58 protein-coding genes (2 of these 58 only partly in view) are annotated in these 57,671 nt (G+C 37.5%); 20 read left to right on the top strand and 38 right to left on the bottom strand.

Going from position 1 to position 57,671, the window contains the following annotated elements; genetic code table 11:
• Positions 1-734, top strand: the 3' portion of a protein-coding gene (locus tag ACZ1GR_RS10810; RefSeq protein ID WP_472608992.1) for a CNNM domain-containing protein. 388 nt of this gene lie to the left of the window's left edge; the window shows 734 of its 1,122 coding nt (coding positions 389-1,122); its start codon lies off the left edge, out of view; the stop codon is at positions 732-734.
• Positions 734-1,204, top strand: a complete 471-nt coding sequence (locus ACZ1GR_RS10805; RefSeq protein ID WP_472608991.1) for a methylated-DNA--[protein]-cysteine S-methyltransferase — start codon at positions 734-736, stop codon at positions 1,202-1,204. Before ACZ1GR_RS10810 ends, ACZ1GR_RS10805 begins: the two co-directional genes overlap by 1 nt.
• Here the strand turns inward: ACZ1GR_RS10805 and ACZ1GR_RS10800 are convergent.
• A complete protein-coding gene (locus tag ACZ1GR_RS10800) occupies positions 1,201-2,313 on the bottom strand; it encodes a hypothetical protein (protein ID WP_472608990.1) in 1,113 nt (370 codons plus the stop codon). The genes ACZ1GR_RS10805 and ACZ1GR_RS10800 overlap by 4 nt on opposite strands.
• An 80-nt stretch (positions 2,314-2,393) precedes the next feature.
• Between ACZ1GR_RS10800 and ACZ1GR_RS10795 the strand changes: the two genes are divergently transcribed.
• Both ACZ1GR_RS10795 and ACZ1GR_RS10790 read left to right on the top strand, forming a co-directional pair.
• Positions 2,394-3,107 carry a 3'-5' exonuclease gene (locus ACZ1GR_RS10795; protein ID WP_472608989.1) on the top strand — a complete coding sequence of 238 codons (714 nt, stop codon included), beginning with the start codon at positions 2,394-2,396 and terminating at the stop codon, positions 3,105-3,107.
• Entirely contained in the window at positions 3,104-3,472 is a 369-nt protein-coding gene (locus tag ACZ1GR_RS10790) for a VOC family protein (RefSeq protein WP_472608988.1), read from the top strand. The genes ACZ1GR_RS10795 and ACZ1GR_RS10790 overlap by 4 nt, the downstream gene beginning before the upstream one ends.
• Here ACZ1GR_RS10790 and ACZ1GR_RS10785 read toward each other — a convergent pair.
• From ACZ1GR_RS10785 to ACZ1GR_RS10775, 3 genes are all read right to left on the bottom strand, one after another.
• Positions 3,462-5,660 (bottom strand): S8 family serine peptidase, encoded by a 2,199-nt coding sequence (locus ACZ1GR_RS10785; RefSeq protein ID WP_472608987.1) that lies wholly within the window; start codon positions 5,658-5,660, stop codon positions 3,462-3,464. The genes ACZ1GR_RS10790 and ACZ1GR_RS10785 overlap by 11 nt on opposite strands.
• 142 nt (positions 5,661-5,802) lie before the next feature.
• Positions 5,803-6,747: an endonuclease/exonuclease/phosphatase family protein gene (locus tag ACZ1GR_RS10780; RefSeq protein ID WP_472608986.1), complete on the bottom strand. Its 945-nt coding sequence runs from the start codon at positions 6,745-6,747 to the stop codon at positions 5,803-5,805.
• A gap of 36 nt (positions 6,748-6,783) precedes the next feature.
• Entirely contained in the window at positions 6,784-7,551 is a 768-nt protein-coding gene (locus ACZ1GR_RS10775) for a TMEM175 family protein (protein WP_472608985.1), read from the bottom strand.
• A gap of 86 nt (positions 7,552-7,637) precedes the next feature.
• On the opposite strand from ACZ1GR_RS10775, the gene hflX reads away from it, so the two are divergent.
• Positions 7,638-8,849, top strand: a complete 1,212-nt coding sequence (hflX, locus tag ACZ1GR_RS10770) for a GTPase HflX (RefSeq protein WP_472608984.1) — start codon at positions 7,638-7,640, stop codon at positions 8,847-8,849.
• A 271-nt stretch (positions 8,850-9,120) separates the two neighbouring features.
• Here the strand turns inward: hflX and ACZ1GR_RS10765 are convergent, their stop codons facing one another.
• From ACZ1GR_RS10765 to ACZ1GR_RS10690, 16 genes are all read right to left on the bottom strand, one after another.
• Positions 9,121-10,059 (bottom strand): DUF3078 domain-containing protein, encoded by a 939-nt coding sequence (locus ACZ1GR_RS10765; RefSeq protein WP_472608983.1) that lies wholly within the window; start codon positions 10,057-10,059, stop codon positions 9,121-9,123.
• Between the two features lie 67 nt (positions 10,060-10,126).
• Positions 10,127-10,630, bottom strand: a complete 504-nt coding sequence (locus ACZ1GR_RS10760) for a DUF2480 family protein (protein ID WP_472608982.1) — start codon at positions 10,628-10,630, stop codon at positions 10,127-10,129.
• Between the two features lie 20 nt (positions 10,631-10,650).
• Positions 10,651-11,016, bottom strand: coding sequence for a four helix bundle protein (locus tag ACZ1GR_RS10755; protein ID WP_472608981.1), 366 nt, complete (start codon positions 11,014-11,016; stop codon positions 10,651-10,653).
• A gap of 21 nt (positions 11,017-11,037) precedes the next feature.
• Entirely contained in the window at positions 11,038-11,367 is a 330-nt protein-coding gene (locus tag ACZ1GR_RS10750) for an iron-sulfur cluster assembly protein (RefSeq protein WP_472608980.1), read from the bottom strand.
• A 1-nt stretch (position 11,368) separates the two neighbouring features.
• On the bottom strand, positions 11,369-11,791 hold the full coding sequence (locus ACZ1GR_RS10745) for a SufE family protein (RefSeq protein WP_472608979.1): 423 nt from the start codon (positions 11,789-11,791) through the stop codon (positions 11,369-11,371).
• Between the two features lie 43 nt (positions 11,792-11,834).
• Complete coding sequence (locus ACZ1GR_RS10740; RefSeq protein ID WP_472608978.1) at positions 11,835-12,239, bottom strand: hypothetical protein; 405 nt, start codon at positions 12,237-12,239, stop codon at positions 11,835-11,837.
• Between the two features lie 63 nt (positions 12,240-12,302).
• Complete coding sequence (locus tag ACZ1GR_RS10735) at positions 12,303-13,385, bottom strand: zinc metalloprotease (RefSeq protein ID WP_472608977.1); 1,083 nt, start codon at positions 13,383-13,385, stop codon at positions 12,303-12,305.
• A gap of 117 nt (positions 13,386-13,502) precedes the next feature.
• Positions 13,503-14,729 (bottom strand): aminotransferase class V-fold PLP-dependent enzyme, encoded by a 1,227-nt coding sequence (locus ACZ1GR_RS10730; protein WP_472608976.1) that lies wholly within the window; start codon positions 14,727-14,729, stop codon positions 13,503-13,505.
• 25 nt (positions 14,730-14,754) lie between these two features.
• Positions 14,755-16,071, bottom strand: coding sequence for a Fe-S cluster assembly protein SufD (sufD, locus tag ACZ1GR_RS10725; RefSeq protein ID WP_472608975.1), 1,317 nt, complete (start codon positions 16,069-16,071; stop codon positions 14,755-14,757).
• A gap of 1 nt (position 16,072) precedes the next feature.
• Positions 16,073-16,825, bottom strand: a complete 753-nt coding sequence (sufC, locus tag ACZ1GR_RS10720) for a Fe-S cluster assembly ATPase SufC (protein WP_472608974.1) — start codon at positions 16,823-16,825, stop codon at positions 16,073-16,075.
• 6 nt (positions 16,826-16,831) lie between these two features.
• Entirely contained in the window at positions 16,832-17,704 is an 873-nt protein-coding gene (locus ACZ1GR_RS10715) for an N-acyl homoserine lactonase family protein (protein ID WP_472608973.1), read from the bottom strand.
• A 46-nt stretch (positions 17,705-17,750) separates the two neighbouring features.
• Positions 17,751-19,196: a Fe-S cluster assembly protein SufB gene (gene sufB, locus ACZ1GR_RS10710; RefSeq protein WP_472608972.1), complete on the bottom strand. Its 1,446-nt coding sequence runs from the start codon at positions 19,194-19,196 to the stop codon at positions 17,751-17,753.
• A gap of 14 nt (positions 19,197-19,210) precedes the next feature.
• Positions 19,211-19,540 (bottom strand): HesB/IscA family protein, encoded by a 330-nt coding sequence (locus ACZ1GR_RS10705; protein ID WP_472608971.1) that lies wholly within the window; start codon positions 19,538-19,540, stop codon positions 19,211-19,213.
• A gap of 178 nt (positions 19,541-19,718) precedes the next feature.
• On the bottom strand, positions 19,719-20,876 hold the full coding sequence (locus tag ACZ1GR_RS10700) for a hypothetical protein (RefSeq protein ID WP_472608970.1): 1,158 nt from the start codon (positions 20,874-20,876) through the stop codon (positions 19,719-19,721).
• Positions 20,877-20,959: 83 nt separating this feature from the next.
• Complete coding sequence (locus ACZ1GR_RS10695) at positions 20,960-22,291, bottom strand: hypothetical protein (RefSeq protein WP_472608969.1); 1,332 nt, start codon at positions 22,289-22,291, stop codon at positions 20,960-20,962.
• A 16-nt stretch (positions 22,292-22,307) separates the two neighbouring features.
• Positions 22,308-23,546, bottom strand: coding sequence for a choice-of-anchor B family protein (locus tag ACZ1GR_RS10690; protein WP_472608968.1), 1,239 nt, complete (start codon positions 23,544-23,546; stop codon positions 22,308-22,310).
• A gap of 132 nt (positions 23,547-23,678) precedes the next feature.
• On the opposite strand from ACZ1GR_RS10690, the gene ACZ1GR_RS10685 reads away from it, so the two are divergent.
• Together ACZ1GR_RS10685 and thiL are read left to right on the top strand one after the other, a co-directional pair.
• On the top strand, positions 23,679-25,136 hold the full coding sequence (locus ACZ1GR_RS10685; RefSeq protein WP_472608967.1) for a Gfo/Idh/MocA family protein: 1,458 nt from the start codon (positions 23,679-23,681) through the stop codon (positions 25,134-25,136).
• Positions 25,137-25,231: 95 nt separating this feature from the next.
• Positions 25,232-26,281 carry a thiamine-phosphate kinase gene (gene thiL / locus ACZ1GR_RS10680; RefSeq protein WP_377767473.1) on the top strand — a complete coding sequence of 350 codons (1,050 nt, stop codon included), beginning with the start codon at positions 25,232-25,234 and terminating at the stop codon, positions 26,279-26,281.
• Here the strand turns inward: thiL and ACZ1GR_RS10675 are convergent.
• On the bottom strand, positions 26,278-26,538 hold the full coding sequence (locus ACZ1GR_RS10675; protein ID WP_377767474.1) for a hypothetical protein: 261 nt from the start codon (positions 26,536-26,538) through the stop codon (positions 26,278-26,280). The genes thiL and ACZ1GR_RS10675 overlap by 4 nt on opposite strands.
• Before the next feature lie 252 nt (positions 26,539-26,790).
• Here ACZ1GR_RS10675 and brnQ point away from each other — a divergent pair, with 252 nt between their 5' ends.
• Positions 26,791-28,071, top strand: a complete 1,281-nt coding sequence (gene brnQ / locus ACZ1GR_RS10670) for a branched-chain amino acid transport system II carrier protein (RefSeq protein WP_472608966.1) — start codon at positions 26,791-26,793, stop codon at positions 28,069-28,071.
• Positions 28,072-28,080: 9 nt separating this feature from the next.
• Here brnQ and ACZ1GR_RS10665 read toward each other — a convergent pair whose 3' ends face one another.
• The 4 genes from ACZ1GR_RS10665 to ACZ1GR_RS10650 form a co-directional block, all read right to left on the bottom strand.
• Entirely contained in the window at positions 28,081-28,476 is a 396-nt protein-coding gene (locus ACZ1GR_RS10665) for a hypothetical protein (RefSeq protein WP_472608965.1), read from the bottom strand.
• A gap of 11 nt (positions 28,477-28,487) precedes the next feature.
• On the bottom strand, positions 28,488-29,048 hold the full coding sequence (locus ACZ1GR_RS10660; RefSeq protein WP_472608964.1) for a hypothetical protein: 561 nt from the start codon (positions 29,046-29,048) through the stop codon (positions 28,488-28,490).
• A 37-nt stretch (positions 29,049-29,085) separates the two neighbouring features.
• Entirely contained in the window at positions 29,086-30,375 is a 1,290-nt protein-coding gene (locus ACZ1GR_RS10655; RefSeq protein ID WP_472608963.1) for an aminopeptidase P family protein, read from the bottom strand.
• A 93-nt stretch (positions 30,376-30,468) separates the two neighbouring features.
• Complete coding sequence (locus ACZ1GR_RS10650) at positions 30,469-30,750, bottom strand: hypothetical protein (protein WP_377767479.1); 282 nt, start codon at positions 30,748-30,750, stop codon at positions 30,469-30,471.
• Positions 30,751-30,926: 176 nt separating this feature from the next.
• On the opposite strand from ACZ1GR_RS10650, the gene ACZ1GR_RS10645 reads away from it, so the two are divergent.
• Both ACZ1GR_RS10645 and ACZ1GR_RS10640 read left to right on the top strand, forming a co-directional pair.
• Positions 30,927-33,776, top strand: coding sequence for a glycosyl hydrolase (locus tag ACZ1GR_RS10645; protein WP_472608962.1), 2,850 nt, complete (start codon positions 30,927-30,929; stop codon positions 33,774-33,776).
• Complete coding sequence (locus tag ACZ1GR_RS10640; protein ID WP_472608961.1) at positions 33,777-34,166, top strand: DUF2721 domain-containing protein; 390 nt, start codon at positions 33,777-33,779, stop codon at positions 34,164-34,166.
• Between the two features lie 40 nt (positions 34,167-34,206).
• Here ACZ1GR_RS10640 and ACZ1GR_RS10635 read toward each other — a convergent pair whose 3' ends face one another.
• From ACZ1GR_RS10635 to ACZ1GR_RS10625, 3 genes are all read right to left on the bottom strand, one after another.
• Positions 34,207-34,860 carry a peroxiredoxin-like family protein gene (locus ACZ1GR_RS10635; protein WP_472608960.1) on the bottom strand — a complete coding sequence of 218 codons (654 nt, stop codon included), beginning with the start codon at positions 34,858-34,860 and terminating at the stop codon, positions 34,207-34,209.
• 98 nt (positions 34,861-34,958) lie between these two features.
• Positions 34,959-35,924, bottom strand: a complete 966-nt coding sequence (locus ACZ1GR_RS10630) for a succinylglutamate desuccinylase/aspartoacylase family protein (RefSeq protein ID WP_472608959.1) — start codon at positions 35,922-35,924, stop codon at positions 34,959-34,961.
• Positions 35,902-36,792 carry a RimK family alpha-L-glutamate ligase gene (locus ACZ1GR_RS10625; RefSeq protein ID WP_377767484.1) on the bottom strand — a complete coding sequence of 297 codons (891 nt, stop codon included), beginning with the start codon at positions 36,790-36,792 and terminating at the stop codon, positions 35,902-35,904. Before ACZ1GR_RS10625 ends, ACZ1GR_RS10630 begins: the two co-directional genes overlap by 23 nt.
• Before the next feature lie 276 nt (positions 36,793-37,068).
• Here ACZ1GR_RS10625 and ACZ1GR_RS10620 point away from each other — a divergent pair, with 276 nt between their 5' ends.
• The 5 genes from ACZ1GR_RS10620 to ACZ1GR_RS10600 all read left to right on the top strand — a co-directional run bounded on the left by ACZ1GR_RS10620 (position 37,069) and on the right by ACZ1GR_RS10600 (position 42,227).
• Positions 37,069-37,737 (top strand): succinate dehydrogenase cytochrome b subunit, encoded by a 669-nt coding sequence (locus ACZ1GR_RS10620; RefSeq protein WP_472608958.1) that lies wholly within the window; start codon positions 37,069-37,071, stop codon positions 37,735-37,737.
• 2 nt (positions 37,738-37,739) lie between these two features.
• On the top strand, positions 37,740-39,743 hold the full coding sequence (locus ACZ1GR_RS10615) for a fumarate reductase/succinate dehydrogenase flavoprotein subunit (RefSeq protein ID WP_472608957.1): 2,004 nt from the start codon (positions 37,740-37,742) through the stop codon (positions 39,741-39,743).
• Positions 39,744-39,748: 5 nt separating this feature from the next.
• Positions 39,749-40,495 carry a succinate dehydrogenase/fumarate reductase iron-sulfur subunit gene (locus ACZ1GR_RS10610; RefSeq protein WP_472608956.1) on the top strand — a complete coding sequence of 249 codons (747 nt, stop codon included), beginning with the start codon at positions 39,749-39,751 and terminating at the stop codon, positions 40,493-40,495.
• Between the two features lie 62 nt (positions 40,496-40,557).
• Positions 40,558-41,040, top strand: a complete 483-nt coding sequence (locus tag ACZ1GR_RS10605; protein ID WP_472608955.1) for a very short patch repair endonuclease — start codon at positions 40,558-40,560, stop codon at positions 41,038-41,040.
• Between the two features lie 32 nt (positions 41,041-41,072).
• Complete coding sequence (locus ACZ1GR_RS10600; protein WP_472608954.1) at positions 41,073-42,227, top strand: methionine aminotransferase; 1,155 nt, start codon at positions 41,073-41,075, stop codon at positions 42,225-42,227.
• 1 nt (position 42,228) lies between these two features.
• Here the strand turns inward: ACZ1GR_RS10600 and ACZ1GR_RS10595 are convergent, their stop codons facing one another.
• From ACZ1GR_RS10595 to ACZ1GR_RS10585, 3 genes are all read right to left on the bottom strand, one after another.
• Complete coding sequence (locus tag ACZ1GR_RS10595) at positions 42,229-43,383, bottom strand: serine hydrolase domain-containing protein (protein ID WP_472608953.1); 1,155 nt, start codon at positions 43,381-43,383, stop codon at positions 42,229-42,231.
• 1 nt (position 43,384) lies between these two features.
• Positions 43,385-43,900, bottom strand: coding sequence for a GNAT family N-acetyltransferase (locus ACZ1GR_RS10590; protein WP_472608952.1), 516 nt, complete (start codon positions 43,898-43,900; stop codon positions 43,385-43,387).
• A 314-nt stretch (positions 43,901-44,214) separates the two neighbouring features.
• Complete coding sequence (locus ACZ1GR_RS10585; RefSeq protein ID WP_472608951.1) at positions 44,215-44,592, bottom strand: hypothetical protein; 378 nt, start codon at positions 44,590-44,592, stop codon at positions 44,215-44,217.
• Positions 44,593-45,232: 640 nt separating this feature from the next.
• Here ACZ1GR_RS10585 and ACZ1GR_RS10580 point away from each other — a divergent pair.
• Positions 45,233-46,981: a PAS domain-containing hybrid sensor histidine kinase/response regulator gene (locus tag ACZ1GR_RS10580; protein WP_472608950.1), complete on the top strand. Its 1,749-nt coding sequence runs from the start codon at positions 45,233-45,235 to the stop codon at positions 46,979-46,981.
• Here ACZ1GR_RS10580 and ACZ1GR_RS10575 read toward each other — a convergent pair.
• From ACZ1GR_RS10575 to trhO, 7 genes are all read right to left on the bottom strand, one after another.
• Positions 46,973-47,626 carry a 3-oxoacid CoA-transferase subunit B gene (locus tag ACZ1GR_RS10575; protein ID WP_472608949.1) on the bottom strand — a complete coding sequence of 218 codons (654 nt, stop codon included), beginning with the start codon at positions 47,624-47,626 and terminating at the stop codon, positions 46,973-46,975. The genes ACZ1GR_RS10580 and ACZ1GR_RS10575 overlap by 9 nt on opposite strands.
• A 33-nt stretch (positions 47,627-47,659) precedes the next feature.
• Complete coding sequence (locus ACZ1GR_RS10570; protein ID WP_472608948.1) at positions 47,660-48,013, bottom strand: four helix bundle protein; 354 nt, start codon at positions 48,011-48,013, stop codon at positions 47,660-47,662.
• A 28-nt stretch (positions 48,014-48,041) separates the two neighbouring features.
• On the bottom strand, positions 48,042-48,746 hold the full coding sequence (locus ACZ1GR_RS10565; RefSeq protein WP_472608947.1) for a CoA transferase subunit A: 705 nt from the start codon (positions 48,744-48,746) through the stop codon (positions 48,042-48,044).
• 9 nt (positions 48,747-48,755) lie between these two features.
• Positions 48,756-51,083, bottom strand: coding sequence for a penicillin-binding protein 1A (locus ACZ1GR_RS10560; protein ID WP_472608946.1), 2,328 nt, complete (start codon positions 51,081-51,083; stop codon positions 48,756-48,758).
• 2 nt (positions 51,084-51,085) lie between these two features.
• Positions 51,086-51,583, bottom strand: coding sequence for a gliding motility lipoprotein GldH (locus ACZ1GR_RS10555; protein WP_472608945.1), 498 nt, complete (start codon positions 51,581-51,583; stop codon positions 51,086-51,088).
• The gene (locus tag ACZ1GR_RS10550) at positions 51,564-52,727 is read right to left on the bottom strand and encodes a PSP1 domain-containing protein (RefSeq protein ID WP_472608944.1); all 1,164 of its coding nucleotides are present in this window, start codon (positions 52,725-52,727) and stop codon (positions 51,564-51,566) included. Before ACZ1GR_RS10550 ends, ACZ1GR_RS10555 begins: the two co-directional genes overlap by 20 nt.
• A gap of 104 nt (positions 52,728-52,831) precedes the next feature.
• Entirely contained in the window at positions 52,832-53,863 is a 1,032-nt protein-coding gene (trhO, locus tag ACZ1GR_RS10545) for an oxygen-dependent tRNA uridine(34) hydroxylase TrhO (protein ID WP_472608943.1), read from the bottom strand.
• 261 nt (positions 53,864-54,124) lie between these two features.
• Here trhO and recA point away from each other — a divergent pair, with 261 nt between their 5' ends.
• The 4 genes from recA to ACZ1GR_RS10525 all read left to right on the top strand — a co-directional run.
• Positions 54,125-55,132, top strand: coding sequence for a recombinase RecA (gene recA / locus ACZ1GR_RS10540; RefSeq protein ID WP_472608942.1), 1,008 nt, complete (start codon positions 54,125-54,127; stop codon positions 55,130-55,132).
• Positions 55,133-55,205: 73 nt separating this feature from the next.
• Complete coding sequence (locus tag ACZ1GR_RS10535; RefSeq protein WP_472608941.1) at positions 55,206-55,625, top strand: hypothetical protein; 420 nt, start codon at positions 55,206-55,208, stop codon at positions 55,623-55,625.
• A 43-nt stretch (positions 55,626-55,668) separates the two neighbouring features.
• Positions 55,669-56,205 carry an RNA polymerase sigma factor gene (locus ACZ1GR_RS10530; RefSeq protein WP_472608940.1) on the top strand — a complete coding sequence of 179 codons (537 nt, stop codon included), beginning with the start codon at positions 55,669-55,671 and terminating at the stop codon, positions 56,203-56,205.
• 11 nt (positions 56,206-56,216) lie between these two features.
• Positions 56,217-57,671 carry the 5' portion of a hypothetical protein gene (locus ACZ1GR_RS10525; protein WP_472608939.1) on the top strand. The gene runs 84 nt beyond the window's last position, so only the first 1,455 of its 1,539 coding nucleotides appear in the window; the start codon lies at positions 56,217-56,219; its stop codon lies beyond the right edge, outside the window.

Here is a 57,671-nt window from a genome sequence, read left to right as displayed (position 1 = left end):
CAACCTATTGGAAACAGCTCGCCAATTTCACCTCTAAGGCCCTAAAGGCAATGGTCTTTTTTATGAAATGGACCGGCTTACTTTGGGTCCTGCAGCTTTTCACCAAATTAGTTGGGGGCAAAGGACATCATGGAAGTGTTTTTAGCAAGGAAGATTTTACGGCAATGACAGATATTGCAGAAGAAGAAGGTGTTTTTCAAGAATCGGAATCGACCGTTATTAGAAATCTTTTGACCTTTAATGAAATTCAGGCAAAGGATATCATGACCCCAAGAACAGTAATGAAAATTGCCTCGGAAGACACCACTATTCAAGATTTTTTTGACAATAACCGCCCATTTCGTTTTTCGAGAATACCAGTTTTTAAAGATCGTGCAGATAATATCACCGGATTTTTCCTGAAAGATGAGTTGTTGGAAGCCATCATCAATAAAAGTGGAAATAAAACGCTTGGAACTATAAAAAGAGAAATTTTGATTACCAATCGGGATAAACCAATCCCTGAATTGTTCGAAAAATTTGTAGAGAAGAAAGAGCATATTTCTTTGGTTGTAGATGAGTACGGTTCGGTAAGTGGTATCGTTACTATGGAAGATGTTATTGAGACCCTACTAGGTCTTGAAATTATGGATGAGAGCGATAATGTAGAAGATTTACAGGTTCTGGCCAGAAAAAACTGGGAAGCAAGGGCAAAACGTTTGGGTATTATTGAAGGTTCAAACGAAGTGGAGTAATGGAGACGGCCTATCTACAAACTCCTATAGGTTATGCAGAGCTCAGAGGTGATGAAAAAGGATTGGCATCAATAACCGTTTTTGATGGAGATAGCCCCAATGAGATCATACCAGAAGTATTGGAAGATGCCGTGTATCAGTTTTCAGAATACTTTGATGGCAAACGGACTGTTTTTGACCTAAAACTAAACCCTGAAGGTACCGATTTTCAAAAAAGAGTTTGGGACGCACTTGTTAGAATTCCCTATGGAAAAACAGTTTCTTACCTAGAACTTTCAAAGACCTTAGGTGATGTAAAAGCCATTCGAGCCGTAGCCGCGGCCAACGGCAAAAACCCATTATGGATAGTGGTGCCCTGCCATCGTGTTATTGGAAGTAATGGAGATTTAACCGGGTATGCAGGCGGGCTTCATCGCAAAAAATGGTTGTTGGAACATGAAAGTCCGGCCAAGCAGCAAAGTCTATTTTAATCCTTTAAAAAATAAATTGGTGCAAAAGGCACCGAAACATTTTCTATAAGTTCTCCACCTTCAAAAATTACTAAAACTCCACCGTCGTTCAACTGCCCACCATCAGAAATATAGCCTACGTAAAACTGCTTTTTTACTTTACTATATCCCTGTACGGTTAAAATAAATTGTTTTTGTGCTACCGCCTCTGCTTGCTCAAGAATTGACCTCATATCTATTCTTTCTTCTTCATTTCTGTCAATATCATAAATCGCCGGACCAAAATTTACTGTTGAAGGTTGTGCATATAGAAAGGAATAATAAAGTTTTCCCTCCACTAAATCTACATCGAGCTCACCAGGACTAAAAAAACGTTCAAGTTGAATCGGTGTCGATTCTATAAGTGATAAGGTGTCAAAATCATATATTTCTAATTGTGCATCAATGCCCAAACGGCTCTTGATAACCGCTAGGTTTTTCTCTTCATTGATCAAAAGACTTGGTGAAAATTCGCCGAAGTTTAGCGAGGCCAAAAAGTTTTTAGTGTCTAGATTGTATACCTGTACTTTATATTGATCACTAACATCTTTGTAGGTGATAAATAATTTTCTATCATAGTACAAGGGCTGGTATAGGTTTTCTACATTAAAATCTATCTGTAAGTCAGTGCTTTCAAAACTCGGTATATCGATATTTTTTAATCCTACATTTGTCGAGCCAGACGGATTGTAAAAACCTAAATGAATGGTTTCTTTGCTGTTTGTTCCCCAAACAATGGAATTTTCTATGGAATTGGTAAAAAATCTAGGGAACAAATCAACTTTGCCTGTATTCATATCTTTAAAGGCGAGTGAAAAATCTCCCCCTGAAAAAGAATAATATGACATTGTGTTTTCTACCTGTCTTAAAGTCAAAAAGTTTCCTTCTATACCTAATTCAGAGGATAAATTAACAACATCCAAAGGTGCGGAACCTGAATCATAACGATACTCAAAAAGATTTTCTGCATTCTGACCAATAACTGTAAAGTTAACTGATTCGCTTACCGGTTCTTCAACAAAATTTTCATCTTTCGAGCATCCGATCATCAATATAATCGTCACTAATAGAAAAAACACTTTCAATTTCATAGCAAGAAATTTGAGCTTTCAATATACAATTAAATGGACGCATAAATTTCTAATTCAGCTCATTTTACTATTTTAAACCTATGTTTTACAAAATAAATTTAGAGAACATTCTATTTCTTGATATCGAAACCGTTCCAGAGAATGCAACTTTTGAAGAACTGTCGGAAGAAAAACAGTTGCTATGGGAACAAAAATCGAAATACCAACGAAAAGACGAGTTTACACCAGAAGAGTTTTACGATAGAGCAGGAATTTGGGCAGAATTCGGTAAAATCATCTGTATCTCGGCAGGTTATTTTATCGATAAAGGAAACGATAAAAATTTTAGGGTGACCTCTTTTTATGGAGATGAGGCAAAACTATTAAAAGACTTTAAAAACCTACTTCAAGTACATTTTAACCAAGCAAAACATCTGCTCTGTGGTCATAACGGAAAGGAATTCGACTTTCCTTACATTGCCAGAAGAATGCTAATAAACGGAATTCGACTTCCTTATAAGCTGGATTTATTCGGAAAAAAACCCTGGGAAATTCCGCATTTAGACACTATGGAATTATGGAAGTTTGGTGACTATAAACACTTCACATCTTTAAAATTAATGGCCAATGTTCTTGGTATTCCTTCACCCAAGGATGATATGGATGGTAGTATGGTTCGAGATGTATACTACGCCGAAAATGACCTAGACCGTATAGTTACCTATTGCGAGTTGGATGTGGTTACTACTGCCCAAGTTTTTCTGCGCCTGCGCGGAGATGAGCTTCTTGAAGAAGAGCAAGTGAAAAAAGTATGAACACCGAACTTGATAAAATTATCCCCGTATTGCCGTCTCAAGACATTAAAAGAGACATCGCTTGGTATAAAAAACATACCGGTTTTGAAGTTCTTTTTGAAGATGAGATGTATGCCTGTTTAAAGCGCGAAGGGCTTTCTATTCATTTGCAGTGGCATGCAGATACTAAAGATGACCCACTAATAGGGGGTTCTGTGATTAAAATATTTGTAAAGAATATTCAGCCTATTTTTAAAGAATTCATAGGAAGAGGTACTGTAAATGAAGATAAGCTTCATTTGAATACCCCCTGGGGGACCCATGAATTTGGATTCTATGATTTAAATAAAAATGCCATTTTTATTGTAGAGGGAATTAGCTCTTAAAAAATTTAGTGCTCTTTATACCTGAATAATCCTGCACAGTAAGAATATAAAGTCCGGATTTTAAATTCGAAACATTGATTTGCTCGTTGGCCTTGCCTCTCTTTATGGTATTACCAGAAGATGTTGAAATCATATAAACAGCATCTGATGAGGTTTCTGCATCAATATTAATTTGAGAAATAGCCGGGTTCGGATATACAGTGATAGCAAGCTCATCGGTAAAAATTGGCACCGCTTCTTCTGCTAATTTTGTTGTTACTCCGTTGAATACAAATTCTATTGTCTCACTAAATTCAGAGCTTAAATTGGCAGAACATACCGAACGTAAACGAACTTGATATGTTTTACCTTCTTCCAATCCTGAAATATGCATCGTACTATCCCATGTAAGCTCCGTATTCCAATTTGAGTTATTTTCTTCTTTAAACTGAACTTCATATAAGGTTTCTTCAACGGCGCCCCATGACCATGATGTGCTATTTTCATCCGCCTTATCCAGCTCAATATTTTTTGGGGCCTTCAATTCACATTGAGTCAAAGCTATACCGGAAACTATAAGCGAAAAATCTTGTGCTGCATTTGTAAGTGTTCCTTTATGTGTTATGGTTATGGTATATTCTCCTTTTGCATCTAAAATATCTACCCTTTCAAAAGGATCAACAATGTTGTTTCCTTTAACTGCATTTGCGTTTGCATCCGCCGCATTCATTTTCCAAGGAAAATACGTCTTCCCGTCTTTTGTGATTCTAATATCCAGGTCGTTTATCAATGCTGCCGTTGGGTTATTTAAATCACCATGGTTGATGAACTGGCCTTCAGGGTCGGTCCAAGAAATAGAGGCTTTTAACGGCTCTGTCTCGTTGGCCCTTACCGTAATTGAATATGATTGCCCGTGCTCTAAACGTTCTTCTGATACTATGGTAGTATATTCATTATTAGTTAAAACCTCGGCTGCTTTTTTAGTATTTAATATACCCCAGCCCATCTTATAATCTGGCCCCGCTTCTTGAACGTCGTCAGCGGTATGTAAAGCAAGCCCTTTGAGCGTTGCTGCCTTCATATATCCGCCATTTAATTCGCCGTAGTATTCTTGAAGTAACAATAAAGATGCGGTAACACCAGGTGCTGCCATCGAAGTGCCCATAGAACTATTATAGCTCTGATTATTATGAGAGTAGGTTGAATATATAGATGTACCGTCACCGGCCAAATCTGGCTTAATACGGCCATCATCAATAGGGCCAAAACTACTATAACCAGAAACGGAGGCGTCTTTTAAATCTCCTTCACCATCTATTCTCACATCTGCACCGGCCACAACCAATCCGTTTTTTGAGGTAGTGAAACCTAACAATAAATCAAAGCCATCTTGAGATCTTCCATAAATCGGGGCGCTGTTATCTTGTTTGGTCTGCGAGTTTCCAGCTGCGACTACCATTAAATAGTAAGGCGCGTTATACATTATCTTGTCCCAATCTTGAGATACTTTTATGTATGATCCAAAATACCAATCTGCAACTCTGCTTGTGTTAATACCATAAGAATGGTTTGACAATAACAATCCATTGGCAGCTGCTTCGGTTACCTCGATCTTATCCCTAGTCCAATCGTGCGTTAATGCCGTAGCTCTATAAGCTACGCCCTTTGCGTTTTGCTTTACTCCCGATGAAACCATTGTACCGGTTACCATCGTGGCATGTGCGCCCAGTTCACCACCATTTGAATCTGAATTGATTACCCTTCCGTCAAATTCTTGATGTGTTGTTAAGGCTACACCGGCATCCCAAACACCAACCTGCATATCCAAACCGTTAAGGTCTAAATCTAAAGCTCCGCCTTTGTGTAAGGAGTTTGCTCTAGAGACTTTGCCACTTGGCATATTAAAAGTAGTATAAAATAAAGGGGAACCATCGGTGCCAAACTCTGTTAACTCGGTAATTGTTCCGTCATCTGATTTTGTCATGAAATCAAAGTTTTGTGACTTTGACATTTTGGTCATTTGATTCAAAGATGATTTGAATTCACTCTCAAAACTTGAAAGCAAAGTAGAAAGTTTCTCTTTATCATAATTGGCAGTGATGGCATCTCTCTGGTTCTTAGATTGTGCGAAAAGTGTAGAAAAGCTTAAAATCGCTACTGTAAGGGGTAGTAGATTTTTTGTTTTGGCAACAAATTTGAAATAGTCCATAACTGTAGGTTAAGTAAGAATTGGACTACAAATATATTTTCAAGTAAGAGCTTTATCGATAAAAATCATCATTAATTCGATGAAATACATAGTTTTTATAGTTCATGTGTTGTGAACTATAAAAATTTTGTGGTGAAAATTCCTACAAATTGTTTTTCAGAATGATATAGACCGGAAAGTGATCACTATATCCTCCCAAATACTTTTTACCGGCAAACGTTCTAAAAGGGTTTCCTTTATACTTCCCTTTCCATTCTTTTAAAAATTTAGGGGCATATATCTCCGCTTTTTTAAAACTATGGGTTCCTTTTTCATAGTTCAGAAAGCTATGTGAAATCAAGATTTGATCAAAAAGGCTCCATTCACCTTTATAATTTGCGCTACCACTTGCAGGTGAGAGCAATTGCTGCATAGGATTAATAAATCGATCAGATTCCATTAGCGTTTTAATACTATCGGAATTCGGGTCGTCATTAAAATCGCCCATAACGATAACGTTTGTTATGTCTGTAGTGGCAGATAACTCATCTAGCCTTCTTAAAATGGTATTTGCGGCGGCCACCCTTTTATACGAAGTTAAATCCGCCCCATCTCTTCTAGACGGCCAATGATTAACAAACACATGTACTACCTCTTCATGTAATTGACCCTTAACATATAATATATCTCTTGTGAAATCTCTTAAATCATTTTCGTTTGTAATCAATAAGGGAATAGTCTCTGATCCTAAGACCTTAAAGTGGTCTTTATGATAAATTAAAGCGGTATCAATACCGCGTTCATCCGGAGAGTCAAAATGAACAAAATCATAGTTCATACCCTTTAACTTACCGGTTTTAAGGAGGGTTGCGATCACATCGTTATTTTCAACTTCCGCTATACCTATCAATATTGGTGGTGTATCGGAGTCGTCCGTACCTATTTGAGCAATTGTTTTCGCAATCTTCTTCGCCTTAATACCAAATTTTCGGTCATCCCATCGTTTAAATCCGTCAGGTGTAAAATCATCATCTAGGGTTCCATTATCATTGACCGTATCAAAAAAGTTCTCAAGGTTATAAAAGGCAATGGTATAGCTATCTTTCATTCTATTTCTAATTTGAATCTACAAGTCCCTTGTCGATTACAATTCTAATTTTTTCATTTTCCGTATTCGATATCTATGATAAAGTGGAAGTAAAATAGGTATAAGTGTATAGGCGCCACCAGCATAACCCGCTGCCCTGCCGCCAAAAAAAAGTACTATTAAAATTGATAACACACAAACCGACATTAGCAATAAATATTCATGAATAAAAGTTTTGGTGATATATCTTTCCTTGTTACTAAGCTCAAGTTCATCAGCCTTTTTATTGGCATTTAAATGCATTAAAACTAGAATAAGATAAATTAGCAATAAACCTAATCCAAAACGTATTATAAGATCTTTCCATTGTAATACATTTAAATCGGCAGCGGCTAAATCTCTCCATGCAACTTTTAACGCCTCGGAATTATCGCCTAAATTTCTTTTTAGGGTGGCATAAATTGCCGTGCCAATATATGAGAAGAGATATTTTAAAGGGTATATGTAAAACAGCAGCATAAAAATGAATAGTGCATTGAGTGCCTTTGTGGTTTTATCATGTAATCCATAATACAAGAAAAAATTACTGTGGTTGTTCCATAAACCTAATAATAGCATTGTACAGAAAATAAAACCTATAAAGCTATACATAGAGGCTTGTAATTCAATATAGGTAGTTGGTACCTGAGAAGAAATTACCAATAGCGTGATGGAAAAACCAAAAACTGCATCCGTCAGGTTTTCTAACCTAGAACTACTTAAGCCTCTATATCGAAACCCATCACTTGAAATTTTCTCTCTTTCTACAAAAAACTTCTTAGCCATAATATTTTTAGCTTTTACCTGGTAAGAACTGGAAAATACGAAAAAGCTATTACAAACATTGTTTAGCTTTGCACTTTACTTGATTTATGCTAGAGAAGAAATCCATAGAGTACGAAAAAGCGGTTTTGATCGGAATTATAAACAAATCTCAAAACGAAGAAAAGGTAACCGAGTATTTAGATGAGTTAGAGTTCTTGACCTACACTGCTGGTGGAGAGGTGACCAAGCGCTTTGTACAACGTATGGATATACCTAATCCAAAAACCTTAATCGGTAGCGGTAAGATGGAAGAAGTGCAGACCTATGTAAAAGCAAACGATATTGGATCTGTTATTTTTGATGATGAGTTGAGCCCGGCACAACAGCGGAATATCGAAAAACTTTTACGCTGTAAAATTATAGATCGCACCAGCCTTATTTTAGACATTTTTGCACAAAGGGCCCAGACTAGTTATGCACGCACGCAGGTAGAATTGGCACAATATCAGTATTTGCTGCCACGCTTAACCGGACTCTGGACACACTTGGAGCGTCAAAAAGGGGGTATTGGTATGCGTGGACCCGGAGAAACAGAGATTGAAACCGATAGACGTATTGTACGCGACCGAATTTCTTTACTTAAGAAGAAACTAGGCAAGATTGACCGTCAAATGGAAACGCAACGCGGCAATAGAGGAGCACTCGTAAGAGTTGCCTTAATCGGATATACCAATGTTGGCAAGTCTACTTTAATGAATGTTGTTAGTAAAAGTGATGTCTTTGCCGAGAATAAACTATTCGCAACCTTAGATACTACCGTACGGAAAGTAGTTATCGGTAATTTGCCATTTTTACTAAGCGACACTGTTGGTTTTATAAGAAAGCTGCCTACGCAATTGGTAGAAAGTTTTAAAAGTACATTAGATGAGGTAAGAGAAGCCGATTTATTATTGCATGTTGTTGATATTTCGCACCCTAATTTTGAAGAACATATTGATTCTGTACATAAAATTCTTGATGAAATAAAAAGTGCGGATAAGAAAACCATTATGGTGTTCAATAAAATAGATCAATATGCTCCTGAAATTATTGAAGAAGATGATTTGGTAACCGAGAAGACCAGCATACATTTTACTTTGGAAGAGTGGAAAAAAACTTGGTACAGTAAAATTGGAGATAGAGCACTTTTTATTTCAGCCTTGAACAAAGAAAATTTAGATTCATTTCGAAAAAGGGTTTATGACGAAGTAAGAGAAATTCATGTTACCCGTTTCCCTTACAATAACTTTTTATACCCAGAAAATCTCGATGAGTTTTAAGCCGATTACCGTTCGTCGATGCGGTTCATCGATCAAACCTAACCTTTCATTTTCAAGACCACGTTTTAGACCTAATTGACAACATATATTTTTAATTCGATATGCTTGAGCGTAGATTTGGAGTGTTGAATTATTAGTGTTGTTCCCAAATCTTTCACTCTTAATTTGACCATTAAAAGAATTTAATGCCCCAATTTTATACCTACTTAAATAAAAAAGCCTCAACAAATGTTGAGGCTTTTTTGATATATGTATTTTCTTCCTTTTCTCCTTAGAAAGAATAACTTAAACCAACAGTGTAAAAAGATTGTAGCTGGTTATCCAAATCATCAAAAGAAGTAGCGGTTGCAGGATCTTGGGCAAGCGCAAAGTTTAATGCTTCTTGTTTGTTATTACGTAATCCAAAATCAAAACCTACGCCTATTCCTTTCCAAAGCGTGTATGAGAAATTATTTGTCCAAGTCCAGTTGCTTAGATTACTGCTCTCATAACTTGCAAAAGCAGATAGGTTAGATTTAAAACCTATAGCACCGATTTTGCGTGTGTAGTCTGCAACAATTTTAGCACCTAAAGATGAATTAAAAACCGCATCGTTGTCAGCAAACACAAAGTTGTAGTTTAAAGGGTGAACTACAACTATTAGATTTTCTATTGGCGTCCAAGTACCACCGATACCTAAATCTAAATACCCTGGATCATTAAAATTGTTCAATAAAGTTGTTCGATACTCTCCCAAAGCAGAAACAGCAAATGTTTTACTGATATTTCTACCATATAAGGACGTCAATTGAAAAACATCTGTAAGTGCTTCAAAATCTTCAGAATCCGTATCGATGTCTTTGTTGTCTAATTTTACCCAACCTAGATTAAGGTTTAATGAGTTATTCCAGAAAAACTTCTCTTGCTTTAAGTTCGCAAAAGCGTTACCTGTAATACCTATATTACCAGAACTGTTGTTTGGTGTTCCTTGAGCAAACCAGTTGTTAAAGTTGGACAAGCTGCCCCCAATAGTTCCGAAAGCACCTTTTCGCCATCCGGGCATACCATCGATTTGGGCTTGAAGTGCATCTACACGACCTTGTATCGGCCCTGTTAAAGCCGCTATTGAATCTTTCTTGGAAGCAATCTGAGCCTCTAGCTCTTCTTTTGTCTGTGCATTTATTAATGCAACTGTAAAAACCATAGCTATGGCCAAAATTGTTTTTTTCATAATGTAAGTGTTTTGTTCATTAGAAACGCAAAAGTAAGAATTGTCACAATCTTTTTAGATATAAGCTCTACTTTCTCTTAAAAAGGGGTACCGAAGAGCAGGCTTCGCCATACATAACACTTTTGGCTACAGTTTGTATTTTGGCAGTTGCCAAAATATAGGCATTTTGAGGTACAGGTTTATTGGAACATCCCTTAATGATAACGGGTTTGTCTTTAAACGTGGCAAGATCTAAATTTTTGAGAATAGTTTGATAAATTGAAGATTCTAAATGTTCTAAATCGCCCACAACTATGTTCTTGGCATACGGCCCCAATTTAGAAGTTATAAGCATATAGGCCCATCCGGGAATAATAGCATCGCTTGAACAAGTAAGTGCAATATGGTCGCCTTGGTACTGCGTCCAATTATGCTCTTCGACGAAAGCCCTAAATTCTTTTTCACGAAGAATCAGTTCCTCGTACAACCAATCTTTGATATCAAATAGAACACGTTTCCCTTCTGGATATAGCTCTTCTAAATCAAAGGTGACTAGTTTGCTTTGGGCTACTCTATTTATTATATCAGACATAAGTATTCGGATTTAAGAAATCAGTTTTTATTTTCAAGATGTTTGATCAGGCCAAAAATGGTCTTAGAAATTTCATCACAAATTAAAAATGAATCTTCAAACTCTTTATTAGAAATATAATCAATATCCAAAGCTAGATACAATTGCGATTTCACTTCATAACAAGAAGCTTGTGCGACATTAAGAAAGTATATAAACTCTTTATCAGTTTTTCTCCCATAACCTTCGGCAATATTTGAGGAAATAGAAATAGATGCCCTTCTTATCTGATCTCTTAAACCAAAATCTTTTGAAAAACTAGGCTTCTTAGTTAAATCATAAATCTGTTTATTCAGAGCTCTTGCTTTCTTCCAAGAAATAATCTGTTCAAAGCCTTTTTCTGACATCTTGATTCTGAAACCTTGACTCTATAATAACCCCAACTCTAATTTAGCCTCTTCACTCATTAATTCTTGGGTCCATGGCGGATCAAATGTTATTTCTACCTCAACATCTTTAAGTTCGTCTAAAGACTTTACCTTTTCCTCTATTTCAACAGGTAAAGATTCTGCAACAGGGCAGTTAGGCGAGGTAAGCGTCATTAGAATTTTGGCATCATAATCTTCGTTGATAAAAACGTCATAAATCAGGCCCAGTTCATATATATCAACCGGTATCTCTGGATCATAAATTGTTTTTAAAACCCTAACTATCTTTTCGCCTAATTCGGTAGTATCTATTGTAGTTTCTTCACTCATTTTAATTCAATTGTGTTTGGTAGGCAATTGCATATAACTTCAATTGTTTTATCATACTTACCAAACCGTTTGCTCTTGTGGGGGATAAATGTTCCTTTAAACCAATCTCGTCTATAAAATCGGTATTTGCATCTATAATATCTTGTGGTTTTTGATTGCTAAAAGCTCTGATAAGAATCGCAATAATACCTTTTGTAATTATCGCATCACTATCAGCAGTGAAAACGAGTTTGTCATCTTCCAATTCTGCATGCACCCATACTTTACTTTGACAGCCTTTGATAATATTATCATCGGTCTTATATCGCCCATCTATTAAAGGTAGTGACTTGCCCAAATCTATCATATACTCATAGCGCTGCATCCAGTCTTCAAACATTGAAAACTCATCAACTATTTCTTCTTGAATGGTCTGAATGCTCATTTTCATCTATCTTTTGCTTGCAAAATTAATACATATGAACGCCTTACTCAACTATTTGAGAAAGTGTTAAGATTTTAGATATAAAAGCTTCTAATTCTTTAGGAGGATACCCATGATCAAAGTCATAATCATATTGACTTTCTTCAACTACAAAACTCGCTGTTGCCATAGGTGCGGCATCATAAGAACTTTTTGATTCATTTGAAAGAACAACATTTTCAAAATCAATCTTATTGAAAATAGCGGTTAGTTCATTTTGTTGTACTTCCGAAAGATTAAGTTCTCTTTCTTTACCACCCCGCTGTTCAACTACAGATAAGACATTATTCCCTATTGAAATGGCCAGATAAAACCCTCTTGTTTGGGCAACGTAGTCGAATTCAAAATCCCTTTCTTGACAATTGCTAAGACTCAGCATAAATAATAAGGAACCGATAAGTGTTTTCATAGAATTTAAAGCTACAAAAAAGGCATCCAAATGGATGCCTTTTTACTACTTAAATGTATCTAATTATGGTAAAATACTTTCTCTTGCTCCGCCTGCGGCAAACAAGGCTCGCATTCTTTCCGATTGACCATTGGTAAACATATACATACATCTATCATCAACGTAATCCATATAGTTCATAGTCATATCCGTTGTTCTACATTTTGTTGTTGGAAAACTAGGACAACCGTAGTTTGGACTATCTGAAGATGGTGTATCTGCAACGAAATCGTCTCTTTTACATCTACCATCTCCCCATATATGTCTAAGGTTTAACCAGTGACCTACTTCATGGGTCATTGTTCTACCTTTATCAAAAGGTGCTGTTGCAGTTTCTATAGTTCCAAAGAATGCCGTGCCAACTACAACGCCATCGGTAGCAGCATTACCTCCAGGAAATTGTGCATAGCCCAAAATTCCACCACCAATATCACCTACCCACATATTTAAATGCGTGCTTGGTGTTACTACATCTGAACCGCCTTGGGCATCGAACTTAATCGCATCATTGGTGCCAAATGAAGTTCTAGTAGTCGATTTGCGAATTACCCTATCCAAGGTAAACTGAATATTTACATCACCCACATTAGCTGAAAACAAAGAAGGTACTTGGTTAATATCGTTATTCGTAGCACTAAAGTCATCATTTAAAACTGCAATTTGACTTGCTATTTGCTGATCACTGATATTCTCTGTGGCGTTATTGTACAATACGTGAACAATAACAGGTATGGTAATTGTACCAAGATTATCATCTACAGGTGGTTCAGGGTCACCGCCTCCACCTCCGTTGCCGTTTCCGTTGCCGACACCATCTGGTTTTTTCGAAGCAATAAATTTTCGAACCTGGTATTCAACATCAAACATCTTCTTCTCAAGGCCAGGATTTTCTTTTAGTTTTTGATTTAAAACTTTCATTGTGTGACACCCTCTACCTTCATTTCCTTTTCCTGCGGTTGAAGTTTCATCAGTTTCGTCCGTGTAAACGAAAAAGTCGCTCATGTCGACTTGCACTTCTTGAAAGTCATTAATTTCGGGGGATTGTTCCTTTTCACAAGAAACAGCTACAACAGCACAAAATGCCATTGTAAAAACTACTTTTTTCATAAAATATATAGTTATAATGGTTAATAATGGGCCAGAAGATACTATTATTTAACAATTTGCCAATGAATTGTTAAATAAAATCGATAAAGTGTAAAAACTATGTTAAGGAGTTATGGACTACGAAAGCATCATTTTAGCACGTTTTACGCCTTCTACCAATACATTGATTTCGTCTAAGGTGTTATAGAAACTAAAACTCGCGCGAACGGTACCAGGAATTTTATAAAAATCCATAATCGGTTGTGCGCAATGGTGGCCCGTGCGCACTGCAATGCCCAATTTATCCAATATACTGCCAATATCGTAAGGGTGTATTCCTTCAATATTAAATGAAATTACCGAAGTCTTCTCTTTAGCGGTACCATATATTTTGAGTCCTTCTATTTGTAATAACTCCTGCGTAGCATATTTCAATAGCTCTTGCTCATAACTGGCAATTGCATCAAAACCAATACCGTTCATATAATCCAAGGCAGCACTAAAAGCAATTCCCCCACAAATATTAGGAGTGCCTGCTTCAAATTTATGGGGTAGATCTGCATAAGTAGTTTTTTCAAAAGTTACTTCCGCTATCATTTCACCACCTCCTTGGTATGGTGGCAATTTATTGAGCCACTCTTCTTTGCCGTAAAGCATTCCAACTCCTGTAGGGCCGCAAACTTTATGGGCAGAAACGGTGTAGAAATCAACATCCAATTTTTGAACATCAGCTACTAAATGAGGGGCAGCTTGAGCTCCATCAATTAAAACTGCAGCTCCTACCGTATGTGCTTTTTCAATAATTTCTTCGATAGGATTAATAGTGCCTAAAGCATTAGAAATATGATTGCAGAAAACAAGTTTGGTCTGGTTTGTAAGTAACTCACTGTAAACATCCATAAGCAATTCCCCTTTTTCGTTCATAGGAATTACTTTCAGCTTTGCTCCCGTTCGTTCACAAAGCATTTGCCAAGGCACAATATTGGAATGATGTTCCATAGCCGAAACCAAAATTTCATCGCCCTTTTTAATTAAAGATGAAAACCCATTGGCTACAATATTTATCCCATGAGTAGTGCCCGAAGTAAATAGTATCTCATGCGCTTTAGCTGCATTAAAATGTCTCTGAATTTTTATTCTTGCCTGCTCGTACTTATCTGTTGCTTCTTGGGATAAAGCATGAACGCCACGGTGAATATTGGCATTATAGTTTTGGTAATACTCTGTAATTACATCTATTACCTGTTGTGGTGTTTGCGATGTAGCTGCATTGTCTAGATATACCAAAGGTTTTCCGTTTACCTCACGCTTAAGAATGGGAAAATCTTTTCTTATTTTTAGAATATCCAATGAGGTTTTAAGCATATGTTAGCGTCGCTTCGAACTTATTTTACAAATCAAACCCAAGATTAACTCCGAGCTTTTTGGCAATTAATTTGTTGATTCTACCTTTTAATTCAGGAATACGTACGCTTTCCAATACATTATTTGCAAAGGCGTACATTAATAAAGCCCTGGCTTCTTTTTTCGGAATTCCGCGAGATTGTAAATAAAACAAGGCGTCTTCATCTAACTGACCAATAGTACACCCATGCGAACATTTTACATCATCTGCAAAAATCTCTAACTGTGGTTTTGTATTGATGGTAGCTTTATCACTGACCAAAATATTATTGTTTTGCTGAAAAGCATTGGTTTTTTGGGCTATCTTATCTACGATGATCTTACCATTAAAAACCCCTGTCGAATTCTCGCCGTAGATGCCTTTATAGTCTTGGTGACTTTCACAATTCGGTTGAATATGATGTACCAAGGTATGATGGTCTACATGCTGCTTTTCGCCCAGAATAGTAACTCCTTTCATGGTAGAGTCCATATACTCCCCATTTTGGTAAAAGTTTAGGTTATTACGGGTGAGTTTCCCTCCAAAAGAAAAAGTATGCACATTCACATTACTCTTACTTTTTTGGTTGATGTAGGTGTTATCTATTAATGAAGCTGTTCCTGCATCGTTCTGAATTTTATAATAATCTACAATCGCATTTTCAGCTGCAAATAGCTCTGTCACTGAATTCGTTAAAACCTCATTTGAGGTAAGACTCTGATGACGCTCTATAATCTGCACCTCGGCATTCTCTTCAACAATAACCAAATTTCTCGGCTGCAAAAGCAAAGAGGCTTCATTACCGGTAGAAAAGTGTAGTATTTCTACAGGTTTTTTAGGCATCTTGTTCTTTGGAATATAAATGTATGCCCCTTCTCGGCTGAAAGCGGTATTCAATGTCGTTAAAGACTCATCTTTAGAAGCCACTTTGTTAAAATATACATCTATTACCTGTTTGTACATTGGCTTGGTCAATGCCGAGCTCATCAAACAAATGTCTACACCATCATGGGTAGTTTCCGATAAAAAAGAGCTGTAAATACCATCTATAAAAACAATTTTATAGGTGTCTATTTCATGCAGAAAATAGCGTTTTACATCTTTGTATTCCAATGCGTTTTCTTGCTTTGGAAAAATGCTAAAATCTATTTTCTGAAGATTATTTAAGGATGTATATTTCCAGGCTTCATCTTTTTTAGTGGGAAAACCTTTTGCCTCAAAATTCTTTATGGCTTCCGAACGAATGTCATGAACAGGATGTTCAACGTCTACGTTGTTTTCGAACGCCATAAAGGAGGAAATTAATTTCTCTTTTAAATCCATCTTATACTACAGCTTCATTTTTAATCCAGTCGTATCCTTTTTCTTCAAGCTCCATAGCCAATTCTTTTCCGCCAGACTTCACTATTTTACCATTATGTAAGACATGAACAAAATCAGGGACGATATAGTCTAACAACCTTTGGTAGTGCGTAATTACGATAACAGCATTGTCTTTACTCTTTAGCTTGTTAACGCCATTGGCAACAATACGCAAGGCATCGATATCTAAACCGGAATCCGTTTCATCTAAAATGGCAACTTTAGGTTCTAGCATGGCCATTTGAAAAATCTCGTTACGCTTTTTCTCCCCTCCCGAAAAACCTTCGTTCAATGATCTAGATAAAAACTTCCTGTCAATTTCAAGTAGTTCAGACTTTTCACGGATAAGTTTCAACATATCTTTAGCAGGCATATCTTCTAAGCCCCTAGCCTTACGAGATTCATTGATGGCCGTTTTCATAAAATTCGTAACAGAAACACCGGGAATTTCTACCGGATATTGAAAAGAAAGAAACACCCCTTTGTGTGCTCTTTCTTCAGGAGCAACATCTTCTAAATCTTCTCCATTCAATTCTACCGAACCCTCGGTTACCTCAAATTCTTCTTTGCCCGCGATTACAGAAGCTAAGGTACTTTTACCTGAACCATTCGGCCCCATAATAGCATGAACCTCACCTGCTTTAACCTCAAGGTTTATTCCTTTTAGTATTTCTTTATCCTCTACTTGAGCGTGTAGATTATTGATTTTCAACATCGTCTCTTAATTTAAATATTTAGGTGCCTTAGGCATTTTATTAAAATCTTCTTTTTGGTGCTGCAAGTACACTTTCGCATTCTTTTCTTTGGCAAAAGCCTCAAAAGCCTCCATACTCTTTAATGTTTGTGCTACATCTGTATTAAAAACGGGCACACGTTTGTGCTCTCTATTTTCATAGGTATGGTATAAATCACCGGTTAAAAGTATTGGCCCATTTTCCATCAAATCCAAATACAATACTTGATGCCCCGGGGTATGGCCAGGCATTGATTTTATCACTACACTTCCGTCACCAAAAACATCATAATCACCATTTAGTTTTTGTACGTTGGTAAGCTCTTTTATTGCCTCGTATAGACCAGCATTTTCACTATTCTTAATTTCATCACTGGTAACCATGGCGTACTCCGCCTCTTGAACCAGCCACTTGGCATCTTTAAAAACATTGGCATGGCCACTATGGTCAAAATGTGAATGGGAGAGTGCGATATAATCAATATCATCAGCTGTCATATCGATACTTTTTAACTGATTTAGAACAAAATCCCTTCTTGAAATAGTGAATGCACCACCCGGAGGCGTCACAGGTTCTGGGGAAGCCACTAAAGCTTCAGGAAGACCTGCATCCCACATTAAATTTCCTTTAGGATGTGAGATCACATAAAATGCATCGGCAAACTCTTTAGATTGCCCATGGTATGTGGTGTCTTGAGAGAACAATTCCAAATTGTTCACCATAACCGTACCCCCATCAAAAGTATACAGTTTTACTTCTGGTTTTTCTGATTTTGTGATAGCTTCCTCAGCTTCTTTTTTTATCTCTTTACAAGAAAAAAGCGTTGCCGAAATTAAAAATGTGAGTAGTATTTTTTTCATTTTCATGTTTCTATTACACTTCGATAGGCTCAGTGTGACAGGTTAATTAGCCTACTGAACCTTCAAGGCTTATTTCCAATAGTTTTTGTGCTTCAACAGCAAACTCCATTGGAAGCTTGTTGAGTACCTCTTTACTGAAACCGTTTACAATTAATGCTATTGCCTTTTCAGTATCGATACCTCTTTGATTGCAATAAAAAATTTGGTCTTCACCTATTTTACTGGTCGTTGCCTCATGCTCTATTTGAGCCGATTTATTTTTAGCTTCGATATATGGAAAAGTATGCGCACCGCATTCGTTGCCCATTAACAAAGAATCACATTGTGAAAAATTTCTTGCGTTCTCTGCCCGAGAGCCAATCTGAACCAAGCCTCTATAACTGTTTTGTGATTTTCCGGCAGAGATACCTTTTGAAATAATGGTACTCTTCGTATTCTTGCCCAAGTGAATCATTTTCGTACCCGTATCGGCTTGCTGAAAATTATTGGTAACGGCAATTGAATAGAATTCACCAACCGAATTATTTCCTTTGAGGATACAAGAAGGATATTTCCAGGTAACTGCAGAACCTGTTTCGACCTGGGTCCAAGAAATTTTGGAATTTGTCTCGCATAGACCCCTTTTCGTTACAAAGTTGTAAACACCACCTTTACCCTCTTTATTTCCTGGAAACCAGTTTTGTACCGTTGAATATTTGATTTCTGCATCATCTAGAGCAATCAATTCCACAACCGCGGCGTGCAATTGATTTTCATCACGTGAAGGTGCGGTACACCCTTCTAAATAACTTACGTAACTGCTTTCATCGGCTATGACCAAAGTGCGTTCAAACTGACCTGTACCTCCTTCATTAATTCTAAAATAGGTGGACAGTTCCATAGGACATTTTACCCCTTTCGGAATATAGCAAAAAGAGCCATCTGTAAAAACTGCGGAATTTAATGCAGCATAAAAATTATCTTTTTTAGGGACAACCGTACCCATATATTTTTTAACCAATTCAGGGTGTTCTTGAATTGCCTCTGAAATCGGCATAAAAATAATACCCTTTTCGGCTAAAGTCTTTTGAAATGTAGTGGCTACGGAAACCGAATCTACAACAATGTCAACCGCGACATTTTGAAGCTTTTTTTGCTCATCTACAGAAATTCCCAACTTCTTGTACATCTCAAGTAACTCAGGATCTACGTCATCTAAAGTTTTGTTAGGGTCTGCTTTTTTTGGTGCGGAATAATAACTGATGGCCTGAAAATCTGGTTTTTCGTAATGAACATTCGCCCATTCTGGTTCTTCCATCTTTTCCCAAATGCGGAAGGCGTCCAAACGCCACTCGGTCATCCATTCCGGCTCGTTTTTCTTCTTGGAAATAGCACGGACAATATCTTCGTTTAAACCTTTAGGAAAAGTATCCGATTCTATATTGGTGTAGAAACCATATTCATACTCTTTGGTTTCTAACTCTTTCTTTAATTCCTCTTCTGTATATGCCATCTTCTAATGTCTCTTTATAATGAAAAGCTTTCACCACAGCCACATGTTCTTTGGGCATTTGGGTTATTAAAAACAAAGCCCTTACCGTTTAAACCGCCAGAGTATTCGAGGACGGTTCCGACCAGATATAAAAAACTTTTTTTATCGACTATTATTCGAACATCGTTATTTTCAAAAACCTTATCGGTTTCACCCATTTTATTATCAAAATCCAATTCATAGGAAAGACCGCTACAACCGCCACTTTTGACCCCTACACGTACGTAATCTTTTGTAGCATCAAACCCTTCCTCAGTCATTAAGTTGATGACTTTCTGTTTAGCTGTTTCTGATACTTGAATCATAATTAACTAGATTAAATCTAAATAGCTTACAAATATAGGTGATAAGTAGGATTTCTGCCTATTTCCTAACATTATTATAACGTATGTTTTGATAAACTTTTTCTATCGAAAGCTTAAACAGGGTTTAGCATGACCAAAATTACGGTCAATATGTTTTAATGCTCTGAAAAGCCATTAATTAAGGTGCGTTATTATACGCTTTAATAGCTTCTTCTATGGTTTTTGGGTACCATTGGTAAAGTGGAGAAAATGTTCCCTCAACGATATAAGGGGTGGAATTCTCTTCATAAAAATTAAAAAAAGAATCCTGATTTTGCTCTGACAGCGGTATAAGCTCTTTCTGGCCTGGCCATTGAATTTTAGCGCTACCCTCTACGTCTTCTATATACAAGAATAATTCCCTTTCATAATCTTTTTTCATTGTAGCATAACATGAAGAAAGATTTTTTGCGATTTTGTTTTGTTCCAGGCTTTCGTTTTTTAAAGTATCTGTAATAACAAGAAGTAGTGCTTTGCCCTGATTGACCTCGAACTCTAAATTTTTTATTCGAATGTTTTTCTCATCTAAACAATTCATCATGTTTTGCTTTAAATATAAGGCTTCAGGGGTATAGACACGATATTCGGACGGTAATCTTACATTTGAAACTTGCGTGCTAAACAGTCTATTTTTAGCGCTAAGTGTAAAGTCATTTTCTGTGCTGACAGCGTATTTTAAACTTCTAGGGTATTCATCCGATAAAAGTTCATAAATTACTTTATCAAGTCTTCTCAAAGACGAAAAATAGGAATAGAATTTACTTTCCGTGCTGTAAGAAGTATCAACGGAATCAGTTGTTCTAGTATTAGTTACCAAACTAACATAAATACTATTTAATTCTTTAGCTTGTGCATACAATTTTTCTCTAAACTGGTAAGTGCTCAAAAGCTGCCTAGAATCATAACCAACCGGATATAAGTTCGAGATTTGTGAAATATCGATTTTGTGATGGTTAATCACTGCATTGTTCTCATAATTGGAAATACCGCTGATTATTCTATCATGTAAACGCGTTAACTCCTTTACCGTGTATTTTGAATGTGTGATGGTATCCCTATTGCTATTTAAAGATAGTTTTGCGTAATATGAATTCCAACTAGAGGCAAAATCCTTTAAATTTTCATAGTGGTAATATAAATCCCAAACTACTTGTTCTTTTAATGCATATTCTTGTGCATAGGCTGTTTCTTTTTTCTGGTTTTGTTGATAAAAATGATAGACAAGGCTTGCTAATACAACCAAACAGGTAAGAACCAATAAAGCTTCTACAAATAATTTTCTTTTAGAATTTTTCATGGGCAATAACGATACAGACTAAATCAAAGTTCTGTTATTCAAACAAAATCGAGTTAACGGTTTTCAGGGTAATTTAAAAACATTTATCTAATCTTCGCCACAACCAAATCTACCCCTCCTTTATGTTCGATTTCGGGGAAATCGCCACTCGCCGTTTCACCAACTACAAAAATACTACCATCATTGACTTCAATGGCGTCATAGGCAAAGTCTAAATCTGTACCTCCCATGGAAAACTCGCTTAAAAGATTTCCTTGAGCGTCTGTGGTCAGTATCCAAAAATCATTTTCTCCTTGGTTTACCGATACGTCTTTATCAGTGCTTTTAGAATTACCCGATATGATAAAACCACCGTTTATTGCGAGATTTACCGAGTCGGCAGAATCGAACCCACTACCCCCATAACTGTGTTGCCAGATTAGCTCTCCAGCAGGACTTATTTTTATCAACCAAACATCAGAGCTTCCGTTGTTTTTGGTTACTTGTGTATCGGCACTGAAAGTATTGCCCACAATCACATAATTACCATCCGCCGTTTTCGATATATCTCTTGATTGTTCTATACCTGTGCCTCCAAAAGACCGCTCCCATTCTAAAGTACCGTTCTTATCAACTTTTACTACCCAAAAATCATAGCTTCCTTTTGGGTCGGAAATGTCAAAATCATCACTCTCGGAAGCTCCAGAAAGTATAAATCCGCCATCAAACGCATTTATCACGCCAAATGATCTGTCATTATTGGTGCCTCCAAAAAACTTACGCCAAACAATAGTACCGTCGGCATCCAATTTCGTTCCCCAAAATTCCCCAACGCCATGCCTGGTCAAGCCCGAATTCTTGCTTGTACTACCCTCCCCATTGGAAGAGGTCACATCTAAAAAGCCTGAAAAAAATAGCCCTCCGTCTTGAGTTTCAATAATATCATAAGAGTGATCATGGCCAGAAAAGCCAAAACTTTTTTCCCATAAAATTTCACCCAAAGCATCTAACCTAAGCACCCAATTATCGTGGAACCCTTCATTATTACTCGCATCTCCATCATCACTCATAGCATAGCCCGTAATGGCATATCCGCCATCGGCGGTTTGTATCACTTTTTGCCCACGATCATCTTTGCTTCCTCCATAGGTTTTTTGCCATTGTAAATTACCTTCGGCATCTAACTTTAGCAACCAATAGTCGTTTACGTTTAGTGTTTTAGCTGACAAATCGCCGTCCGTACTATTCGTAAAACCGAATACGACAAAGCCTCCATCTGTTGTCTGTAGTATACTTCTTGGCGAATCATCACCTGAGCCTCCAAAATTTTTAATCCAAGTACTTTGGTTTACCGCCTCTATATTTTCCGAATTATTATCATCGTCACTACAGGCAAACACTAAGCATATCGCTAAACCAAAAACAACCTTCTTCATAGCTAAAAGAATTTTATTAGTTTGATTTCTTTACAATAAAAAGGCCTGAATTGATGTCATTGATTACAATTTTTCCGCTTTCAAAATAGGGATAAACACTCCAAACACCATCGAAACTTATTGCATTATTAGCGGGTAAGGTATCAAAAAAGCCTGTCTCCGTAATAACTTCACTACCAATTTGTGAAATGTCCAAAACACGCATTCCTGCGGAATAATTGGCCAAGAAAAACTCATCGCCCAAGACATAACCATTGTGGTCAATAGCAGCCGTTGGACCGGTATAGGTGGTGTGCAATATAGGATTGTCTAAATCTTGCAGGTCAAAGATCAAGGTTCTTGAGTTAAAGCCAAAATCACGTTCATCTAATTCATCACCTAAAAGAAAATACCGTTGGTCTTCAGTAAACCATCCTTGATGGGTGTAACTCAACTGACTATAGTTTAGGGTGGCAATTCTTGTTGGGTTGGCCTTATCGGTAATATCTACAATTGCAATTTGGTCTTCGTTTGCTCCGATAAAAATTTCCCTTCCTGCGTAATCAGTATCCGGCCCGGTATATGAAATTACCTGGGCATCGTGACTGTATCCATCAGCTCCATATCCGCCAACAGCAGTTGGGTTTAACGGGTCTTGAATGTCAATAAAATGTACACCGCCATTAAACGCATCACTTCTTGCCGTACCCACGGGATAAGCGAAGCCCATTGTTTCATTAATTACAATATTGTGGGCGTTACCGATGCCTGTATAACGCTGGTCTGCGGCAAAAGTTTGGGGTGGATTACTTACATTTCTAAGTTTTGTCAAATCAAAAACCTGTATGCCATGGCCTGAGGCTTCTGCAACAATAAAAGCAAAGTCTTGATAGATTTTGACATCTCGCCAAGGGCTTGAACTTGTAGCTGTAGGTAATTTGCCCAGATAAATCGGGTCGTCTTCAGAAATATCAACAAAAGCAGTACCGTTATCCAGTCCGACCAAAGCATACTCTTTACCGCTACTACTATCAGTCCAACCCCAAATATCATTTGCTGCTGAAGCCGATAACTCTGAAAGGTTTAGTCTTCCCAACAAATCATATCCATCACATGGGAAATTAGCGGCCATACCATTTTCGCATGGGATAAAACCAGATTGAAATTCAGCATCTTGATTATCTAGATTAGTGTTATTACCCGCTGGTAGGTCATCACTACTTGAAGAGCATCCAAAAAAAACGAAAAGCAATAGCAGTAGGTACATCTGTTTCATAGCATAGAAACTTTTAGTGAATCGTAAAGATACAAAACACAAAATTCGTGCCTTAAAAATTTGGCTATCAGCTCTTTTAAAATCAATTAATTGAATTAACTTGAAGGGCGAAATCAAAAAACCTTATTTCCTATGGCTAAAAAGAGACCTTACCATAAAAATTCTCGAAGAAATTTTCTTAAAAACACCAGCTTGGCAGCTACCGGATTTATGATTGTTCCCCGACATGTTTTAGGCGGCCAGGGTTACATTCCTCCTAGCGATAAGCTCAATATTGCGGGTATTGGTGTAGGTGGTAAAGGCCATAGTGATCTTACATCATTTGCAGAAAGCCCCAACGTAAATATCGTTTCATTATGCGATGTAGATGATAGGTTGGCCGTTAGGTCAAGAGAAGCTTTCCCAAGTGCCAGTTATTATGCAGATTTTAGGGAAATGCTTGAGAAAGAGGGTAAAAACATAGACGCTGTTTCTGTTTCCACACCTGACCATAACCACGCCGTACCTGCCTATCAAGCAATGGCGATGGGCAAACATGTTTATGTACAGAAACCTTTAACCCATGATATATGGGAGGCCAGGATGTTGACAGAGGCAGCCAAAAAATTCAAAGTGGTCACCCAAATGGGTAATCAAGGTGCTTCAGACGAAGGTGTCCGAAAAATGAAGGAAATTTATAATACGGGAATCATTGGAGAAGTCCACACTGTAAAATGTTGGACCAATCGGGCTATATGGCCACAGGCATTACAAACCCCTACGAAAAAAGATAAAATTCCTAAGGGGCTCAACTGGGACCTTTGGTTAGGTACAGCAGCAATGCGAGATTACAATGATGCCTATCTTCCTTTTGATTGGCGCGGTTGGTCAGATTTTGGAACTGGTGCTTTGGGTGATATGGCCTGTCACATTATGGATCCGGTTTATAGAATTCTGCCTATACTCTATCCTACTCAGGTAGAGTGTAGTGTTTCGGATTCTTTCAGCGGTAATTTTCAATATAAAGACTACCCTAAAAGTTTTCCTAACTCGAGTAAAATCCACCTAAAATATCCAAGAACAGATGGTAAAGGAAACATAAAGGTTACTTGGATGGATGGTGGACTTCTACCTGAAAGACCCGAGGAATTAGGCGATAACGAAGCCCTAGGTAACTGGGATGGTGGCGTGCTCTTTATAGGCACAAAAGGAAAATTAATGGCAGATTGTTATGGGGCCAATCCAAGATTACTGCCATTATCACTCAACGAACAGTTTGACGTTGAAGAAACTTTACCGAGAGTTCCTGAGGGGCATTACCTGCAATGGGTAAATGCCTGCATGGCCGGTTATGGTAATGCCGAAACCAGTTCTTCCTTTGATTATGCAGGGCCTTTTACCGAGAGCATTCTCATCGGTAATTTAGCTCTAAAAGCCTATTTTGAAGTAGACCCTAAAGCAGAGAACAAAGGTTTCTGGAGTGGCGGTGGGCAATACTACGGTAGAAAACGCTTGCAATGGGATGCCAAAAACATGAAAGTGACCAATTTTGAACCCGCGAATAAGTATGTAAAACGAACGTATAGAGAAGGGTACTCTATGGGTTGGTAGCAGTAATTTTTCTAAAAGATAAAAATTGAAACTGGAGTTTTTTAGCTCCAGTTTTTTTATGCCTACATGTTAGGTTTACTCCTTACTTTTGCAAAATGCTAGCGGATAAAAACGAACAACGGACTTCAATTGAAGAGCTTGGTGAATTCGGACTTATAAAACACCTCACCAAAGACTTTGAACTCAATCATAAATCTACACTAAAAGGCATCGGTGACGATGCCGCCGTTTTAGATTTTAAATCAAAAAAAACAGTGGTCTCTACAGACTTATTGGTTGAGGGTGTACATTTTGATTTAAGCTATATGCCCCTAAAGCATTTAGGCTACAAATCCGTAGTAGTGAACTTGTCAGATATATATGCCATGAATGCCAACGCTACACAAATAACAGTGTCCTTGGCAGTTTCAAATCGTTTTCCGTTAGAAGCTTTAGAGGAATTTTATGCTGGAGTAGCTGCTGCATGTAAAGTTTATGGAATAGATTTAATTGGTGGCGATACCACATCTTCAACTAAAGGGATGCTCATAAGCATTACCGCTATTGGCGAAGTTGATGAAGAAAAGCTGGTCTATCGGTCAGGCGCCAAAGAAAATGACCTTCTTGTTGTAACCGGTGACATTGGCGGTGCTTATTTAGGCCTTCAGATTTTAGAAAGGGAAAAGGAGGTTTTTAAGGTAAATCCTCAAAATCAACCAGACCTGGAGCCTTACTCTTATTTAATAGAACGGCAATTAAAGCCAGAAGCGAGAAAAGATATTGTAGACCTATTGGAAAAGTTGGAGGTACAGCCTACGGCCATGATCGATATTAGTGATGGCCTATCCTCAGAAATTTTGCATTTGTGCGAACAAAGCAAAGTAGGGTGTAATCTATATGAAGAAAAAATTCCTTTAGACCCAACTGTCATTTCAGCATCAGAGGAGTTTAAAATGGATAGTACGATGATTGCTTTAAGCGGAGGCGAAGATTACGAGCTGTTGTTTACGATAGCTCAAGCTGACTTTGATAAAATTAAGGGCAATCCTAATCTAACTGTAATCGGTCATATGACCCAACAGAGCGAAGGGGCACATCTTGTGGCAAGAAATAATACCAAGATTCCTATCACGGCCCAAGGCTGGAATAGTTTTAATGCCTCTTAGGCTACTTGTCTTCTTACGGTACTGGTTCTGCGGTTACGCTTTTGGTACATCTCTTCCAAAGTCTTGTTTATTTCTTGCATAACAGGGGTCAACGCAGAAAGTTTACCACGTTCATCAGTGGTAACCTGTTTTTGACAATGCAGACATTTGTACTCTTTAATATGCTCCGTAACTCGTTTTGAAACGGTGTAGTGGTGTCCAAAAATATGGCAGAAAATGCCAGTTAATTTATTTCCTTCAGGGGTAGTTTTTTTCATAAGCCGGGGAGCTGTTAGCATAACGATTTGGGGTCGAAAATGCGGGATTATTATTTCTTTTTGTTGATTTTTACAAGACAAATTATTCACCTTGTATGTAGTTGAACGATTTGCGCCTATGTTTTAGTATATGTATTTAGTTGACAATTAGACTTTTCGATGAAATACATCGATTAAGTGTTAAAAAGTATCGGTGATTAACACCGGAAACAATATACAATTTTGACCTATATTAACAAATAATTTAGACACATGTACAGCAAAAAAGTCACCGTTGTAGTCGCTTTCGCACTTTTCTCGTTGTTTTTTGGGGCAGGAAATCTTATTCTTCCACCTCAGCTTGGTTTTAAAGCCGGTGATACTTGGTGGTTGGTTGCACTCGGGTTTTGTATTTCGGCAGTTTTAATTCCAATATTGGGAATCTTAGCTCACGCCAAATTACAGGGCGGAATGTTCGATTTTGCCAAAAAAGTATCGCCAACTTTTAGTTTGATTTACTGTTATATCGTTTATGCCATTTCAATCAGTTTACCATCGCCACGAACAGCCTCGGTTACACATGAAATGGGCGTTCAACCTTTGTTCGATTCTTCACCCTTATTGACCAGTGTCGTTTATTTCGTTCTGGTATTTCTTTTTGTGGTGAATAGATCTAAAATTTTAGATATTATCGGAAAACTATTGACCCCAGCTATAATTCTAATTTTATTGGCCATAGTCTGTACCACGATTTTCAATTTTGAATTTAGTTTTGGCGAAAACGTATTCCCCAGTCCTTTTTCAAGCGGCATTTTAGAGGGCTATCAAACTTTTGATGCCATTGGTGCGGTCGTTGTCGGTGGGGTAATTATCATTTCTATCAACCTCAAACATACCGAATCAAATTATTCGGCCAAACGAACTTTAATTGCCAAAGCAGGATGGTTGGCAGGTCTGGGTCTTTTTTTAATCTATGCAGGTCTAATTGTAACTGGTGCCATGATGCACACTTCATTTGATTCAGATATTTCAAGAACCGCCCTTTTGAGTGGTATTAGCATTAAAACCTTAGGAAGTACGGCCAGCTTCTTTTTAAGTGTTTTGGTAAGCTTGGCCTGCTTCACTACTGCCGTAGGTATCGTTACCGGTACGGCAGATTTTGTAAAGGGCCAGTTTAAAGATTCTCGAACCGCCTATGTTATCACTGCAGTAATAGGGTGCATTTTAGGGGTGCTTATGGGGCAGTTTGATGTTCATTACATTATAGCTGTTGCAATTCCGGCATTAATGTTTATTTACCCAATAACAATCGTTCTTATTCTGCTGAATGTTCTCCCGAATAAATATGCTTCCAAACAAGTTTTTAGAGCAGTTGTACTCGCCACTATTGTTTTTAGTATTCCTGATTTCTTAGGGAGTATCGGATTAGGTGAAGCTGTCGCCGGAATCTCTAAATGGATTCCTTTGAGTAAATTTCAAATGGGTTGGGTATTGCCGGCTCTTTTAGTTTTTGTAGGGGCTAATCTTATTTCTAGAAATAAGAACACCCTTTAATAAGATTACTTAAATCGAAGCATAAATTAAAAATCCGCCAAAGAAAAAGGCAAGCGGAGAAATGAATTGAAAATAAAGTGGCTTAAGTATTTCTGCTGCTTTTAGCGAATAAGCATGATGTAGTCTTCTTGGTAAAATTAGTAGCACTGTGGAAGTGATTAGCATTACCCAGCCTAAAAATTTGAAAAATTCTGGAGATTTCGAAAAACCGGAATAATATACCAAAGCTGCTGCCGGTATCATTCTTATCACTAATTCTCCATAGTTAATCAGGTTAGTGCTCCCTGCCTTCTTTAAAATTGCACTTGTTTTTTTAGGGTTAAATAACATTAAAAAACCAGCTAATATTATAAACGCACCAAAAGCAATGATACTATATTTTGCAAATACCACCCAATGTTCCAATCTTTATGTATTTAAGGTTCAGTATTGGTTTCCTTTTTAAATTCTCCGAAACCTCTAATCATAGCTTTTATGCATTCACAAGGTGTTGGCCCTCCTTCCCAAATACCGTCACAGGGCACTTCAATAATTTCGTTTCTATTTTGTTTTACCCAGTCTTTTGCCGTGTAATACAAATCAGGGTCATTTGAAGAAGTAGTGACAGAACGAATATTCCCTTTTTTTACGGTGATTCGAAAAGTGTCGGTAACATTAAAGTCTATGGCCAAAGCTGCCATAAGGTCGTCTTTCACCGTTACCGGACAAAGTAGGGTTGAATCGTTTTGAACCACAAAATCTTGCCGATTCAATACCATATAATTTCCACATTTAGCCCATTTCTGATAATATAAGATGCTAGGTTGTGATTCTTTGGCCTCCGAAAGTACCGAAGCCAGCCTAACCTTGTCAAATGAATAAAAAGCATCAATGAACTCGCTTGCAAGCGTCTCTTTTGTGGGAGTACTAGAAGGTGCAACGTTTTTACAACTCGTCAACAACAAAATACATACTATTAGAATCGATATCCCCTTCATAATTTTAGGTTTGTTTATGAGTAAAGCATCTGTTCTACTACCGCATCAACTCCTCAATTTCATCGGCCTCGATAGGAATATTTGCCATTAAATTAAAAGGTTCTCCTTTTTCTTGAATTACCACGTCATCTTCTATACGAATCCCCATGTTTTCTTCAGGAATATAGATACCAGGTTCTACCGTAAATACCATATTGGCTTTCATGGGTGTTTTTAGCACGCCATAATCGTGGGTATTTAAACCAATATGGTGGCTTGTACCGTGCATAAAGTATTTTTTATAGGCAGGCCACTCAGGATTTTCGTTTTGCACATCCGCTTTGTCCAACAAACCAAGGCCCAATAATTCTGAAGTCATAAGTTTACCACATTCTTTATGGTATTCAGCCCAAAGCGTGCCGGGCACCAATAGTTTAGTAGCTTCGTTTTTTACGCGAAGTACGGCGTTATAAACTTCTTTTTGCCGTTTGGTGTACTTTCCGTTTACGGGAATGGTTCTTGTCAAATCACTGGAGTAATTGGCATACTCCGCAGCAACATCCATTAAAATCAAATCCCCATCCTTGCACTGCTGATTGTTCTCTATATAATGCAGCACATTCGCATTGTTACCAGAGGCTATAATGGGCGTATATGCAAAACCTTTTGAACGGTTTCGGATAAACTCATGTAGCAATTCAGCCTCTATTTCATATTCCCAAACACCCGGTTTTATAAAACCGAGTAGTCTACGAAAGCCCTTCTCGGTAATATTACAGGCCGTTTGCATCAGTTCGATTTCTTCGGGTTCTTTTACCCCCCTTATTTCATTTAAGATAGGAAAACTTTTTGCCCATTGGTGTGCCGGGAATTCTTGTTTACATTTTAAGATAAACCGATCTTCTCGGGTTTGGGTTTCTACAGCTTGTCGGTAGTGTTCGTTGGTATTGAAGTAAACCGTATCCGCTTCGGTCATGATATCAAAAAAGACCTTATCAAAATCTGATAGCCAGTAAATAGTCTTAATACCTGAAACTTGAGTCGCCTTTTCTTTGGTCAATTTTTCGCCTTCCCAAACGGCAATATGTTCATTCGTTTCCCTTACGAAAAGGATTTCGCGATGCTTTTTATCCATCACATCAGGAAATAAAACCAAGATAGTTTCTTCTTGGTCTGCACCGCTCAAATAAAAGATATCTCTATGCTGCTCAAAAGGCATTGTAGCGTCAGCACTTATTGGATAAACATCATTGGAATTGAATACCGCAATGCTTTTCGGCTTCATCTTGGCCATAAACTTCTTGCGATTCTTTATGAAAAGTGTATTGGGAATTTTATCGTATTTCATCAGGAAGTATTTTCTCAAAAATAGCGATTCCGCATACCCTTACAAAACAAAAAAGGGCCCTAAGGCCCTAAGTTTAAGTTGGTAGTTATTTAGTTATTTTGACATTGCGCCTTTAATAGCGCCAATTATTGCCATTATTACTCCACCTCCGACGCCACCGCCAGCTACGCTACCCAGAATTCCCGCTACATCCATACCTCCATCACCTGCTAGTCCGAGCATACCTAAAAGATATCCTCCAAGTCCTCCACCTAAAATTCCTGAAATGGAATTTCCAAGTGTTCCTAAATTCAGTTTTGGCAATAACTTACCTGCTACGTTTCCGCCTACAGCTCCAGAAATAAGCTGAATAATTAATGGCAAATACTCTTCCATGTTTTTAGTTTTAATGGTTACTTGATAATAAATAAACGTCATTTTAATGGAAATCGCAAAAATTTATATAATTAATTGTCATCTATTCAATTATTTAGCTTCATTTTTTAGCTCTTATTAGTTTGTTGTAATAGCGGGTTATTCATAACTTCCACTTCAAATTAAATCAACCCATAATGAGACACTTCCTTTTTCTTTTTTCTTTCTTAATTATGCAATTAAGTTTTTCACAGCAGTCTGCTACTTCTGCAGCTGAAGTCGAAAAAGCATTGAGCCAAAAGGCTGAAATGGCAAAAAACTCCATCGTAAAAAATATTCCCCTAAAAAATATTGGCCCTTCTGTGATGAGCGGTCGCGTAGTAGATTTGGAAGTAAATCCGGATAATACCACGGAATTTTATGTGGCTTATGCTTCGGGTGGTTTATGGCATACAAGCTCTAATGGTATTTCTTTCGAACCTATTTTAGACAATTCACAAACCCAAAATATTGGTGAGATTGCAGTGGATTGGAAGAACAAAATCATATGGGTGGGTACCGGAGAGAATAATTCTTCGCGTTCTTCATATGCCGGTATCGGCATTTTAAAGTCAACGGATAAAGGTAAAACTTGGGAGAATATGGGGCTAAAGGATTCGCACCATATTGGTAGAATTATACTAAATCCCAACAACCCTGATGAAGTGGTGGTCGGTGTTACAGGTCATCTCTATTCAAAGAATCAAGAACGCGGAATCTACAAAACGACCGATGGTGGCAAGTCATGGAAAAAGACCTTATTTATAAATGATGAAACAGGCATTATCGATGTAGCCTGTTCACCAAACAATTTCAACATTCAATATGCCGCAGCTTGGCAAAAAGACCGTAAAGCTTGGAATTTTACTGGTAACGGTTCGGGCTCAGGAATTTATAAAAGTGTTGATGGAGGTTCAACTTGGACGCTTTCGACCACAACGGAAAGTGGTTTCCCAACTGGTAATGGTTTGGGCAGAATCGGTTTGGCCGTTTTTGATGACGTCACGGTATATGCTGTTCATGATAATCAGTTTAGACGTGAATCTGATGGAAAGAAGAAAAAGTCTTCTGATGAGTTGACAAAAGACGATTTTAAAACCATGTCCACAGAGACGCTTCTGGCATTAAACAATAAGAAACTCAACACATATCTTAAAACAAATGGTTTTCAAGAAAAGTACCGTGCCGAAAATGTAAAAAATATGGTTAAAGATGGTGCTGTAAAACCAGCCGATTTAGCCAAATATTTAGAGAATGCCAATTCTGCCCTGTTCGATACCCCAGTAATAGGAGCAGAAGTTTATCGTAGTGATGACGCCGGAAAAACATGGAGAAAAATGAACCAAGATTATATTGATGACCTTTTCTATAGCTATGGATATTACTTTGCACAAGTACGTGTGGACCCTTCCGATAAAGACAAGATTTATTTGGCCGGGGTACCCTTAATTATGTCCAATGATGGCGGAAACACTTTAACCGCTATTGGCAAAGAAAATGTACACGCTGACCATCATGCCCTTTGGATAAATCCTAAAAGATCCGGCCATCTAATCAATGGAAATGATGGTGGCGTAAATATCACTTACGATGATGGCGGTACTTGGATGAAGAACAATTCACCTACCGTTGGTCAATTCTACGCTATAAATGTTGATAACGAAAAACCATATAATGTTTACGGCGGTCTCCAAGACAACGGGGTTTGGAAAGGCGCTCACACATCAGAAGAAAACAACCGTTGGCAGCAGTCTGGCAAGAATCCATGGGAAATGATTATGGGTGGTGACGGCATGCAGGTACAAATTGACAACCGAAATTCTAATGTTGTTTACACCGGATTTCAATTTGGAAATTATTATCGTTTGGATTTAGGAAAAAACAAACAAACCCGTATTCAACCAAAACATGAGTTGGGCGAGGCACCGTATCGCTTTAATTGGCAAACCCCAATACTGCTTTCATCTCACAATCAAGATATTTTATATTTAGGTGGAAATAAATTACACCGCTCGTTAAACCAAGGTAACGATTGGGAAGCTATTTCTGACGATTTAACCCAAGGGTCTAAAGAAGGAAATGTTGCCTACGGAACCCTAACCACAATTTCGGAATCGCCATTCAAATTTGGTTTGTTGTATACCGGTAGTGATGACGGTTTAATTCACGTTTCTAAAAATGCGGGAGGTAGTTGGGAGAATGTTTCAGCATCGCTTCCAAAAAATTTATGGGTGAGTGAAGTTGCTGCTTCCAAGCACAAAAAAGAACGTGTTTATGCCACCTTAAATGGCTACCGTTTTGATGATTTTACTTCTTATGTATTTATGAGCAACGACTTTGGAAAAACCTGGAAAAGTATTTCAAAAGGAATTCCCACTTCACCGGTCAATGCTTTAGTTGAAGATCCGGAAAACGAAAATTTACTATTTGTTGGAACCGATAACGGACTTTATGTTTCCTTTAATCAAGGTGCATCATGGGAATTATTCCAAAACGGAATGCCTAACGTTGCCGTGCACGATTTGGTCATTCAACCTGAAGCAAAACATTTATTAGTCGGTACACATGGGCGCAGCATTTACAAAGCGGACATATCGAAGCTACAGCAAATGAATACTAGCATTTTGAATGATGATTTGTATGTATTTGAAGTGGATGCTATAAAACACTCTAAACGTTGGGGAAGCAGCTGGAGCAGTTGGGGCAAACCACAAACCCCAGGACTTGATGTGACTTTTTATTGCTCAAAACCAGGTACTTGTACTGCTGTGGTTAAAACTGCAGACGGAATTGAAGTTAGTGCTACGGAAATAGATGCCGCTAAGGGATTAAATATTTTGTCTTATGATGTTGCTTTTACCAAAGAAGGTAAGCGTAACTTTCTTAAAAAAAATAAAATGAAATTGACCGAAGCGAAAAATGGGAAAACGTATTTGCCTACAGGGAACTATATTGTTGAGATTTCTGGCAATGGCGAAAAAGAAACAATCGAATTTGAAATAAAATAAATGCAACTAACCCTAAGCATTCCTGCATTACTTTTTCCCGCTATTTCGTTGACAATGCTGGCCTATAACGCTCGGTATTTGGCCATTGCCGCTTTAATTCGAAATCTTCACGGGCAGTATTCAAACGATGCCACTGCACCGCTCAAAAAGCAGATAGAACAACTTCGAAAACGACTGGATATCATTAAAAATATGCAAGCTACCGCTATTGTAAGTTTTCTGTTGGCAGCGGTTACCATGTTTTTGGTCTATGTGGAACTTGAAGTATGGGCAAATATCATTTTTGGAATTAGTTTGGTTTTTTTAATGATATCCTTGATTCTTTCATTAATCGAGGTGCAATTATCCACCAAAGCATTGGGAATTCAACTAAAAAATATGGAGGAGTAAAAAAAACCCAAGTAAATGCTTACTTGGGCTTTTATATTGTCTAAGCCAGTTGCAATTGCTTTAAAGCTTCTAAAATAGCAACTGTATCAGCTCTTTTAGTATAGTCTTCATTTACAAAAGAATACAATACTTCTCTATTTGGCCCAACAACTAATGTCGCTGGCATCGGTAGTTCATAATTTGAATTTTCGTTATGGGATTCTAAATCAATACCAAAGGCATTGTATACTTCTTGAAGGTCCTGTGGCATTTTAAAGACTAAACCGAGCTCTTTGGCATACGAGTTATCATAATCTGTTAGCACGTCAAAAGCAATTTCATTTTTCTCTACCGTAGTAAGCGAATTATCCGGCGTCTCTGGTGTTATCGCGACCAAATTTGCCCCCAATTGCTTTAGCTCTGGTAGAATCTGTTGTAAGGCCCTTAGCTCAAAATTACAATAAGGGCACCATCCACCGCGATAAAAAGAAATAACCAACGGGCCGTTATCCAATAGTTTGGCAAGGTCCAATTTTTCTCCTTTCGCATTTACAAGTTGAGTTACCGGAAGTGTATCACCCTTCTTAATACTATTATTTATAATATTCTCATTTACCAAGGCTTTAGTGGCCCTATCCATAATGGCCAAACTGGCAGCAGGAATTCGTTCTCTACTTTTTTTGTTATACGCTAATAATGTTTCTGTAAGTGACATAGTTATACTATTTACTCACTTAGGTCGTGTAAAATTTAAATCATTATCCAGCAATGGGTTAAAATACTGTTAAGGCTAAGCATACTCAAAATAAGCAGTTATTGATACTGTAGGCCTATGTGGAATAAAGCATCTCCTTGGTTAACCACTGCTTGATGGTTTATACAGAAAACATATCCATCTGAAGGAGCCAATATCTTTTTACTTCTTTTAGCAAAAGTATCTGTAATGACACCTAGCGTCTGTCCTTTTTCTATCGCCGCCCCATTCTCAACTTCCGGAATGAACATACCCGCCCTTGATGCCCTCACCCATCTTGTACTTTCTAAATGTACATTCTCTTTTTGCGATGATTTAGAACCGGTCAACATTCCATACTCAATAAGTACATTCTTGATACCTTCAATAGCAGTTTGTATCGAGAGTTCGTCAAAACGCATGCTCTCTCCAGCTTCATAAACAACTATAGGTTTATGCATTTTAAAAGCTGCTTTACGAAAAGAACCTGAAATTAATTTGGAAGCGAAATAGATTGGAGCGTTAAAAATTTCTGCCAGGTTTTTACTAGTTTCATCTTCAGCGGTATACCGTATTTGAGGGTAATTATGGCGTTGACCTCCACCAGTATGCAAATCGATTCCGAAATCGATTTGAGGTAAAATTTTATTGGTATAATGATAAGCCATCCTACTTGCTAAAGAACCGGATTTTGTGCCAGGAAAACTTCTGTTCACATCTTTACCATCGGGCACATCTCTAGAAAAATGGATGAACCCGAAAATATTTAAAATAGGAACCACAATAACGGCTCCTTTTTCAATATTGAAATCGTTCTGTTCTAACATTCTTCTTAGGGTCTCAACACCATTAATTTCATCACCGTGGAGCCCGGCCTGAAGTAAAACTGTCGGCCCCGGTTTTTTGGCGTTAAAAACATGCACGGGAATATCGATTAAGGTACCTGTGGGCAAACGTGAAATTTGAATTCGCACCAGCTTATTTTGCCCTGGTTTGATATCATCACCATTAATGGTTAGGGTCTTATTTTCGTTTTCTAAGGGCATTTCTTTCTACAAATTGAATGATATGTTTTGCCACATTTACCCCAGTGGCTCCTTCTATTCCTTTTAATCCTGGGGATGCGTTGACTTCTAATAAAACTGGTCCGTTCTTTGAACGCATTAAATCCACTCCTGAAACGCCAAGGCCTAAATATTTTGTAGCGTTAAGCGCAATATATTTTTCTCTTGGGCTAATCTCAACTTCCTCCGTTTTGCCTCCTCGATGCACATTAGATCTAAACTCATCAATCTCACTGGTACGTTTCATGCTGGCCACCACCTTGTTGCCCACAACAATAATGCGAATATCTTCACCATTGGCCTCCTCAACATAACGCTGCAATAGAATACTCGTGTCCATTTTATAAAAAGTATCGATAATCGATTTTGCTGACTTTTTGCTTTCAGCCAAAATAACGCCCATCCCCTGCGTTCCTTCCTGAATTTTTATAATCACGGGTGCACCGCCCAAAATACGTATCTGTTCAGCAATATTATCAGGGTTTATCGAAAATAAGGTTTCAGGAATAGGGATACCTTTTCTCGCCATTATCTGTAGGGTACGCACTTTATTTCTGGCTCTGGTAATACCTAAAGATCGGGCAGTACTGAAAACACCGTTCATTTCAAATTGTTTTACAATGGCCGCACCATGACGAGTAACTTTTGTGCCTATTCGAGGAATTATTGCATCAAACTCATTGGTAACATCTTCTTCGCCTAAAAATATTTTTGGTTTACCATCTCCTAATTTTACGGAGCATTTGGTATGGTCAATAAGTTCTACATAATGGCCAAGTTTTTCAGCTTCTTCAGCAATTCTTCTCGTAGAATGTACATTTAAACTTACCGACAGAAGGGCGATATCCATACCAATATAAAAAGCAAATTATATACCCTTTCAATATCGCTCAAAAATTTTTGATTTGACGATAAAGTGCTTTTTATTTTTTAAATAGTTTTATAATTGGTAATAATCTAAATTTATTTTGTTCAGCTTTTTAATCATTTTATGCAAACAAAAAAGTCATATCTTAAACAATTCAAATTCTTCGCTTAAACTGATTATAAATAAAATACGAAAACGTTGTAAAAGTTGTTAATAACTTGCCCGTACCGTAACTTTGTAATGTTAAAAAACTAACAAATGAGTGGATTGATTAAATCTTCGCTGGCCAGAAAAGTAGTGATGGCGCTTTCAGGTCTTTTTCTTGTCTTTTTCTTGGCGCAACATTTTACCATCAATATTACTTCCGTTATTGACCCAGAGACATTTAATACTTGGTCTCATTTTATGGGCTATAATCCTTTGGTGCAATATCTGCTTCAGCCTATTCTTATCGCTGGGGTAATCATCCATTTTTTAATGGGCTTTGTTTTGGAGATTCAGAACCGAAGCGCAAGGGGGGTAAGCTATGTAAAATATAAAGGTAGTGCCAATGCACCTTGGGTATCTCGAAACATGATATATTCAGGCCTGGTCGTACTAGCCTTTTTAGGTCTTCATTTCTACGATTTTTGGGTACATGAAATGAGTTACAAATACATTGATGTACTTCCGGAAGACCCAACAAGATATCATGCGGAAACTGTCGAAAAATTCGCTCCGTTCTGGAGAACGGTTATATACGTGATTTCGTTTGTTTTGCTGAGCCTTCATTTATGGCATGGCTTTGCATCATCATTTCAGAGTATGGGCTTGAACAATAAATACACGCCAGCTATCAAAACATTTGCTAAAATCTTCGCGGTGGTAATTCCATTAGGCTTTGCTTTTATAGCATTGTACCACCACCTTAACCCAATAACACATTAATTATGGGAGTATTGGATTCTAAAGTTCCTGAAGGCCCATTGGCCGAAAAATGGACCAAACATAAAAACGACATTAACCTAGTCAACCCGGCCAACAAAAGAAACATCGATATTATCGTTGTTGGTACCGGTCTGGCCGGCGGTTCAGCTGCAGCAACTCTTGCAGAATTGGGTTATAATGTAAAAACATTCTGCTACCAAGATTCACCACGACGCGCGCATTCTATTGCTGCCCAAGGTGGAATCAATGCAGCAAAAAACTATCAAGGTGACGGAGACAGCCCTTACCGATTATTTTACGACACTATTAAAGGTGGTGATTACAGATCTAGGGAGGCCAATGTATATCGCTTAGCGCAAGAATCTGTCAACATTATTGACCAATGTGTTGCTCAAGGTGTGCCTTTTGCACGTGAGTATGGAGGTTTGTTAGACAATCGTTCTTTTGGTGGCGTATTGGTTTCTAGAACTTTCTACGCCAAAGGACAAACAGGACAACAATTGTTACTAGGCGCCTATTCCGCAATGAACCGTCAAATCAACAGAGGAAAAATCAAACCAATGAACCGTCACGAAATGATGGATTTGGTATTGGTTGATGGAAAAGCACGTGGTATCATAGCTAGGGATTTGGTCACCGGAGAAATACAAAGACATTCGGCACATGCCGTGGTTTTGGCCACTGGTGGTTATGGGAATGTATTCTTTCTTTCAACCAATGCAATGGGTAGTAATGTAATGGCTGCGTGGAGAGCACACCGAAGAGGTGCATTTATGGCCAACCCTTGTTTTACGCAGATTCACCCAACTTGTATTCCGGTTTCGGGGGATCATCAGTCTAAATTGACCTTGATGTCAGAGTCATTACGTAACGACGGTCGTATTTGGGTGCCGAAGCGCAAAGAAGATGCAGAAGCAATTCGTGCTGGTAAATTAAAGCCAACACAACTTGCTGAAGAAGAACGCGACTATTATTTAGAACGTAGATATCCCGCTTTCGGAAATTTAGTGCCTCGTGATGTGGCGTCTAGAGCGGCAAAAGAACGTTGCGATGCCGGCTTCGGAGTTAACAAAACCGGTGAAGCTGTTTATTTAGACTTCTCTGCAGCCATTAAAAGGTACGGAACCGAAAAGGCACTTACCTCAGGTATGAAAAATGCCGATGAAGCTACTATCATAAAACTAGGTGAAGAAATTATAGAGGCCAAATACGGAAACTTATTTCAGATGTACGAGAAAATCGTTGATGAGAATCCGTATAAAACTCCTATGATGATTTACCCTGCCGTGCATTACACTATGGGCGGACTCTGGGTGGATTATAACTTACAAACAACCATACCCGGATGTTATGCCGCCGGTGAAGCAAACTTTAGTGACCACGGGGCCAATAGACTTGGTGCTTCGGCACTAATGCAAGGTTTAGCAGATGGTTATTTTGTATTGCCTTACACTATTGGGGACTATCTCTCCGATGATATTAGAACGGGACCAATCTCTACAGATTCTCCAGAGTTCGAAGCTGCAGAAAAAGATGTTAAGGATAGGTTAGAGAAACTAATGGCCGGCAAAGGAGAACATTCCGTGGATTATTATCATAAGAAATTAGGTAAAATCATGTGGAACAAATGCGGAATGTCCCGTAATGAAAAAGAGCTTAAAGAAGCTATTGCAGAGATTTCTGAATTACGTAAAGACTTCTGGGAAAATGTTAGAATTCCCGGAGAAGCCAATGCTAAAAACCAAGAGCTTGAAAAAGCTGGTCGCGTTGCCGACTTTTTAGAATTAGGTGAGCTTTTTGCTAAAGACGCCTTAACAAGAAACGAGTCTTGCGGTGGTCATTTTCGTGAAGAATACCAAACTCCTGAAGGGGAAGCCCTGAGGGACGATAAAAACTTCAAATTTGTTTCCGCTTGGGAGTACAAAGGTGAGCCAAAAGATGCGAAGCTTCACAAAGAGACTTTGAAGTACGAAAATATTGAATTGAAAACACGCTCCTATAAATAATTGCTATGAAGTTAAACTTAAAAATTTGGAGACAAAAAGATGCTAACGCCAAAGGCAAGATGGCCGAATATACCCTTGATGGTGTTGAAGGTGATATGTCTTTTCTAGAGATGTTAGATATCTTAAATGAAGATTTAATCGCAAAAGGTGAAGAACCCGTAGAATTTGATCACGATTGTCGTGAAGGTATTTGTGGTTCATGTTCTTTACAAATTAATGGCGAGCCTCATGGCCCGGACCGTTTGGTTACAACTTGCCAATTACACATGCGTAAATTCAATGACGGTGACACTATTGTTATTGAGCCTTTTAGAGCAAAAGCTTTTCCTGTAATTAAAGATTTAATTGTTGACAGAAGTGCTTTTGACCGTATTCAGCAAGCTGGTGGCTATGTTTCTGTAAATACTTCCGGAAATACCCAAGATGCCAATTCTATTCCAATCGATAAGCATGACGCAGATGAGGCTTTTTATTCTGCTGCATGTATTGGTTGTGGAGCTTGTGTGGCCGCTTGTAAAAATGCAAGTGCTATGTTATTTACTTCTGCAAAAGTATCTCAGTTTGCTTTGCTACCTCAAGGTCAAGTAGAAGCTGCTGACCGCGTTCAAAATATGGTGCGCCAAATGGACTTGGAAGGTTTTGGTAACTGTACCAACACTGGAGCTTGCGAAGTAGAATGCCCTAAAGGAATCTCATTAGAGAACATTGCCCGTATGAATAGGGAATATTTAGCGGCAAACATTAAGGGATAAACACGACTTTTTTAAACATATGAATCCTGCTCCCATCCGAGCAGGATTTTTTATTTTTAAATATGCCTAGGAAATATTCGGAAGAGCGTATTAAAGTCCCTCGATTCAATGAGAAATCTGGTTTTTACACCACCCCTCAACGCTCAAAGATTATGGGCAAAATCAGGGGTAAAAATACCAAGCCCGAACTTGCTTTTAGAAAAGCGCTATACGCGGCAGGTTACAGATATAGAATCGATTATAAAAAACTAATAGGCAAACCCGATATTGCCTTAAAAAAATACAAAACAGTTATTTTTATAGATGGTGAATACTGGCATGGTTATAATTGGGGAAAACGTAAGCCTAAAATAAAGACCAACCGTGTGTTCTGGATTGCCAAGATTGAGCGAAACATGCAACGGGACAAGGAAGTTAACCAAGAGCTTCTGGAATTAGGTTATACCGTATTTCGCTTTTGGGAAACGGATATAAAAAAAGAATTGGATAACTGTCTTCAAAAAGTAATCCTCCATTTAGAAGCGGTACAACGACAAATTAAATAAAATAAGGTAGCTTAGTTAACTAATTTTTCGCCATGATTACAGCACCAACCGTAAACTCTAAACTCCCAGATGTTAAAACGACAATTTTCACGGTTGTAGGTGACTTGGCCAGAAAACATGATGCCATTGATCTATCACAAGGGTTTCCCAATTTTGAAGCTGACCCAGAGCTCATAGAACTTGTCAGCAAAGCAATGAGAAACGGGCACAACCAATACGCAGGCATGAAAGGGCTTCCAGAGCTGCGCGAGATACTATCCGATAAGATTAAAAAACTTAATGGCCATCACTATTCCCCTGAAAACGAAATTACGATAGTAGCAGGTGCTACTCAAGCTATCTATACCGCTATTACAGCTTTCATAAATGCTGGTGACGAAGTAATTGTTCTGAAACCTGCATACGATTGTTATGAGCCTGCCATTAAAATCAATGGAGGCCTTACCGTTCATGTAGAACTGGATGCACCTGACTATGAAGTAGATTGGGAACTCTTTAAAACCAAAATAACTGCCAAGACCAAAATGGTAATCATAAATACGCCCCATAACCCCATAGGTCGTATTTTTTCAAAAAACGATATGTTACGGTTACAAGAAATTCTACGTAGTACCAATATTATTTTATTGAGCGATGAAGTGTATGAGCATATTATTTTTGATGGTGAAATACATCAAAGTGTCTCACGTTTTAAAGATTTGGCTTCTAGAAGCATCATATGCTCCTCTTTTGGAAAGACCTTTCATGTTACTGGTTGGAAAATCGGTTATTGCGTAGCTCCCCAAGAGCTTATGCATGAATTTCAAAAAGTACATCAATTTAATGTGTTTTGTGTACCCAGACCCGTACAACATGCTTTGGCTACATACCTTGAAAAAGAACACCACTATTTAGAGTTAGGTGCTTTCTATCAAAAGAAACGGGATTTCTTTTTAGATGCCATTAAAGATTCACGTTTTAAATTTACCCCTAGCCAAGGTTCATTTTTTCAAATTTTAGATTATTCGGAGATTACAGATGAGAAGGATGATGAACTTGTAAGGCGTCTCATTCTTGAACATAAATTGGCAAGCATTCCGGTTTCAGAATTTAATTTAAACTACAGAAACGATAAAATGCTACGTTTTTGTTTTGCAAAAAAAGAAGAAACACTTCAACAAGCGGCCGATATTTTAAATAAAATATAGCCTATTTTAAAGAAGCATTCACCTTTGCCATGAACTCATCTATTTTATTAGGTTCTAGCCAACGGGTAACCACGACCAAATCGTTCTCTTTATCAACGACGATAAAATTACCCCCAAAACCTGCGGCGTAGTAGATGTTCTCTGAAAGCCCTTTCCAATGGCGACTTCCTTTTTTGTTCAGCCACCACATATAACCATAGTTTACATTGGGTATTGAAGGTGTAATGGCTTTTGAAATCCATTCTTTACTTAATAATCGCTCATTTTTCCACTGACCCTCATTTAAAAATAACAGTCCGAAACGTGCCATATCTTCTGTAGAAATAAATAAACCCGCCCCAGAATGGCCTCCTCCGGTAACTGATTTCATTTGTACTCCGTCAATTTCCGTCCATGCATGGTCATACCCGTGCCAACGCCACGTTGTAGAAGCATCTATTTGGTCCATTAAGTTTTCTTTTAAGACCATGGGCAAAGGTTTACGCCAAACATGAGTTAAAGAATAAGCCAAAACATTTACACGAACATCATTATATTCCATAACCGTTCCCGGTTCTTTTGGTCTTTCAAATTTCCAATCGTCGACACCTCCTTCTCTTGGTGGCCTGTCCCCCCAATCTTTTCCTCCCCATAATTCTCCAGACCATGCAGAATTTTGTTGTAACAAATGTTCCCAAGTAATTTTTGAATTGTGCTCACCATTAAAGGTACCGTCCCAAATATAATTTTCGACTTTATCATTTGTATTCGCTATCAATTTTTTATCTACGGCTAGACCGGCAACGGTGGATAAAAAACTTTTGGTAACGCTAAAGGTCATATCAACTCTTTTAGTATCGCCCCAAGAACCTACCAAATAACCGTACTTTAAAATCATACCTGCTGGGCCGCCTCGCTTTTTAGTGGGGCCTAAGATTTCATGAAAAGGCTCGCGTTCAAAACCCTTTAAAATAGCAATACGCAAATCTCTTGAGCCAGAATATTCATTATTCTTGGCGAACTCAATAGCTTCTGAAAGCTTTTCACTATTGATATTTAGCGTTTGGGCGCTTTGTTCTTCCCAAATTTCATTGCGCTCAGGAAAGTAGTACTCCTGCCCGCAGAGAAGATTAAACGTCAACAGTATTGTTATACAACTCAGGCTTAACTTATTCATGTTATAGTTCTTTTCGCATTAACCAATCGGTTTGTTTGTCGTTTCCGATGTAATAGGGATGTGTATCAAACTTTACAAAACCATGTTTCTGGTAAAAACGAATGGCATCTAAATTATGTTCCCACACTCCAAGCCAAATATATTGTTTCTCTTTTTGTCTTGCGATTTTTAAAGCCTCTAACAGTGTTTTGGTACCTAAGTTCTTTCCTTGATGTTTATTAATAATATAGATGCGTTGCAATTCTATACCCTCTGACTGTTTTAATTCGCTTTGGGCATCGAACTCATTTAATTTAAAGTACCCGATTAGTTGTTTCTCTAAATAAATGAAGAAGAAATGAGAAGCTTTGGTATTTAGTTCCCTTTTTAAAGTGGAATGAGAAAATGCTTTATGAATATAATCTTGAAAATCGCGTGGATTGTTCTGTACTGCAAAGGCATCTGTAAAAGTCTCGCGGGAAATTTTAGAGAGTACCGGTACATCTTTCTCTCCACATTTTTGAAAATCCAGTTCCATATAACTAATGTAACCCAAATGCGAATAATGAAAAAGGGCAACATCGATGATGTTGCCCTTTTTTACTTTTTACAGGTAACTTTATAGCATAAATAGCTTTCTAGTAAGAACAAATAGTGCTTTGTAAAAATGACCTTTGCTCTTTTTGTTTTCGTTACCTGTAGCTTCATTGTTGATTTGGGATGCCATAATTTTTGGATTTAATTGGGATTAAGATTGAGGTGTAAGTTGGCTCGGGGGCGGTTTTAAGAAATTTTATTATGTAGGTTACTAATGCCATAATTGAAAAATTTGGGGGTTCTTGTTCTATTTTCTTAATCATTGAATATTTCTTCTGGATATTTATCTCTGATCGCAACTACATTTCCTTCTATTGCTCGTAAGACGGTATCTTCCATTCTAAAGTTTATTCTCTTTAACTCACCAGCATTGTAGTTCAATGTGTAAATGCCATTATCATTGCTCCAGTTATAATCCATTTCGTAAACTACTTGACCATTTTTATAACCATGAAAGCGACCTTTATACAGGTCATTAAAAATCCATTCTTGTGCGTCAACATTTTCGCCTTCGATGGTTATAGTGCTTTGAAGTTGATTCATCCAAATACCAAGGATAGGGTCATCGGTCGTTTCAACTTCAGAGCAACTAAATAATAAACAACATAATAGCATTGTAATCGTAGGTTTCATAATGTAGGTTTTGGCGCGATTTGGGGTTCGCAAGATTTGTTGATACAAACCTACATTCAAATAGGAGTAAAATATAATATATGTTGTGAATGCATCAAAAATGTAGTCTTATTCCTACATTTTTGATGTGTATTATCGACAAAGTGTACAACTTCTTCGTTTTATGACACTATTAAGCAGACAAGTATTTTCACTTTGGCGTATAAAAAAAGGACAAGATTTCTGAAAATCTTGTCCTTTTAAAATAATTGAAATGATTTGTTATAACATAAAAAGCTTTTTTACTAAAAGTGCAAAGCCAGCATAAAAATCATTACGATATACCTTGATTTCTTCTTCAATAGGCATATGGTTAAATTCTGATGTCATGGGGTAAATTTTAAGTGGTTAATTTGGGTAAATATTTTGTTATATCAAAACTAAACAACAAGTATTAATAGTTAAAATTTATGTTGTGAATTTAATTTAGGTTGTTGTAAATGGAACTACAAGTATGTTTTGATAGCTTAAATGAGTTCTTACCTATATCCATCCATCGATATTTTTATTCTTACGCCGATTAAATAAGGTGCATAAAATATATCATTGTAATATAGGAGTCCCAAGCAAGTCTTACTGCTTATTTAACACCTACATGCATATGAGTTATGATTTGAATCCTTTATTAAAAAAGCAATTGTTCGAATTCGACAGCTTCAAAAACGGGTTCGAAGACTTTCCATCTTTTTTACAAAAAGTAAATGAATCTTACCTTTCTTTAGAAACTTCTATAAAGCAGCTCGAACAGTCGCTTGAGATTCATAGAAAACAAAAAACGCACACCAATCTTAAGATCGAGAATATTACACGGAATGCAAACAATGCCGTTGACAATATTACCGAAGTAGTCTTTGAAATTGATTTGGCAGGAAATTGGATTTACCTGAATCAAGCTTGGGAAAAATTAACTGGGTTAAAGGTCATAGATTGTCTTGGGGAGCCTTACTCAAAGTATCTTGGTATTCTAAAGCCAAAAGACAATCTAGAATTAAGCAGATTAATAAATAGCAGTTTTAAATCGTATTGTAAGGTGTTGGAAATCCATCCTAGCAATGGCGAACCGCATTGGCTTGATGTAAGTATAAAAACGATTTTTTCACTTTCTGGTGAACCCACAGGCTATATAGGCACCATATGTGATATTACTTCGCAGAAAAAGGTAGAGCTTTCTTTGCTCCAGGCAAAAGAAAAAGAAATTCTGGCCAATAAGGCCAAAGATGAGTTTTTATCGACCATATCACATGAAATTAGAACTCCGTTAAATGCGGTAATAAGCACTTCACATTTACTTCTTATAGAAAACCCTCATAGTTCACAATTAGAAAATCTAAATATTCTTAAGCATTCTTCGGAACATTTGCTTTCATTAGTGAACGACGTGCTAGACTTTGGAAAAATAGAAAGTGGTAATATTGAACTGGAAAATGTTGAGTTTAACTTTTCTAATGTCATCAATAGTTTTTTATCGACTTACTTAAATATTGCCGAAGAAAAAGAAATCAATTTTTCAGTAAATAGAGATTATGGTATTCCTGAAATTTTAATAGGCGATGCTACCCGACTAGCACAAATTTTAAGAAACCTAATAAGTAATGCCATAAAGTTTACCTCATCTGGCGGGGTTGTGCTTAATATCAAAAAAAGTAAGAAAACCAGTAAGCATGTAACTTTAAATTTTGAGATAATAGATACGGGTATTGGCATTTCAGCAAGTGAGAGACAAAAGATCTTTAATTCGTTTACACAAGCCAATACAACTACAGCCAGAAAATTTGGAGGCACTGGTTTAGGACTTAGCATTTGTAAAAAACTATTGCAATTGATGGGCAGTAAAATTAACTTACAAAGTGAGCCCGGTATAGGGTCTATTTTCAGTTTTCCTCTGACTTTTGAAATTGGTAGTGAAAATCAACATCAAAAACATCTAGAAATTCAAGAGAACAACTCAAATAAGTCACTAAGAGGGCTATCTGTTTTAGTTGCCGAAGACAATAAAGTAAATTGCCTTGTTTTGCGAAAGTTCTTGTCTAAGTGGGATGTTTCTTTTGAAATAGCAACTGATGGTAATGAAGCAGTTGAAAAATATGAAAATGGCTCGTTTGATTTGATTTTAATGGATATTATGATGCCAAATATGAACGGTTTTGAAGCAACCAAAACAATTCGGAAGTTTGATTCCAATATACCGATTATAGCTTTATCAGCTGCAACTGCGGTGCATATGGAGAAAGAATACGATGAAGTCGGAATGAACGGTCATATTAGCAAACCTTTTAATCCTAATACCTTATTTAGCACCTTAAAGAGAATGCAAACCATAGGATATAAAAAAGTCGATTATTTAAATTAGCATTTCAGGCACATTTCCTTCTATCAAAAGATTTCCTTCGGTAGCATTTTTAATTTCTTCAACAGAAACTCCTGGTGCACGTTCTAAAAGTTTAAATCCTTCCTTAGTAACTTCCAACACCGCTAGGTTGGTAACTATCTTCTTAACGCATCCTACTCCTGTTAGCGGTAGGCTACATTTTTTTAGAAGCTTAGAATGACCTGCCCTATTGGTGTGCATCATGGCTACAATAATATTCTCTGCCGAGGCAACCAAATCCATCGCACCACCCATACCCTTGACCATTTTTCCAGGTATTTTCCAATTAGCTATATCGCCGTTATCGGCAACTTCCATAGCACCTAAAATGGTAAGGTCTACATGTTTACCTCGAATCATGGAAAAGCTCGTAGCCGAATCAAAAAATGATGCCCCAGGTAATGTTGTTATGGTCTGCTTGCCTGCATTAATGATATCTGCATCTTCTTCACCTTCAAATGGGAAAGGTCCCATTCCCAGTACTCCATTTTCACTTTGAAATTCTACACTAATATCATCGCGTACAAAATTGGCGACCAAAGTTGGTATGCCTATACCAAGGTTTACATAATAACCGTCTCGTACTTCTTGTGCGATTCGCTTTGCGATTCCGTTTTTATCTAACACTATTCTTAGTTTGAAGATTTTTTAATTTGAAAATTATGGCTTCTTGGAAGAAGAAATAATCTTACTTATAATTTTGATAATTACGTGCAACTCTTTAAATAATGTTTCGTCAGGTGAAGGATAAAATTCAGAACCCTCACATAACTTCAACCAATATTCCAACTCATCTGCTTCCTTCGCAGATATTTTAAATTTATGTATAAAATCTCTCTTACTCTCTGCATTTTGAGCCTCACGTATATTTGCGCCAATTGAAGTTCCACTTCTAAAAATTTGAGATGCCATTTCAAATTTCTGAAAAGAACGAAGTTCTTCAGAGAATTTTATAACCTTAAGTGCAAAAGCATACGTAAGATTTACAATTAAATTCTCCTTATCATTCCTCATCGCATTTTCAAATTAGAAAATCTTCAAATTAATCCATTCTTTCTCTTACAGTTCGCTGTTCTATTCGTTTCTCATATTTCTCTCCTTGAAAAATGCGTTGTACAAAAATTCCCGGAATATGAATTTCGTTTGGGTCTAAACTTCCAGCAGGAACCAATTCCTCGACCTCAGCAACTGTAATTGCAGCCGCCCCGCACATACACGGATTAAAGTTTCTTGCCGTTCCCTTGAAAATTAAATTTCCTGCTTCATCACCTTTCCAGGCCTTCACAAATGAATAGTCTGCTTTAAATGCAGGCTCAAGCACGTACATTTTACCATCAAACTCCCTTGTTTCTTTTCCTTCGGCTACTTCAGTGCCATAACCCGCAGGGGTATAAAAAGCTGGAAAACCTGCCTGGGCGGCCCTACATTTTTCTGCAAGTGTTCCCTGAGGGGTAAGTTCTACTTCTAGTTCTCCACTTAACATTTGGCGTTCAAATTCATCGTTCTCCCCGACATATGAAGAAATCATTTTCTTAATTTGATGTTTTTGAAGCAGCAGCCCTAATCCAAAATCATCGACTCCAGCATTATTGGAGATACATGTGATATCTTTTATTCCTAATCGTACCAATTCTGTAATTGCATTTTCAGGAATTCCACAAAGACCAAAACCACCTAACATAAAGGTCATTCCGTCTTGTACTCCTTCAAGAGCTTCAGAAACATTAGAAACTACTTTTTTTATCATCGTTTTGTATTAAAAATCCAGGTCTTCAAGATCATCTTCGGTATCCAAATCATCTTTCATCTCTTTGATGATTTTAGTACAGTCAACATTTATGGATAAATTCGAAGGTTTTTCAAAAGCTTCTTTTGAAACACCCAAGGCTTCGTTGGCATAATTGGCTTTCATATACAAGCCCCAAATAGGCAACGCCATAGATGCTCCTTGTCCATAAGCCAGACGACTAAAATGTGTAGATCTTTCTTCACCACCTACCCATACACCAGTTACCAAGTTAGGTACCATACCCATAAACCAACCATCACTTTGGTTTTGCGTAGTACCTGTTTTACCGGCAATCGGATTAGTTAATTCATAAGGATAACCAGTAACAACCTCTTTATAAACCTGATTATTTTTATTAAAGGTATGTCTTAATCTCCCTCCTGAACCATATTGTGTAACTCCTTCCATAAGATTGACCATTGCATATGCAACATCTTTACTTAGAACATCTTTGGTTTCCGGCACATACTCGTATAAAACTGTACCATACTTATCCTCAATTCTGGTGACCACGACAGGCTTTACATAGACCCCTTGATTGGCAAAGGTACCATAAGCTCCTACCATCTCAAATACATTCATTTCGGGTACGCCTAATGCTATAGCGGGTACTTCTAGGATATCTCTAGTTATACCCATACTTTTTGCAATTCTTGCTACCGACCCTGGGCCTACCTGGTCTATTAACCTTGCCGTTATCGTGTTTACAGAATTTGCCAATGCTTGTTTAAGTGTCTTATTTTTACCCGAGTATTTCCCGTCCGAATTTTTAGGGCACCAAGACTCCATATTACCATGTTTCCCGGCCTCAATACAATATTGAGTGTCCGGCAAAGAATCACAAGGTGAATATCTTAGCTGATCAATGGCCGCTGCATATACAAAAGGCTTAAAAGTAGATCCTGCTTGTCTTGAACCTTGGATTACATTATCATACTGAAAATGCTTATAATCAGTGCCCCCTACCCAAGCTTTTACATGGCCCGTTTGCGGTTCCATCGACATCATGGCCGTCCGTAAAAAGGTTTTATAATAACGGATAGAATCCATAGGACTCATCACCGTATCCTTTTCGTATGAATCGCTGTTCCAATCAAAAACGGTCATATTTATCTTCTTTTTAAAAGAAGCCCTGATTTCGTTTTCAGATTTACCCTGTGCTTTTAAAGCTTTCCAACGAGAGGAAGTTTTAATGGCCCGTTCTATAATGTTGTCTATTTCAAACTTCTCTAAATCTAAAAATGGGGTTGTAGGATTTCGTTCTTTCGTATTCTGTACAAAGAATTCGGCCTGTAGTTTTTTCATGTGTGCAACTACAGCTTCTTCGGCATTCTTTTGCATTCTCGAATCAATCGTGGTATAAATTTTTAAGCCGTCGAGGTACATATTGTAATCTTCACCGTTGGGCTTTTTATTTTCTTTAATCCAATTTTTTAACCAGCTTCGTTGCAGATACATTCGTAAATACGTCGCTAAACCTTCTTTATGGGATTCAGGACTAAAATTCAAGTCCATCTTTAACTGTTGTAAAGAATCCTTTTCCTTATCTGAAATGTAACCGTATTTGGCCATTTGCCCTAAAACCGTATTTCTGCGATTAAAGACAAGTTCTTCTCTTCGTAAAGGATTAAACAACGAAGAATTTTTAAGCATTCCTACCAACATTGCCGATTCTTCTGTCCTTAATTCATTTGGTTCTTTCCCAAAATAAATTCTAGCAGCGGAACGAATACCGTCTGCAGCGTATCCAAAATCGTAAATGTTAAGATACATTGCAATAATCTCCTCTTTGGTATAGTTACGCTCTAACCGAGTAGCTATTACCCATTCTTTTATTTTTTGGGTATACTTGGTCCAGTCTTTTGCTCTGATTCCAACAAACAATTGTCTTGCCAATTGCTGCGAAATCGTACTTGCGCCACCTTTTTTTCCTAGATAAGCAAATGCCCTTAAGGTTCCCCTGGCATCAATACCAGCATGATCGTAATATCTTGCATCTTCAGTTGCGACAAGTGCATCGACTAAATTTTTTGGTAATTGATCAAAAGCAACCGGAGTTCTATTATCATCTAAATAGAGTTTTCCTAAGGTTTCTCCATCTGACGATATAAATTCGGTAGCCAGATTTGTTTGCGGATTTTCTAAGGTTTCGAAGGTGGGCATTTCCCCAAATGCTTCCCAAGAAGCCAATAAAAATACTAATGCCACTAATGCAATTCCGGAACCAAATAAAATCCAAAACCACTTAATAAATTTGAAGAATCCGCTGTTCTCCTTTTTTTTAGCCTTTGCCATAGCTATTTTGTTCTTTTACTAATTTCAACTCCGACATCGGTAATCCCAGTAAGGTTAGAGATGCCATCAACTTTTCCGTTTTGCCTCATTGCATGCGAAATCTTTAGTTTATATACGCCCGAATCTGGAAAAACGATGTTTTCACGATACCAAAGTTTATTTTCCTTTACACTGCCAAAACCCTTACCCAACCAACTGCCATCTGGCAGCGCCATCTCATACTCTAAAGTATCCGATACCGTTTCTCCACCGGGATAATTCAACTCAGTGATTAAAAAAAGATTGCTGTATTGAAAATTATTGTCGTTTCTAAGGTTAAGATATACATCATACCGTTCTGATAGATCCAAATCAGAAAAACTAAACTGTACGGTATCTTCTGCTTGCCAAACCCCTTTGTATAATTGTTTGTACTCAGAATAGGCAGTTTGTGTTTCACATGAACTTACCAAGGCAAAAACACCACTAAAAAGAAGATATTTAAGATTTCTTATGTGCATTTTGTTTGTTTCTTCTTCGCTTTTTATTGTGATTCCTCTTTTTGTTCTTTTTTGGTCTATCAAAACGGTTTAGACTGTCTTGCCCAACTACATTTTCAAAGACCATTTTTTCTTCGGTTACTGTTTCGACCACATACTGCTCAAGGCTGGCAACAGATTCCTTTTTCTTATTCTTTTCAATTATCTCTTGAACCCTCTCTTTACTTAAAGCATGCCAATTAGAAGGGTCGTTTTTGTAAGAAAACCAAAGCGTTTCTTTAAAAATATCAGATTTTTGACAAAAGGCAACGCCTTTCTCGGTATGCAGTTTTGTGTCTTGCCCCGGGAAATCTTTTAAAGCATCAAGATACATATCCAACTCATAATTCAAACAACATTTTAGCTTTCCGCATTGCCCTGCTAATTTCTGCGGATTTAGTGCCAATTGCTGATATCTTGCCGACGACGTACTTACCGATCTAAAATCATGCAGCCAGGTTGAACAGCACAATTCTCGCCCACAAGAACCGATACCGCCCAAACGCTGGGCCTCTTGGCGATATCCAATCTGGCGCATTTCAATACGAATTGAAAAGGCCTTGGCCATATCTTTAATTAACTGACGAAAATCAACACGGTCTTCGGCAGTATAGTAAAAAGTAGCCTTAGATCCATCACCCTGAAATTCCACATCACTGAGCTTCATTTGTAGGTTCAGCGAAATCGCAATTTCTCTGGATCGTTTTTGAATTTCGGCTTCTTTATCACGGCATTTTTGCCAAATATCGATATCTCTTTGAGAAGCTTTTCGGTATACTTTTGGTAAATCTTGGTCGGTAGGGTCTACTTTTTTTCGTTTCATTTGAACCTTCACCAGCTCGCCTGTTAAGGTTACTATACCAACATCATGACCAGACTTTGCCTGAGTAGCGACTACGTCTCCAATCGCTAACGATAGGCCTTCGGAGTTCCTAAAAAATTCTTTTCTGCTATTTTTAAAACGGACCTCTACACAGTCAAAAGGTTTTTGCCCATTGGGCAAAGACATGTTAGAAAGCCAATCAAATACCGTGAGTTTATTACAACCATCAGTGCCACAAGTGCCATTATTCTTGCATCCCCGCGGCTGCCCATCCTTGCCGGTTGAACAACTGCTACATCCCATACTTTATATATTGAATTAAGAAAAAAGCCAGAGCAATTTCTTAATAAGGGTTCATAAATTAACTAGAAGTAAATATACATATAAAATGTGGCAGGAAAGAAATCTTACTTTTTAAACTTCAACACCTCTGAACGTCCTTTTTTAAAGATTTTATTACTGGCATGTTTTCCTTTACGAAGCTTTTTTTGTTCCTCATAAGGTAGGGCGTGAATTTCTTTACAATCATCTGAGCAACAATTGTTCATAGCTATAGCACATTCCTCACATTGAATAAACAATAAATGGCAAGCTTCATTGGCGCAATTTACATGTTCGTCACATGGTTTTCCGCATTGGTGGCAATTGGCAATGATATCTTCAGATATACGCTCTCCCCTTCTATGGTCAAAAACAAAGTTTTTGCCTAAAAACTTGTTTTCCAGCTTCTTTTGATTGACCTGACGGGTATATTCTATAATTCCACCTTCCAACTGATATACTTGTTTGAATCCCTTGTGTTTATAATAGGCACTGGCCTTTTCACAACGTATGCCCCCTGTACAATACATGACCAATTTTTTATCTTCTTTGTGGTCTGCCAAGTCTTTTTCTATAATATCCAGCGAATCACGAAAAGTATCGACATCGGGTGTTACCGCATTTTTAAAATGCCCAATCTCACTTTCATAATGGTTGCGCATGTCCACAAGCACCGTATCCGGGTCTTCAATCAGTTCGTTAAAACGCTCCGCATTTACATGAACTCCCTTGTTGGTCACATCAAAAGTCTTGTCGTTAAGACCGTCAGCAACTATTTTTTGACGCACTTTTACTTTTAACTTCAAAAACGATTTGTTGTCTTGCTCTATTGCAATATTCAGTCGTACATTTTTTAAAAAAGTAATGCTGTCCAAATGTGTTTTAAAAGCATCGAAATTCTCTGCAGGTACAGAAAGCTGGGCATTTATGCCTTCATGGGCAACATAAATTCGCCCTAACACTTCTAAAGCATCCCAGTTAATAAAAAGATGATTTCTGAAAATTTCGGTATTACCGATGTGTGCATATTTATAGAAAGAGATAGTAAGCCGGTCTTTACCTGCTTCTTCTATTAATTTCTCTCTTTCTTTTGCACTTAATGTATTGTACAGTTGCATGCTATACTAATATTTTAAGTTTTAAAGTGTCGCAAAAATAGGAATTAAATAAAAAAGGCGCACCTCGCTTTCGGGTGCGCCTTTGACCACTAACATTTCTTTTTCATAGATAAAATAAGATACTGTGGTCTCAAAAAGTTTTAGAAACTATTTGACAATTATTTGAATTAGCTACCTAAAGGATGTAAACCTTTTAAAAAGGTTGCGTTGCCATTTTTAAATGCAAAAGAAATGGTATTTTAGTCGTCTAATTTTTGAAACATGGCTAACGAGAACGAGGCAAAATTAAAAGCATTAAAATTAACATTAGATAAGCTTGATAAAACATACGGTAAAGGTGCCGTTATGAAACTTGGTGACAGTGTAATAGAAGATGTCGAAGTCATATCTTCTGGCTCTTTAGGTCTGGATTTGGCCTTAGGTGTAGGAGGTTATCCAAGAGGAAGGGTAATCGAAATATATGGCCCGGAATCTTCGGGTAAGACAACTTTGACATTACACGCCATAGCTGAAGCTCAAAAAAATGGAGGTATCGCCGCCTTTATTGATGCAGAGCATGCTTTTGACCGTTTTTACGCCAAAAATTTAGGAGTCGACATTGATAACCTCATCATTTCGCAACCCGATCACGGCGAGCAAGCGTTAGAGATTACGGAGAATCTAATCCGTTCTGGGGCAATCGATATTGTTATCATTGATTCCGTTGCCGCTCTTACACCCAAAAGTGAGATTGAAGGGGAAATGGGTGACTCTAAAATGGGTTTACATGCACGATTGATGTCTCAAGCCCTCAGAAAACTAACTTCCACAATTAGTAAAACGCACTGTACCGTTATTTTCATTAACCAATTACGTGAAAAAATCGGAGTGATGTTCGGTAACCCCGAAACTACTACAGGTGGTAACGCACTTAAATTCTATGCTTCTGTTAGATTAGATATTAGACGTTCTACACAAATAAAAAGCACCGATGGTGATGTTTTAGGAAATAAGACCCGTGTAAAAGTAGTTAAGAACAAAGTTGCTCCGCCATTTAAAACAGTGGAATTCGACATTATGTACGGCGAAGGTATTTCTAAAGTAGGTGAAGTCTTAGATCTAGGTGTAGCCTATGAAATTGTAAAGAAAAGTGGTTCTTGGTTCAGTTACGGTGACACCAAATTAGGTCAAGGACGTGATGCCGTAAAATCACTTTTAGAAGATAATCCTGAATTGGCCGAAGAACTTGAAGAAAAAATACGCGAAGCCATAACTACACTAAAAGAGTAATTTAAATCACAAAAAACGTCTTAAACGCAACCTTTCTGGGCAAAACGCATCTTACTACTTGAAATTAAAGCCTATGAAAAAAGTAATTTTAGCACTGTGCTGTGCGTTAGCAATTCTCAGCAGTTCTAGTTGCTCGCTAGATTCTGATGAACAGAACTTTCAATTTACTGTTTTAGAAGTGGTAAGTGCTGATTTTCCCGAGTCTTTTGACCACAATGGAATACATGAGATTGAAGTGACTTTTACAAGACCCAATGACTGTACGTTTTTTGAAGGTTTTGAGGTGACCTCACCAGAGACCACCACTAGAATTGTTTCTACAATCGGCACAATACTTGAGAGTGATTCCTGCAACGATTCCTTAGAAGAAGTAAGTGCGACCTTTAGATTTCGAGTGGATTATACGGATACCTATTTATTTCGATTTTATTCGGGAACGGATGAGGCTGGTAACGCCACATACTTGGAATATGAGGTGCCCGTAATGCAATAAAAGACGATAATAATCTTAGTGTTAAATCTAACCAACAAATAGCTTGAGTCTTGAAAAACTCATAAATAACTGTAAACAGGGCAATCGACGGGCTCAAGAAGAACTCTACCGCAAATACTCGGGAGTGCTTTTTGGAATGTGCCTAAAGTATTCACGGAATAAAACAGAAGCTGAAGACAGTCTTCATGACAGTTTTATGACGATTTTCGACAAAATTGATCAATTTACGAACAAAGGTTCTTTTGAAGGTTGGATGAAACGGATTACCGTAAACACTGTTCTACAGAAATATAGAAAAGAGCAGCATTTGAATGTAGTCTCTGAAAACATGGGAGATGAAGAGGTAAGCATTGAAAGTGAGCATTTAGATAATATTAATCTCTCTACATTACTGAATTACATTCAAGAACTGCCCAATAAATACCGGCTCACGTTTAACCTTTATGTTCTTGACGGCTATTCTCACAAAGAAATCAGTGAGCTTTTAGGAACATCAACAGGAACATCAAAATCTAATTTGGCGAGGGCCAAAATGATTTTAAAAGAAAAAATTGAAAAAGAAAATATAAGCATAGCTTAATTACATTAAGTATGGAAAAAAAGAATTTAGAAAAACTCTACAAAGAGAAGTTGAAAGACTTCAGGCAGGTTCCTGACGAGAATGTTTGGGAGTCTATTGCCACTTCCTTGGATAAGAAGAAAAAGAAAAGGGTAATTCCGCTCTGGTGGAAACTGGGTGGGGTTGCCGCATTATTGGCATTATTTGTCTTTGTGATAAATCCTTTTGAATCAGCTATTCCTAAAGATCAAACCACAAGCACGGAAAAAAATACGGACCAAAATCCTGAGAAGAATACACGTAATCAAAAAATATCGAACGATTCTATTGAAATCATTAGAACGGAAAATGAACCCAAACTTGCAGATACCGAAAAAGCCGGACAAACTAATGAAACAAACAACACTCAAATAACAACCATACAATCTTCACAAAAAGATAACGTGAATGAAGCTGCAGGCCAACAATTTGCCAACACTAAAACGCAAAAAGACCAACAAAAAGAAAGTGTAAAGAATAAAGGAAGAATTCTTGTTGCAGAAAATGAGTCCTCTAACGAAAAGGCACTTAAAAAGGATAACAATCAAATAGATTTTAATAAATCACTACCTAATAATTCTAAAAACAGTGAAGTAGCAACCACTATTGATACTAAAAAAGAAAAGGTCGACACCGACCTTTATAAAAAAGAAGCTTTAGATAAAGAATTATCAAATACCAAAGAAGCTGTTGCCAAAACGGCTGTTGATTCTCTGGATTTAGAAAAAGGCAAAAAATCGATTTTCGACGCTATTAAAGAGAAAGAAGATCAAGAAGAGGTTGCTGAAGTAGAAACCAAGGAAAATAAATGGTCCGTTGGACCTTCTATTGCCCCGGTGTATTTTGATGCCGTGGGACAGGGTTCACCTATCCATTCAAATTTTGTAGAAAACTCAAAATCTGGAAACATTAATTTGAGCTACGGTTTAACGGTTGCCTATGATTTGGGCAAAAGACTAAAAGTTCGTTCGGGAATTCATAAGGTAGATTATGGTTACGATACCAACGAAATTGTTTTCTCATCGTCAATAGCGGCAAATAGTACTGGCACTATAGATAACATTAACTTTTCTCAAAGTTCAAGAACTATTGTGGTTCAAAGCAAAAAAGCTACTTCTAATGAATTATCCAGTCCGAATGCGAGTGATTTTGCAGCCCAAACTCCAGAAAGAGATGGTATTATGTCTCAGCAACTTGGCTATTTAGAAGTTCCTTTAGAATTAAACTATACCCTAGTGGATAAGAAAGTTGGTGTAAATCTTATAGGAGGATTCAGTTCATTATTTCTTGTAGACAACTCGGTTTCATTACAGTCTGAAGGTCTGGTAACCGAAATTGGTGAGGCCAATAATGTGAATAGCGTCAATTTCAGTGGAAACTTCGGATTAGGATTCAGTTATGAATTCTCTCCAAAAATTCAAATAAACTTAGAGCCGGTTTTTAAATAT

The organism is Croceitalea sp. W27 (assembly GCF_055693185.1).
This window is presented reverse-complemented; position numbering and strand designations above follow the sequence as displayed.

Excerpts from the sequence above, each read along its gene's own strand:
- ACZ1GR_RS10805 (WP_472608991.1), top strand. The coding sequence starts at position 734 with ATGGAGACGGCCTATCTACAAACTCCTATAGGTTATGCAGAGCTCAGA.
- ACZ1GR_RS10800 (WP_472608990.1), bottom strand. The coding sequence starts at position 2,313 with ATGAAATTGAAAGTGTTTTTTCTATTAGTGACGATTATATTGATGATC.
- ACZ1GR_RS10795 (WP_472608989.1), top strand. The coding sequence starts at position 2,394 with ATGTTTTACAAAATAAATTTAGAGAACATTCTATTTCTTGATATCGAA.
- ACZ1GR_RS10790 (WP_472608988.1), top strand. The coding sequence starts at position 3,104 with ATGAACACCGAACTTGATAAAATTATCCCCGTATTGCCGTCTCAAGAC.
- ACZ1GR_RS10785 (WP_472608987.1), bottom strand. The coding sequence starts at position 5,660 with ATGGACTATTTCAAATTTGTTGCCAAAACAAAAAATCTACTACCCCTT.
- ACZ1GR_RS10780 (WP_472608986.1), bottom strand. The coding sequence starts at position 6,747 with ATGAAAGATAGCTATACCATTGCCTTTTATAACCTTGAGAACTTTTTT.
- ACZ1GR_RS10775 (WP_472608985.1), bottom strand. The coding sequence starts at position 7,551 with ATGGCTAAGAAGTTTTTTGTAGAAAGAGAGAAAATTTCAAGTGATGGG.
- hflX (WP_472608984.1), top strand. The coding sequence starts at position 7,638 with ATGCTAGAGAAGAAATCCATAGAGTACGAAAAAGCGGTTTTGATCGGA.
- ACZ1GR_RS10765 (WP_472608983.1), bottom strand. The coding sequence starts at position 10,059 with ATGAAAAAAACAATTTTGGCCATAGCTATGGTTTTTACAGTTGCATTA.
- ACZ1GR_RS10760 (WP_472608982.1), bottom strand. The coding sequence starts at position 10,630 with ATGTCTGATATAATAAATAGAGTAGCCCAAAGCAAACTAGTCACCTTT.
- ACZ1GR_RS10755 (WP_472608981.1), bottom strand. The coding sequence starts at position 11,016 with ATGTCAGAAAAAGGCTTTGAACAGATTATTTCTTGGAAGAAAGCAAGA.
- ACZ1GR_RS10750 (WP_472608980.1), bottom strand. The coding sequence starts at position 11,367 with ATGAGTGAAGAAACTACAATAGATACTACCGAATTAGGCGAAAAGATA.
- ACZ1GR_RS10745 (WP_472608979.1), bottom strand. The coding sequence starts at position 11,791 with ATGAGCATTCAGACCATTCAAGAAGAAATAGTTGATGAGTTTTCAATG.
- ACZ1GR_RS10740 (WP_472608978.1), bottom strand. The coding sequence starts at position 12,239 with ATGAAAACACTTATCGGTTCCTTATTATTTATGCTGAGTCTTAGCAAT.
- ACZ1GR_RS10735 (WP_472608977.1), bottom strand. The coding sequence starts at position 13,385 with ATGAAAAAAGTAGTTTTTACAATGGCATTTTGTGCTGTTGTAGCTGTT.
- ACZ1GR_RS10730 (WP_472608976.1), bottom strand. The coding sequence starts at position 14,729 with ATGCTTAAAACCTCATTGGATATTCTAAAAATAAGAAAAGATTTTCCC.
- sufD (WP_472608975.1), bottom strand. The coding sequence starts at position 16,071 with ATGGATTTAAAAGAGAAATTAATTTCCTCCTTTATGGCGTTCGAAAAC.
- sufC (WP_472608974.1), bottom strand. The coding sequence starts at position 16,825 with ATGTTGAAAATCAATAATCTACACGCTCAAGTAGAGGATAAAGAAATA.
- ACZ1GR_RS10715 (WP_472608973.1), bottom strand. The coding sequence starts at position 17,704 with ATGAAAAAAATACTACTCACATTTTTAATTTCGGCAACGCTTTTTTCT.
- sufB (WP_472608972.1), bottom strand. The coding sequence starts at position 19,196 with ATGGCATATACAGAAGAGGAATTAAAGAAAGAGTTAGAAACCAAAGAG.
- ACZ1GR_RS10705 (WP_472608971.1), bottom strand. The coding sequence starts at position 19,540 with ATGATTCAAGTATCAGAAACAGCTAAACAGAAAGTCATCAACTTAATG.
- ACZ1GR_RS10700 (WP_472608970.1), bottom strand. The coding sequence starts at position 20,876 with ATGAAAAATTCTAAAAGAAAATTATTTGTAGAAGCTTTATTGGTTCTT.
- ACZ1GR_RS10695 (WP_472608969.1), bottom strand. The coding sequence starts at position 22,291 with ATGAAGAAGGTTGTTTTTGGTTTAGCGATATGCTTAGTGTTTGCCTGT.
- ACZ1GR_RS10690 (WP_472608968.1), bottom strand. The coding sequence starts at position 23,546 with ATGAAACAGATGTACCTACTGCTATTGCTTTTCGTTTTTTTTGGATGC.
- ACZ1GR_RS10685 (WP_472608967.1), top strand. The coding sequence starts at position 23,679 with ATGGCTAAAAAGAGACCTTACCATAAAAATTCTCGAAGAAATTTTCTT.
- thiL (WP_377767473.1), top strand. The coding sequence starts at position 25,232 with ATGCTAGCGGATAAAAACGAACAACGGACTTCAATTGAAGAGCTTGGT.
- ACZ1GR_RS10675 (WP_377767474.1), bottom strand. The coding sequence starts at position 26,538 with ATGAAAAAAACTACCCCTGAAGGAAATAAATTAACTGGCATTTTCTGC.
- brnQ (WP_472608966.1), top strand. The coding sequence starts at position 26,791 with ATGTACAGCAAAAAAGTCACCGTTGTAGTCGCTTTCGCACTTTTCTCG.
- ACZ1GR_RS10660 (WP_472608964.1), bottom strand. The coding sequence starts at position 29,048 with ATGAAGGGGATATCGATTCTAATAGTATGTATTTTGTTGTTGACGAGT.
- ACZ1GR_RS10655 (WP_472608963.1), bottom strand. The coding sequence starts at position 30,375 with ATGAAATACGATAAAATTCCCAATACACTTTTCATAAAGAATCGCAAG.
- ACZ1GR_RS10650 (WP_377767479.1), bottom strand. The coding sequence starts at position 30,750 with ATGGAAGAGTATTTGCCATTAATTATTCAGCTTATTTCTGGAGCTGTA.
- ACZ1GR_RS10645 (WP_472608962.1), top strand. The coding sequence starts at position 30,927 with ATGAGACACTTCCTTTTTCTTTTTTCTTTCTTAATTATGCAATTAAGT.
- ACZ1GR_RS10640 (WP_472608961.1), top strand. The coding sequence starts at position 33,777 with ATGCAACTAACCCTAAGCATTCCTGCATTACTTTTTCCCGCTATTTCG.
- ACZ1GR_RS10635 (WP_472608960.1), bottom strand. The coding sequence starts at position 34,860 with ATGTCACTTACAGAAACATTATTAGCGTATAACAAAAAAAGTAGAGAA.
- ACZ1GR_RS10630 (WP_472608959.1), bottom strand. The coding sequence starts at position 35,924 with ATGCCCTTAGAAAACGAAAATAAGACCCTAACCATTAATGGTGATGAT.
- ACZ1GR_RS10625 (WP_377767484.1), bottom strand. The coding sequence starts at position 36,792 with ATGGATATCGCCCTTCTGTCGGTAAGTTTAAATGTACATTCTACGAGA.
- ACZ1GR_RS10620 (WP_472608958.1), top strand. The coding sequence starts at position 37,069 with ATGAGTGGATTGATTAAATCTTCGCTGGCCAGAAAAGTAGTGATGGCG.
- ACZ1GR_RS10615 (WP_472608957.1), top strand. The coding sequence starts at position 37,740 with ATGGGAGTATTGGATTCTAAAGTTCCTGAAGGCCCATTGGCCGAAAAA.
- ACZ1GR_RS10610 (WP_472608956.1), top strand. The coding sequence starts at position 39,749 with ATGAAGTTAAACTTAAAAATTTGGAGACAAAAAGATGCTAACGCCAAA.
- ACZ1GR_RS10605 (WP_472608955.1), top strand. The coding sequence starts at position 40,558 with ATGCCTAGGAAATATTCGGAAGAGCGTATTAAAGTCCCTCGATTCAAT.
- ACZ1GR_RS10600 (WP_472608954.1), top strand. The coding sequence starts at position 41,073 with ATGATTACAGCACCAACCGTAAACTCTAAACTCCCAGATGTTAAAACG.
- ACZ1GR_RS10595 (WP_472608953.1), bottom strand. The coding sequence starts at position 43,383 with ATGAATAAGTTAAGCCTGAGTTGTATAACAATACTGTTGACGTTTAAT.
- ACZ1GR_RS10590 (WP_472608952.1), bottom strand. The coding sequence starts at position 43,900 with ATGGAACTGGATTTTCAAAAATGTGGAGAGAAAGATGTACCGGTACTC.
- ACZ1GR_RS10585 (WP_472608951.1), bottom strand. The coding sequence starts at position 44,592 with ATGAAACCTACGATTACAATGCTATTATGTTGTTTATTATTTAGTTGC.
- ACZ1GR_RS10580 (WP_472608950.1), top strand. The coding sequence starts at position 45,233 with ATGAGTTATGATTTGAATCCTTTATTAAAAAAGCAATTGTTCGAATTC.
- ACZ1GR_RS10570 (WP_472608948.1), bottom strand. The coding sequence starts at position 48,013 with ATGAGGAATGATAAGGAGAATTTAATTGTAAATCTTACGTATGCTTTT.
- ACZ1GR_RS10565 (WP_472608947.1), bottom strand. The coding sequence starts at position 48,746 with ATGATAAAAAAAGTAGTTTCTAATGTTTCTGAAGCTCTTGAAGGAGTA.
- ACZ1GR_RS10560 (WP_472608946.1), bottom strand. The coding sequence starts at position 51,083 with ATGGCAAAGGCTAAAAAAAAGGAGAACAGCGGATTCTTCAAATTTATT.
- ACZ1GR_RS10555 (WP_472608945.1), bottom strand. The coding sequence starts at position 51,583 with ATGCACATAAGAAATCTTAAATATCTTCTTTTTAGTGGTGTTTTTGCC.
- ACZ1GR_RS10550 (WP_472608944.1), bottom strand. The coding sequence starts at position 52,727 with ATGGGATGTAGCAGTTGTTCAACCGGCAAGGATGGGCAGCCGCGGGGA.
- trhO (WP_472608943.1), bottom strand. The coding sequence starts at position 53,863 with ATGCAACTGTACAATACATTAAGTGCAAAAGAAAGAGAGAAATTAATA.
- recA (WP_472608942.1), top strand. The coding sequence starts at position 54,125 with ATGGCTAACGAGAACGAGGCAAAATTAAAAGCATTAAAATTAACATTA.
- ACZ1GR_RS10535 (WP_472608941.1), top strand. The coding sequence starts at position 55,206 with ATGAAAAAAGTAATTTTAGCACTGTGCTGTGCGTTAGCAATTCTCAGC.